This is a genomic window from Rhodoferax sp. TS-BS-61-7 (genome assembly GCF_002943465.1).
GTDB lineage: Bacteria > Pseudomonadota > Gammaproteobacteria > Burkholderiales > Burkholderiaceae_C > Allorhodoferax.
In genome coordinates this window covers 54,919-111,481 of the sequence record NZ_PTQY01000003.1, presented here as the reverse complement: position 1 = coordinate 111,481, position 56,563 = coordinate 54,919, and the positions used below count along the sequence as shown (strand labels likewise).

The 56,563-nt window shown below is 62.3% G+C and carries 54 protein-coding genes (2 of these 54 running past the window's edge); 34 read left to right on the top strand and 20 right to left on the bottom strand.

The annotated features are described in order from the left end of the window. The 3 genes from ugpE to ugpB form a co-directional block, all read right to left on the bottom strand. Positions 1–394: the 5' portion of a sn-glycerol-3-phosphate ABC transporter permease UgpE gene (gene ugpE / locus C5F53_RS09200; protein ID WP_105261087.1), read on the bottom strand. 458 nt of this gene lie to the left of the window's left edge; 394 of the gene's 852 nt are visible here — the first part of the coding sequence; it begins with the start codon at positions 392–394; the stop codon falls past the left edge of the window. Further along, a complete protein-coding gene (gene ugpA, locus C5F53_RS09195; protein ID WP_105261086.1) occupies positions 394–1,281 on the bottom strand; it encodes a sn-glycerol-3-phosphate ABC transporter permease UgpA in 888 nt (295 codons plus the stop codon). Before ugpA ends, ugpE begins: the two co-directional genes overlap by 1 nt. 62 nt (positions 1,282–1,343) lie before the next feature. Then, positions 1,344–2,672 carry a sn-glycerol-3-phosphate ABC transporter substrate-binding protein UgpB gene (gene ugpB, locus C5F53_RS09190; RefSeq protein WP_105261085.1) on the bottom strand — a complete coding sequence of 443 codons (1,329 nt, stop codon included), beginning with the start codon at positions 2,670–2,672 and terminating at the stop codon, positions 1,344–1,346. Between the two features lie 201 nt (positions 2,673–2,873). Between ugpB and C5F53_RS09185 the strand changes: the two genes are divergently transcribed. From C5F53_RS09185 to C5F53_RS09110, 16 genes are all read left to right on the top strand, one after another. Continuing rightward, entirely contained in the window at positions 2,874–6,824 is a 3,951-nt protein-coding gene (locus C5F53_RS09185) for a DUF3683 domain-containing protein (RefSeq protein ID WP_105261084.1), read from the top strand. A 9-nt stretch (positions 6,825–6,833) separates the two neighbouring features. After that, complete coding sequence (locus C5F53_RS09180) at positions 6,834–7,247, top strand: gamma-butyrobetaine hydroxylase-like domain-containing protein (RefSeq protein ID WP_105261083.1); 414 nt, start codon at positions 6,834–6,836, stop codon at positions 7,245–7,247. A 69-nt stretch (positions 7,248–7,316) separates the two neighbouring features. Continuing rightward, positions 7,317–8,048 carry a bifunctional demethylmenaquinone methyltransferase/2-methoxy-6-polyprenyl-1,4-benzoquinol methylase UbiE gene (ubiE, locus tag C5F53_RS09175; RefSeq protein WP_105261082.1) on the top strand — a complete coding sequence of 244 codons (732 nt, stop codon included), beginning with the start codon at positions 7,317–7,319 and terminating at the stop codon, positions 8,046–8,048. A 21-nt stretch (positions 8,049–8,069) separates the two neighbouring features. Next, positions 8,070–9,044, top strand: coding sequence for a Tim44 domain-containing protein (locus C5F53_RS09170; protein WP_105261081.1), 975 nt, complete (start codon positions 8,070–8,072; stop codon positions 9,042–9,044). A gap of 230 nt (positions 9,045–9,274) precedes the next feature. After that, positions 9,275–9,745, top strand: a complete 471-nt coding sequence (locus tag C5F53_RS09165) for a hypothetical protein (RefSeq protein ID WP_236635321.1) — start codon at positions 9,275–9,277, stop codon at positions 9,743–9,745. After that, on the top strand, positions 9,742–11,307 hold the full coding sequence (gene ubiB / locus C5F53_RS09160) for a ubiquinone biosynthesis regulatory protein kinase UbiB (RefSeq protein ID WP_105261079.1): 1,566 nt from the start codon (positions 9,742–9,744) through the stop codon (positions 11,305–11,307). The genes C5F53_RS09165 and ubiB overlap by 4 nt, the downstream gene beginning before the upstream one ends. A gap of 51 nt (positions 11,308–11,358) precedes the next feature. Continuing rightward, on the top strand, positions 11,359–11,694 hold the full coding sequence (locus C5F53_RS09155; RefSeq protein WP_105261078.1) for an FmdB family zinc ribbon protein: 336 nt from the start codon (positions 11,359–11,361) through the stop codon (positions 11,692–11,694). Positions 11,695–11,726: 32 nt separating this feature from the next. Then, a complete protein-coding gene (locus C5F53_RS09150; RefSeq protein WP_201740836.1) occupies positions 11,727–12,368 on the top strand; it encodes a DUF502 domain-containing protein in 642 nt (213 codons plus the stop codon). Between the two features lie 47 nt (positions 12,369–12,415). Beyond that, on the top strand, positions 12,416–14,230 hold the full coding sequence (aspS, locus tag C5F53_RS09145; protein WP_105261077.1) for an aspartate--tRNA ligase: 1,815 nt from the start codon (positions 12,416–12,418) through the stop codon (positions 14,228–14,230). 76 nt (positions 14,231–14,306) lie between these two features. Beyond that, positions 14,307–14,801, top strand: a complete 495-nt coding sequence (gene nudB, locus C5F53_RS09140; RefSeq protein ID WP_105261076.1) for a dihydroneopterin triphosphate diphosphatase — start codon at positions 14,307–14,309, stop codon at positions 14,799–14,801. Then, on the top strand, positions 14,798–15,544 hold the full coding sequence (locus C5F53_RS09135; RefSeq protein ID WP_105261075.1) for an endonuclease/exonuclease/phosphatase family protein: 747 nt from the start codon (positions 14,798–14,800) through the stop codon (positions 15,542–15,544). Before nudB ends, C5F53_RS09135 begins: the two co-directional genes overlap by 4 nt. Further along, a complete protein-coding gene (clsB, locus tag C5F53_RS09130) occupies positions 15,541–16,740 on the top strand; it encodes a cardiolipin synthase ClsB (RefSeq protein ID WP_105261074.1) in 1,200 nt (399 codons plus the stop codon). Before C5F53_RS09135 ends, clsB begins: the two co-directional genes overlap by 4 nt. Positions 16,741–16,853: 113 nt before the next feature. Beyond that, on the top strand, positions 16,854–17,555 hold the full coding sequence (gene folE / locus C5F53_RS09125; protein WP_105261073.1) for a GTP cyclohydrolase I: 702 nt from the start codon (positions 16,854–16,856) through the stop codon (positions 17,553–17,555). 4 nt (positions 17,556–17,559) lie between these two features. After that, a complete protein-coding gene (locus C5F53_RS09120) occupies positions 17,560–17,982 on the top strand; it encodes a BLUF domain-containing protein (RefSeq protein WP_105261072.1) in 423 nt (140 codons plus the stop codon). Positions 17,983–18,000: 18 nt separating this feature from the next. Continuing rightward, positions 18,001–18,882, top strand: coding sequence for an EamA family transporter (locus C5F53_RS09115; protein WP_105261071.1), 882 nt, complete (start codon positions 18,001–18,003; stop codon positions 18,880–18,882). Positions 18,883–18,886: 4 nt separating this feature from the next. Further along, entirely contained in the window at positions 18,887–19,723 is an 837-nt protein-coding gene (locus C5F53_RS09110; protein ID WP_105261070.1) for a DUF429 domain-containing protein, read from the top strand. Between the two features lie 21 nt (positions 19,724–19,744). On the opposite strand, the gene C5F53_RS09105 is transcribed toward C5F53_RS09110, so the two are convergent. The 5 genes from C5F53_RS09105 to gpmA all read right to left on the bottom strand — a co-directional run bounded on the left by C5F53_RS09105 (position 19,745) and on the right by gpmA (position 24,512). Beyond that, positions 19,745–20,581, bottom strand: coding sequence for a MinD/ParA family protein (locus C5F53_RS09105; RefSeq protein ID WP_105261069.1), 837 nt, complete (start codon positions 20,579–20,581; stop codon positions 19,745–19,747). After that, positions 20,581–21,375: a GGDEF domain-containing protein gene (locus tag C5F53_RS09100; RefSeq protein WP_315473630.1), complete on the bottom strand. Its 795-nt coding sequence runs from the start codon at positions 21,373–21,375 to the stop codon at positions 20,581–20,583. Before C5F53_RS09100 ends, C5F53_RS09105 begins: the two co-directional genes overlap by 1 nt. 102 nt (positions 21,376–21,477) lie before the next feature. After that, positions 21,478–22,227 carry a molybdopterin-synthase adenylyltransferase MoeB gene (locus tag C5F53_RS09095; protein WP_105261068.1) on the bottom strand — a complete coding sequence of 250 codons (750 nt, stop codon included), beginning with the start codon at positions 22,225–22,227 and terminating at the stop codon, positions 21,478–21,480. A gap of 6 nt (positions 22,228–22,233) precedes the next feature. After that, positions 22,234–23,670, bottom strand: coding sequence for a S41 family peptidase (locus tag C5F53_RS09090; RefSeq protein WP_105261067.1), 1,437 nt, complete (start codon positions 23,668–23,670; stop codon positions 22,234–22,236). A 98-nt stretch (positions 23,671–23,768) separates the two neighbouring features. Further along, the gene (gene gpmA / locus C5F53_RS09085; RefSeq protein ID WP_105261066.1) at positions 23,769–24,512 is read right to left on the bottom strand and encodes a 2,3-diphosphoglycerate-dependent phosphoglycerate mutase; all 744 of its coding nucleotides are present in this window, start codon (positions 24,510–24,512) and stop codon (positions 23,769–23,771) included. A 105-nt stretch (positions 24,513–24,617) separates the two neighbouring features. Here gpmA and C5F53_RS09080 point away from each other — a divergent pair, with 105 nt between their 5' ends. From C5F53_RS09080 to C5F53_RS09065, 4 genes are all read left to right on the top strand, one after another. Beyond that, complete coding sequence (locus C5F53_RS09080; RefSeq protein WP_105261065.1) at positions 24,618–25,025, top strand: rhodanese-like domain-containing protein; 408 nt, start codon at positions 24,618–24,620, stop codon at positions 25,023–25,025. A gap of 31 nt (positions 25,026–25,056) precedes the next feature. Continuing rightward, positions 25,057–25,320, top strand: a complete 264-nt coding sequence (grxC, locus tag C5F53_RS09075; protein ID WP_105261064.1) for a glutaredoxin 3 — start codon at positions 25,057–25,059, stop codon at positions 25,318–25,320. 84 nt (positions 25,321–25,404) lie between these two features. Continuing rightward, positions 25,405–25,860: a protein-export chaperone SecB gene (secB, locus tag C5F53_RS09070; RefSeq protein ID WP_105261063.1), complete on the top strand. Its 456-nt coding sequence runs from the start codon at positions 25,405–25,407 to the stop codon at positions 25,858–25,860. 55 nt (positions 25,861–25,915) lie between these two features. Beyond that, entirely contained in the window at positions 25,916–26,932 is a 1,017-nt protein-coding gene (locus tag C5F53_RS09065; protein ID WP_105261499.1) for an NAD(P)H-dependent glycerol-3-phosphate dehydrogenase, read from the top strand. On the opposite strand, the gene cphA (C5F53_RS09060) is transcribed toward C5F53_RS09065, so the two are convergent. Both cphA (C5F53_RS09060) and cphA (C5F53_RS09055) read right to left on the bottom strand, forming a co-directional pair. Then, the gene (gene cphA, locus C5F53_RS09060) at positions 26,929–29,499 is read right to left on the bottom strand and encodes a cyanophycin synthetase (protein WP_105261062.1); all 2,571 of its coding nucleotides are present in this window, start codon (positions 29,497–29,499) and stop codon (positions 26,929–26,931) included. The genes C5F53_RS09065 and cphA (C5F53_RS09060) overlap by 4 nt on opposite strands. Positions 29,500–29,506: 7 nt before the next feature. Beyond that, positions 29,507–31,681 carry a cyanophycin synthetase gene (cphA, locus tag C5F53_RS09055; RefSeq protein ID WP_105261061.1) on the bottom strand — a complete coding sequence of 725 codons (2,175 nt, stop codon included), beginning with the start codon at positions 31,679–31,681 and terminating at the stop codon, positions 29,507–29,509. A gap of 149 nt (positions 31,682–31,830) precedes the next feature. On the opposite strand from cphA (C5F53_RS09055), the gene C5F53_RS09050 reads away from it, so the two are divergent. The 4 genes from C5F53_RS09050 to C5F53_RS09035 all read left to right on the top strand — a co-directional run bounded on the left by C5F53_RS09050 (position 31,831) and on the right by C5F53_RS09035 (position 36,495). Continuing rightward, complete coding sequence (locus C5F53_RS09050) at positions 31,831–34,095, top strand: ABC transporter ATP-binding protein (RefSeq protein WP_105261060.1); 2,265 nt, start codon at positions 31,831–31,833, stop codon at positions 34,093–34,095. After that, positions 34,092–34,583 (top strand): DUF1854 domain-containing protein, encoded by a 492-nt coding sequence (locus C5F53_RS09045; protein WP_105261059.1) that lies wholly within the window; start codon positions 34,092–34,094, stop codon positions 34,581–34,583. Before C5F53_RS09050 ends, C5F53_RS09045 begins: the two co-directional genes overlap by 4 nt. A gap of 111 nt (positions 34,584–34,694) precedes the next feature. Continuing rightward, the gene (locus C5F53_RS09040; protein ID WP_105261058.1) at positions 34,695–35,273 is read left to right on the top strand and encodes an SPOR domain-containing protein; all 579 of its coding nucleotides are present in this window, start codon (positions 34,695–34,697) and stop codon (positions 35,271–35,273) included. Between the two features lie 250 nt (positions 35,274–35,523). Then, entirely contained in the window at positions 35,524–36,495 is a 972-nt protein-coding gene (locus C5F53_RS09035; protein ID WP_161499912.1) for a porin, read from the top strand. 71 nt (positions 36,496–36,566) lie between these two features. Here the strand turns inward: C5F53_RS09035 and panC are convergent, their stop codons facing one another. From panC to C5F53_RS09015, 4 genes are all read right to left on the bottom strand, one after another. Beyond that, positions 36,567–37,391 carry a pantoate--beta-alanine ligase gene (gene panC / locus C5F53_RS09030; protein WP_105261056.1) on the bottom strand — a complete coding sequence of 275 codons (825 nt, stop codon included), beginning with the start codon at positions 37,389–37,391 and terminating at the stop codon, positions 36,567–36,569. A 12-nt stretch (positions 37,392–37,403) separates the two neighbouring features. Further along, positions 37,404–38,297 carry a 3-methyl-2-oxobutanoate hydroxymethyltransferase gene (gene panB / locus C5F53_RS09025; RefSeq protein ID WP_105261498.1) on the bottom strand — a complete coding sequence of 298 codons (894 nt, stop codon included), beginning with the start codon at positions 38,295–38,297 and terminating at the stop codon, positions 37,404–37,406. Between the two features lie 84 nt (positions 38,298–38,381). Continuing rightward, on the bottom strand, positions 38,382–39,230 hold the full coding sequence (locus C5F53_RS09020; protein WP_105261055.1) for a ScpA family protein: 849 nt from the start codon (positions 39,228–39,230) through the stop codon (positions 38,382–38,384). Positions 39,231–39,294: 64 nt separating this feature from the next. Further along, positions 39,295–39,501 carry a DUF3460 family protein gene (locus C5F53_RS09015; protein ID WP_105261497.1) on the bottom strand — a complete coding sequence of 69 codons (207 nt, stop codon included), beginning with the start codon at positions 39,499–39,501 and terminating at the stop codon, positions 39,295–39,297. Between the two features lie 92 nt (positions 39,502–39,593). Here C5F53_RS09015 and nadC point away from each other — a divergent pair, with 92 nt between their 5' ends. Together nadC and nadA are read left to right on the top strand one after the other, a co-directional pair. Then, positions 39,594–40,463: a carboxylating nicotinate-nucleotide diphosphorylase gene (gene nadC / locus C5F53_RS09010; RefSeq protein WP_105261054.1), complete on the top strand. Its 870-nt coding sequence runs from the start codon at positions 39,594–39,596 to the stop codon at positions 40,461–40,463. Further along, positions 40,463–41,566: a quinolinate synthase NadA gene (gene nadA / locus C5F53_RS09005; RefSeq protein WP_105261053.1), complete on the top strand. Its 1,104-nt coding sequence runs from the start codon at positions 40,463–40,465 to the stop codon at positions 41,564–41,566. The genes nadC and nadA overlap by 1 nt, the downstream gene beginning before the upstream one ends. A 705-nt stretch (positions 41,567–42,271) precedes the next feature. Here the strand turns inward: nadA and C5F53_RS09000 are convergent. Next, positions 42,272–43,432 (bottom strand): IS30 family transposase, encoded by a 1,161-nt coding sequence (locus C5F53_RS09000; RefSeq protein ID WP_105261052.1) that lies wholly within the window; start codon positions 43,430–43,432, stop codon positions 42,272–42,274. 337 nt (positions 43,433–43,769) lie between these two features. On the opposite strand from C5F53_RS09000, the gene C5F53_RS08995 reads away from it, so the two are divergent. From C5F53_RS08995 to C5F53_RS20255, 3 genes are all read left to right on the top strand, one after another. After that, positions 43,770–44,231, top strand: coding sequence for a hypothetical protein (locus C5F53_RS08995; RefSeq protein WP_105261051.1), 462 nt, complete (start codon positions 43,770–43,772; stop codon positions 44,229–44,231). Beyond that, positions 44,213–44,776: a hypothetical protein gene (locus C5F53_RS08990; protein ID WP_146097330.1), complete on the top strand. Its 564-nt coding sequence runs from the start codon at positions 44,213–44,215 to the stop codon at positions 44,774–44,776. Before C5F53_RS08995 ends, C5F53_RS08990 begins: the two co-directional genes overlap by 19 nt. A 141-nt stretch (positions 44,777–44,917) precedes the next feature. Then, positions 44,918–45,076 carry a hypothetical protein gene (locus C5F53_RS20255; protein ID WP_161499911.1) on the top strand — a complete coding sequence of 53 codons (159 nt, stop codon included), beginning with the start codon at positions 44,918–44,920 and terminating at the stop codon, positions 45,074–45,076. A gap of 65 nt (positions 45,077–45,141) precedes the next feature. Here the strand turns inward: C5F53_RS20255 and C5F53_RS08985 are convergent, their stop codons facing one another. After that, on the bottom strand, positions 45,142–45,438 hold the full coding sequence (locus C5F53_RS08985; RefSeq protein WP_105261049.1) for an RNA-binding protein: 297 nt from the start codon (positions 45,436–45,438) through the stop codon (positions 45,142–45,144). Between the two features lie 238 nt (positions 45,439–45,676). On the opposite strand from C5F53_RS08985, the gene C5F53_RS08980 reads away from it, so the two are divergent. Together C5F53_RS08980 and C5F53_RS08975 are read left to right on the top strand one after the other, a co-directional pair. Next, positions 45,677–46,384 (top strand): mobilization protein, encoded by a 708-nt coding sequence (locus tag C5F53_RS08980; protein ID WP_105261048.1) that lies wholly within the window; start codon positions 45,677–45,679, stop codon positions 46,382–46,384. A 58-nt stretch (positions 46,385–46,442) separates the two neighbouring features. Continuing rightward, positions 46,443–46,868, top strand: coding sequence for a VOC family protein (locus C5F53_RS08975; RefSeq protein WP_105261047.1), 426 nt, complete (start codon positions 46,443–46,445; stop codon positions 46,866–46,868). Here the strand turns inward: C5F53_RS08975 and C5F53_RS08970 are convergent. Both C5F53_RS08970 and C5F53_RS08965 read right to left on the bottom strand, forming a co-directional pair. Continuing rightward, a complete protein-coding gene (locus C5F53_RS08970; protein ID WP_161499910.1) occupies positions 46,837–49,356 on the bottom strand; it encodes a bifunctional diguanylate cyclase/phosphodiesterase in 2,520 nt (839 codons plus the stop codon). The two genes, C5F53_RS08975 and C5F53_RS08970, sit on opposite strands and share 32 nt — an antisense overlap. 101 nt (positions 49,357–49,457) lie before the next feature. Next, positions 49,458–50,192, bottom strand: coding sequence for an ABC transporter substrate-binding protein (locus tag C5F53_RS08965; protein ID WP_161499909.1), 735 nt, complete (start codon positions 50,190–50,192; stop codon positions 49,458–49,460). 129 nt (positions 50,193–50,321) lie between these two features. On the opposite strand from C5F53_RS08965, the gene C5F53_RS08960 reads away from it, so the two are divergent. The 3 genes from C5F53_RS08960 to C5F53_RS08950 are packed head-to-tail and all read left to right on the top strand — an operon-like array spanning position 50,322 to position 54,501. After that, positions 50,322–52,988, top strand: a complete 2,667-nt coding sequence (locus tag C5F53_RS08960; protein WP_370446718.1) for a circularly permuted type 2 ATP-grasp protein — start codon at positions 50,322–50,324, stop codon at positions 52,986–52,988. After that, complete coding sequence (locus C5F53_RS08955; protein WP_105261044.1) at positions 52,988–53,983, top strand: transglutaminase family protein; 996 nt, start codon at positions 52,988–52,990, stop codon at positions 53,981–53,983. The genes C5F53_RS08960 and C5F53_RS08955 overlap by 1 nt, the downstream gene beginning before the upstream one ends. A 59-nt stretch (positions 53,984–54,042) precedes the next feature. Further along, a complete protein-coding gene (locus tag C5F53_RS08950) occupies positions 54,043–54,501 on the top strand; it encodes a RidA family protein (protein WP_105261043.1) in 459 nt (152 codons plus the stop codon). 71 nt (positions 54,502–54,572) lie between these two features. On the opposite strand, the gene C5F53_RS20675 is transcribed toward C5F53_RS08950, so the two are convergent. Further along, positions 54,573–56,162 (bottom strand): methyl-accepting chemotaxis protein, encoded by a 1,590-nt coding sequence (locus tag C5F53_RS20675; protein ID WP_105261042.1) that lies wholly within the window; start codon positions 56,160–56,162, stop codon positions 54,573–54,575. 71 nt (positions 56,163–56,233) lie between these two features. Next, positions 56,234–56,563: the 3' portion of a 2-amino-4-hydroxy-6-hydroxymethyldihydropteridine diphosphokinase gene (gene folK / locus C5F53_RS08940; protein ID WP_105261041.1), read on the bottom strand. Its footprint extends 141 nt past the window's final position; only the last 330 of its 471 coding nucleotides appear in the window; its start codon lies off the right edge, out of view; its stop codon occupies positions 56,234–56,236.

Below are 56,563 nucleotides of genomic sequence, written 5' to 3'. Positions count from 1 at the left end.
CAATGCGCACCTCCACGGGGAGCATCAGCGTGACGAAGATGGCCCAGAAGAAGAACATGCGTGCCGGAAAGCGGAAGTAGACGATGGCAAAGGCCGACAGCAACGAAATGGTGATCTTGCCGAGCGAGATGACCAGGGCAGTGACCAGGCTCACCATCATCATGCCGCCAACGGCGGCCTTGGAGCCCGTGCCCTCGCGCCCACCCAGCAGGGCGGTGCGGTAGTTGTCCCACAGGTGGGCGCCGGGCAGCAGTGGCATGGGCGACTGCACGACCTCTTGCGTGGTGTGGGTGGAGGCGACGAAGGTGATGTAGACCGGGAAGGCAATCACCAGCACACCAATGATCAGGATGGCATGCGACACAAAGTCCAGCCAGGGGCGACGTTCGACCATCAGTAGTTCACTTTCTTTTCAACAAACCGGAACTGCACGACGGTCAGTGCCACGACGATGAACATAAGCACCACACTCTGCGCGGCCGAGCCGCCCAGGTCCATGGCCTTGAAGCCATCGAAATACACCTTGTAGACCAGGATGGCCGTGTCCTTGCCGGGGCCGCCTTTGGTGGCTGCATCCACGATGGCGAAGGTGTCAAAAAACGCGTAGACGATGTTGATGACCAGCAGGAAGAAGGTGGTGGGCGAGAGCAGCGGGAACTGGATGGTCCAGAACCGACGCCAGGGACGTGCACCATCCATGGCGGCCGCTTCAATCAGCGATTTGGGGATGCTTTGCAGGCCCGCCAGGAAGAACAGGAAGTTGTAGGAAATTTGCTTCCACACCGCGGCCATGACGATCAGCGCCATGGCGTGGTTGCTGTTGAGCAGCGGGTCCCAACCCATGCCGAGCTGGCGGATGCCATACGACACGATGCCAATGCTGGGCGCAAACATGAACAGCCACAACACGCCGGCCACCGCAGGCGCTACCGCGTAGGGCCAGATCAGGAAGGTGCGGTAAATGCCGGAGCCGCGCACCACACGGTCGGCAAAAATGGCCAGCGTGAGCGAGAGGGACAGGCCCAGCACCGCCACCAACGCCGAGAACACGGCGGTGGTTTTGAAGGACTCCAGGTAGGAGGCGTCGTTCCACAGATTGCGGAAGTTTTCCAAGCCCACAAATTCGACCGAGGTGCCAAACGCATCACTTTGCTGCACCGACTGCAGCAAAGCCTGCGCGGCCGGCCAGAAAAAGAAAATGGCGATGACCGCCACCTGCGGTGCAATCAGCACCCAGGGCAGCCACGCCGACTTGAAAACGACTCTTTTTTCAACCGCCATATCAACCGATCAGAAATGCAAAGTGGCGGCACAAGCCGCCACTTCTTGGAAGGAGCCGAAGTTTACTTGTTGGCCTTTTCGAAACGCGCCAACAGTTCATCACCCCGTGTCACAACGGAGTCAAGCGCTTCCTTGGCCGATTTTTTGCCAGCCCACACCTGTTCGAGTTCTTCGTCCTCGATGGCGCGGATCTGCACATAGTTGCCCAAGCGGATGCCGCGGGACTTGTCGGTCACCTTGCGCACCATCTGGGTCACTGCCACATCGGTGCCTGGGTTTTCCTTGTAGAAACCGGATTTTTCGGTCAACTGGAAGGCGGCCGTGGTGATGGGCAGGTAACCGGTGCGCTTGTGGCTGGCAGATTGCACTTCGGGCTTGGACAGGAAGTCGAAGAACTTGGCGATGCCCTTGTACTCTTCGGCCTTTTTGCCAGACATGACCCACAGGCTGGCACCGCCAATGACGGTGTTTTGTGGCGCGCCGGGCACGTCCTGGTAGTGGGGCAGGGGGGCCAGGCCAAAGGCGAACTTGGCGTTTTTCTTCACGTTGCCATAGAAGCCGCTGGAGGTGGTCATCATGGCGCACTCGCCCGACACAAAGCTGGCTTCCGGCACGTTGCCGCGGCCCTTGTAGACAAACAGACCCTGCTTGGCCATGTTGGCCAGGTTCTCGATGTGGCGCACATGCAGGGGGGAGTTGATCTTCAGGCGGGCATCCATGCCGGCCAGGCCGTTTTGTTTGGTGGCAAATTCCACGTTGTGCCAGGCGGAGAAGCTCTCCAGCTGGGTCCAGCCCTGCCAAGCGATGGAAATGGGGCACTTGTGGCCGCTGGCCTTGAGCTTGGCGGCAGCCAGGGCGACTTCTGCCCAGGTGGCGGGGGCTTTTTCAGCGTCCAACCCGGCGGCCTTGAAGGCGTCTTTGTTGTAATAGAACACCGTGGTGGAGCTGTTGAACGGGAAGCTCAACATCTGGCCGTTGGGTGCAGTGTAGTAACCGGCCACGGCAGGAATGTAGACCTTGGGGTCGAACTTGTAACCCGCGTCCGTCATGACCTTGCCGACGGGCACTACGGCGCCCTTGCTGGCCATCATGGTGGCGGTGCCCACTTCAAACACCTGCAGGATGTGCGGCGCATTGCCAGCGCGGAACGCGGCCACGGCGGCCGTCATGGACTCGTCGTAGGTGCCCTTGAAGGTGGGCAGGATGCGGTATTCCTTCTGGCTGGCGTTGAATTCCTTGGCCAGGTCGTTGACCCATTCGCCGTTCACGGCGGTCATGGAGTGCCACCATTGGATGTCGGTTTGCGCTTGGGCCGGGGCTGCAATGGAGAAGGCGGCGGCGGTGACGGCGGCAATCGCCAGTGCGCGGCGGGTGAGGGTGCTGTGGGTCATGGTCGAGGTTCCTGAAAAAGAATGGCGCGATGCTAGGGCGGCAGCGTGTCAAATTTGTGTCAATTCGATTAAACGCCAGCTCTTCTGACCATTTGGTCAGGGGTTTCCACTAGAAAAGCCCGTGAATAGTGGGTGCGTTACCATCTAAGGCCTACCAAAAAGTGGCCTGTCTGGCCCCCTTGGCAGCTACTACTGACCCTGATGAACGCCCCCACCTCGCTCAATCACCTCCTCAGCGCCGCCAACCCCGGCGCGCACGTGCAAGAACGCATCCGCGAAATCCCGTACAACTACACGTCGTTTTCTGACCGCGAGATCGTCATCCGCCTGCTCGGGTCCCACAGCTGGGAGTTGTTGAACCAGTTGCGCGGCGAGCGCCAGACCGGCCGTTCGGCCCGCATGTTGTACGAAGTGCTTGGTGATGTCTGGGTGGTGCAGCGCAACCCCTATTTGCAGGACGACCTGCTGGACAACCCCAAGCGCCGCGGCCAACTGGTCGATGCCCTCAACCACCGCCTGGGTGAGGTGGAAAAACGCCGCACCCCGCAGACCGATCCCGAACGCGACGCCATGGTCGGCCAACTGCTGGTGGCCGCCCGTGCCGCGGTCAAAACGTTTGATGCGGCCTTTGTGGAAGTGGGCGCTCTGCGCAAAAAAACGCAAAAGCTGCTGTACAAACTCACCGCCAAGGACAACGTCAAGTTCGACGGCCTGAGCCGTGTGAGCCATGTGACCGACGCGACCGACTGGCGCGTGGAATACCCCTTTGTGGTGCTGTGCCCTGATTCGGAAGAAGAAATGGCCGGCCTGGTGAAGGGCTGTATCGACCTGGGGCTGACCATCATCCCGCGCGGTGGCGGCACCGGCTACACGGGCGGCGCCATTCCGCTGACCTGGAAGAGCGCGGTCATCAACACCGAAAAGCTGGAAGCGATGACCGAGGTGGAGATGAAAGTCCTGCCCGGTCTGGACTATGCGGTTGGCACCGTGTGGTCCGAGGCCGGTGTGGTGACCCAGCGCGTGGCCGATGCGGCCGAGCGCGCTGGTTATGTGTTTGCCGTGGACCCGACGTCGGCCGAGGCCTCGTGTATTGGCGGCAACATCGCCATGAATGCTGGCGGCAAGAAGGCCGTGCTGTGGGGCACGGCGCTGGACAACCTGGCCAGCTGGCGCATGGTGACACCCCAGGCCGAGTGGCTGGAAGTCACCCGCATCAACCACAACATGGGCAAGATCCATGATGCGGAGGTGGCCAGCTTCGAGCTGCAGTATTACAAGGCCGACGGCAAAACGCCGATCCGCAAGGAACGGCTGGACATCCCCGGCGCCACCTTCCGCAAGGAAGGCTTGGGCAAGGACGTGACCGACAAGTTCTTGAGTGGCCTGCCCGGCATCCAGAAAGAGGGCACCGACGGCCTGATCACCAGCGGGCGCTGGGTGGTGCACAAGATGCCGGCCCACACACGCACCGTGTGTCTGGAGTTTTTTGGCAATGCCAAAGACGCGGTGCCCAGCATCGTGGACATCAAGGACTTCATGTTTGCCGAGCAAAAGCGCAGTGGCGTCTTGCTGGCGGGCCTGGAGCACCTGGACGACCGCTACCTGAAAGCCGTGGGTTACGCGACCAAGAGCAAACGTGGCGGTCTGCCCAAGATGGTGTTGGTGGGTGACATTGCCGGTGACGATGCCGACGACGTGGCGCGCGTGACCAGCGAAGTGGTGCGCCTGGCCAACAGCCGCAGCGGCGAAGGTTTTGTGGCCGTGAGCGCCGAGGCGCGCAAGAAATTCTGGCTGGACCGCAAGCGTACTGCCGCCATCAGCAAACACACCAACGCCTTCAAGATCAACGAAGACGTGGTAATCCCGCTGCCGCGCATGGCCGAGTACACCGATGGCATCGAGCGCATCAACATCGAGCTGAGCCTGCAGAACAAGCTGGCGCTGTGCGATGCCTTGACCGAGTTCTTTGAGCGCAGCGACTTGCCCCTGGGCAAGACCGACGACGCCAACGACATTCCCAGCGCGGAGCTGCTGGAAGACCGCGTGGCCCAGGCGCTGGACCTGGTAGCGCAGGTGCGCGGCCAATGGCAGGGCTGGCTGAACGATGTGGAGCCGCTGTTTGCGCAACTGCAAGACCACACGCTGCGTGCCAGTTGGAAGACCCAGCTGCGTGCGCCGCTGCAGGCCATCTTCACGGGTGCCGCGTTTGACGCCATCCTGGCCGAGTGCACGGCCATCCACAAACGCGTGCTCAAGGGCCGCGTCTGGGTGGCGCTGCACATGCACGCCGGTGACGGCAATGTGCACACCAACATCCCCGTCAACAGCGACGACTACGACATGCTGCAGTCGGCCCACGGCGCGGTCAAACGCATCATGGCGTTGGCGCGCAGCCTGGACGGCGTGATCTCGGGTGAACACGGCATTGGCATCACCAAGCTGGAGTTTTTGAGCGAGGCCGAGCTGGCCCCCTTCATCGCCTACAAGGCCAAGGTCGACCCCGAAGGGCGCTTCAACAAGGGCAAGCTGCTACGCAATCAGGAGCTGCCTGCGCAGCCTGGAAGCGGGTTTGCGCCGCATTTGACGGCAGATGGTTCGACCATCTACGCCGACCTGACCAACGCCTACACGCCCTCGTTCGGCCTCATGGGCCACGAGTCGCTGATCATGCAGCAGAGCGACATTGGCGCCATTGCCGATAGCGTGAAGGACTGCCTGCGCTGCGGCAAATGCAAGCCGGTGTGCGCCACCCACGTGCCGCGCGCCAACCTGCTGTACAGCCCGCGCAACAAAATTTTGGCCACGTCTTTGCTGGTTGAGGCTTTCCTCTACGAAGAGCAGACGCGCCGCGGCATCAGCGTCAAACACTGGGAAGAGTTCGAGGACGTGGCCGACCACTGCACGGTCTGCCACAAGTGTGAGTCGCCCTGTCCGGTGAAGATCGACTTTGGCGACGTGACCATGAACATGCGCAACCTGTTGCGCAAAATGGGCCAGAAGTCCTTCCGCCCCGGCAACGCCGCGGCCATGTTCTTCCTCAACGCCACCAACCCCGAGACCATCAAGCTCATGCGTTCGGCCATGGTGGGCGTGGGCTTCAAGGCCCAGCGCCTGGCGAATCAGGTGCTGCGCTTGGCCGCCAAGAAACAAACCGCCAAACCGCCGGCCACGGTGGGCACCGCGCCTATCAAGGAGCAGGTGATCCACTTCATCAACAAGAAGATGCCGGGTGGCTTGCCCAAGAAGACGGCCCGCGCGCTCTTGGACATTGAAGATGCGGACTACGTGCCCATCATCCGCAACCCGCAGACGACGACGGCTGAGACCGAGGCGGTGTTCTACTTCCCCGGCTGCGGCTCGGAGCGCCTGTTCAGCCAGGTGGGCCTGGCCACGCAGGCCATGCTGTGGCATGCCGGCGTACAGACCGTGTTGCCGCCCGGCTACCTGTGCTGTGGCTACCCGCAGCGCGGCAGCGGTCAGGCCGACAAGGCCGAGAAGATGATCACCGACAACCGCGTGCTGTTCCACCGCGTGGCCAACACGCTGAACTACCTGGACATCAAGACCGTGGTGGTGAGCTGCGGCACCTGCTACGACCAGCTGCAGGGTTACGAGTTCGACAAGATATTCCCGGGCTGCCGCATCATCGACATCCACGAGTACCTGCTGGAGAAGGGCATCACGCTGGTGCCCGAGGGGGGCGCGGGTGCCGGTTACCTGTACCACGACCCCTGCCATAGCCCCATGAAGCTGCAGGACCCGATGAAAACCGTGAAGGCCTTGGTGGGCGATGCGGTGCTCAAGAATGACCGCTGCTGCGGCGAGTCCGGCACGCTGGGCGTGACCCGGCCCGACATCTCCACCCAGATCCGCTTCCGCAAGGAAGAAGAACTGCGCAAGGGCGAAACCGCCTTGCGCGCGCTGACCGCGCCCGAAGGGCAGGCCCCCGCCACGCAGGGCAATGTGAAGATCCTGACCAGCTGCCCCAGCTGCCTGCAAGGCCTGAGCCGCTATGGCAACGACCTGAACAACGGACTGCTGGAAGCCGACTACATCGTGGTCGAAATGGCCAACCAGATTCTGGGCAAGGAATGGCTGCCCGAGTACGTGCAGATCGCCAATGCCGGCGGCATTGAGCGCGTGCTGGTGTAAGGGGCTCCCATGGCAGGACTGACCGCAGGCGCGCCCACCCCGACCGACATCACGGTGCACGGCCAGAGCCGGGTGCTGGAGGTTGGCTTCTCGGACGGCGCGCGTTTTCGCATTCCGTTTGAGCTGATGCGCGTGTACTCGCCCTCGGCCGAGGTGCAAGGCCATGGCCCAGGACAGGAAACGCTGCAGACCGGTAAGCGGGATGTCGAGCTGGAAGCGCTGGACCCGGTAGGCAACTACGCGGTGCAGCCGCGCTTCTCCGACGGGCACGACACCGGCATTTATTCCTGGGACTACCTGTACTTTCTGGGCTCGCAGGAAACGCGCCTGTGGCAGGATTACCAGGATCGCCTGACCGCGGCCGGGGTGGAGCGTGATGCACCCATGGCGGGCAAGGCGGGGCACAGCTGCGCCAGCCATTGAGATTGCTATTAATTTAGGAGCCGTTCGCGCACTATCCGCGAGGGCTAGAGTCACTTTTCATTAAAAATTATGAGCACCACCCACTTTGGTTTCACCTCGGTCGACGAGTCAGAAAAAGCCCGCCATGTGCGCGGCGTGTTTGATTCGGTGGCGCCCAAGTACGACCTGATGAACGACCTGATGTCGGCCGGCTTGCACCGCGCCTGGAAGGCCTATACCGCGCTGGTGGCCAACCTCAAAGAGGGCGACAAGGCGCTGGACATTGCCGGCGGCACCGGTGACCTGGCGCTGGCCTTCTCCAAAAAGGTGGGCAAGAGTGGTCAGGTGGTGCACACCGACATCAACGAGGCCATGCTCTCGACCGGCCGCAACCGGCTGCTGGACGCCGGCGTCATCCTGCCCACCATGGTGTGTGATGCGGAGAAGCTGCCGTTTCCCGATAACCATTTCAACGTGGTGAGCGTGGCCTTTGGTCTGCGCAATATGACGCACAAGGACGTGGCGTTGGCAGAAATGCAACGCGTGCTGAAACCCGGCGGCAAGCTGTTGGTGCTGGAGTTCTCCAAGGTGGCGCCACCGCTGGAGAAGGTGTACGACTGGTACTCTTTCAAGGTGTTGCCACGTTTGGGCAAGCTGATCGCGGGAGATGACGCAAGTTACCGGTATCTGGCCGAGTCGATTCGCATGCATCCCAGCCAACAGGAGCTAAAGACCATGATGCACAAAGTGGGCTTTGGCCATGTGGACTATCACAACCTGACTGGCGGCATTGCTGCTTTACATGTTGGAATCAAGTGCTGAGATAACTATTTTGGAGCAATCATGAAACTGTGGGCTTTGGGTTTGGCGTTGGTTTTGTCCCTGTCGGGCATCAATGCAGAAGCTGCCAAGCGTTTGGGTGGTGGCAAGTCGTTTGGCAAACAGTCCAGCAATGTGACGCAGCGCGACGCCACGCCAGCGGCCCCTGCTGCTCCGGCCCAAAACATGAACAACACCGCGGCCAAGCCCGCACCGGGCGCTGCGGCAGCTGCAGCCCCCAAGCGTCCTTGGGGCGCCATGTTGGGCGGTTTGGCCGCCGGTTTGGGTTTGGCTTGGTTGGCCAACTCGCTGGGCATGGGTGAGGCCTTTGGCAACATCCTGATGTTTGCGCTTTTGGCCATGGTGGTTGTGGGCGTGGTTGGCTGGTTCCTGCGCAGCCGCAAGCCCGCAGCGGCGCAGTCATCGCCGTTTGCCTTCCAGGGCGCCGGCAATACCCCCGCCACGGTGGCCAAGCCCTACCGCGCCGAAAACGTCGGCAACGACGCCTCGGCCCGCCCGTGGGAACGCAACAGCATGGCGTTTGAAGCACCGCAGCAGCCCCAAGGCGGCTCGATGATTGGTTCCGCACTGATGGGTTCACAGACCTGGGGTGTGCCCGCTGGTTTTGACAGCGAAGGTTTCCTCAAGGCCGCCAAAACCAACTTCGTGACCTTGCAAGCCGCATGGGACCGCTCCGACATCCCGGCCCTGCGCGCCATGATGACCGACAGCATGCTCAAGGAAATCCAGGCCCAACTGGCCGAGCGCGAAACCCACACCGGCAGCGGCCCGAATCACACCGATGTGGTGATGATCGAAGCCCGCCTGCTGGGCATCGAAGAGCTGCCTGACGAGTACATGGCCAGCGTGGAGTTCTCCGGCATGATCCGCGAAGAAGCATCGGCCGGCCCCAGCCCCTTCCGCGAAGTCTGGAACATGACCAAAGCCAAGGCCGGCGCCAGCGGCTGGCTGGTCGCAGGCGTGCAGGCACTGCAGTAAACCCCCACTCAACTAGCGCGTCTCCGGCGCGCTTGTCCCGTTCAGAAACACCGCAGAACCGGCTCCGCCGGGCTGCTGGTGTTGCCCCCAGCAAGGGGGAGGGCGAAGCGACACGCAGTGCGCGCCGCCACGGGGGTGAGCCATAATCCCTTATGGCAACACAGTCCCCTTTTTCTATGTTCGAGGGCCTCTTGAAGGCGCTCCCCACTCCTCCCGCTCCCCCTGCCTGGATGGTTGAAGAAAGCCACCGCCGCGTGGTGCTCTTGCTCAACCATGTGCTGCAGCAGGAACCCCAGGCCACGGAGCGCCTGGCGCGCCAAAAGGGCCGGGTGATCCTGAGCCAATGGCAGCAATTCACCTTCAAGGTGCAGGCCACGCCCGCCGGGCTTCTGGACCTGGCCCAGGCTGATGCGTCCGCCGATCTCACGCTGGTCATCCTGGACGACTCTCCGCTGGCCATCGCACAGGCGCTGATGCAGGGTGGCAAGCCCAAGGTGCGCATCGAAGGTGATGTGCAACTGGCCGCCGAAATCAACTGGCTGGCGGATCACGTGCGCTGGGATGTGGAAGAGGACCTGTCGCGCATCCTGGGTGACGCCCCGGCCCACCTGCTGATGCAGACTGGCCGCACCTTCGCCCAAGCCCTGCAGCAGTTTGTGGGGCAGCGTGCGGCACCCAAGGCTTCTGGCGCTGCCGCATGACACGGCTGGGCCGTGGGGTCTTTATCGTTTGGGTGGCCCTGCGTTATGGGCTGGACGAGCTGGTGCTGACCAGTTTTCAGAAGCCCTGGCTGCGCCTGCTGGCGCGCATCGTCTCGGTAGGTCGCAGGCTGGACGCACCCCGTGGCCAACGCCTGCGTGAGGCGCTGGAGCGCCTGGGTCCCATCTTCGTGAAATTTGGCCAAGTGTTGTCCACCCGGCGCGACCTGCTGCCATTGGACATTGCCAATGAGCTGGCCAAGTTGCAAGACCGCGTACCGCCATTTCCTTCCGAGGTAGCCGTCGCCACCATCGAACGCGCCCTGGGCAAACCCCTGGCCGAGCTGTTTGATTCGTTTGAACACACCCCAGTGGCCAGTGCGTCCATCGCCCAGGTGCACTTTGCCGTGCTGCGCGACCGGCAGGGCAAGCCACGTGAGGTGGCGGTGAAAGTGCTGCGCCCCGGCATGCTCAATGTCATCGACAAGGACCTGAGCCTGATGCGCATGATGGCCGGCTGGTTGGAAGGTTTGTCGGCCGATGGCAAGCGCCTGAAACCCCGTGAAGTGGTGGCCGAGTTCGACAAATACCTGCACGACGAGCTGGACTTGGTGCGCGAAGCCGCCAGTGCAGCCCAGCTACGCCGCAATATGGAGGGGCTGAACCTGGTGCTCATCCCCGAGATGTGGTGGGACTTGTGCACCACCGAAGTCTTGGTCATGGAACGGATGCACGGTGTGCCCATTAGCCAGGTGGATCGCTTGCGCGAAGCGGGTGTGGATATCCCCAAGCTGGCGCGCGACGGCGTGACGCTGTTTTTTACCCAGGTGTTCCGCGATGGCTTTTTCCATGCGGACATGCACCCGGGCAACATCCAGGTCAGCCTGGCGCCGGAGACCTTTGGCCGTTACATCTCATTGGACTTTGGCATCGTCGGCACGCTGACTGAGGTGGACAAGGAATACCTGGCGCAGAACTTTGTGGCCTTCTTCCGGCGCGACTACAAACGGGTGGCCGAGCTGCACATCGAATCCGGCTGGGTACCTGCCAGCACGCGGGTGGATGAGCTGGAGGCCGCTGTGCGTGCCGTGTGTGAACCCTACTTCGACCGGCCGCTCAAGGAAATTTCGCTGGGCATGGTGCTGATGCGCCTGTTTCAGACCTCGCGCCGCTTCCAGGTGGAAATCCAGCCGCAGCTGGTGCTGCTGCAAAAAACCCTGCTCAATATCGAGGGCCTGGGCCGCGACCTGGATCCCGATCTGGACCTCTGGGCCACCGCCAAGCCGTTTCTGGAGCAGTGGATGCTGGAGCAGGTCGGTCCGCAAAAGCTTATCCGTGAGCTTAAGGCCCAGGCGCCGCGTTACGCCAAACTGCTGCCTGAACTGCCCGGTTTGTTGCACCAGTTTTTGCAGCAGCGTGGTACCGACAACAGCCAACTGGTGCAGGAGCTGCTGCTGGAGCAAAAACGCACCAACCGCCTGCTGCAGACCCTGGTGGCCGCGGTGATTGGATTCGCGTTGGGCATGGTGGTGATGCAGATTGTGGTGCGGGTTGGGGTTTTCTGACCGCCACCTATAATTGAAGGCTTTGCAACCTGATGTCAGAGCCTTATTTCCATGCCCATCTACGCCTATAAATGCGAGTCCTGCGGGTTTGCCAAGGACGTATTGCAGAAAATCTCCGATGCCCCGCTGCAAGACTGCCCCACCTGCGCCCAGCCCACGTTCAAAAAACAGCTGACCGCTGCGGGCTTCCAGCTCAAGGGTTCAGGCTGGTACGTGACCGATTTCAAGGGCGGCAACGCCCCGGCCACCGCCGTGGCCCCTGCGACGGGTGACAGTGCGGCAGCCCCTGCGGCCAAGACCGATGCTGCGCCCGCAGCTGCAGCCCCTGCCGCGGCGAGCTCCAGCAGCACACCCGCTGCCACCACCACACCCAAATCCACAACCTGATCTCCGTCCCTAGAACTGGAAACACTGTGCCCATAAAAAAATACCTGCTCACCGGCCTGATGGTGTGGCTACCCCTGGCCATCACCATCTGGGTGTTGCTGTGGCTGGTGGGTTTGCTGGATGCGGTGTTTGGCGGTTTCCTGTCCGGTGTGGCGGCGGTCACGCCCGAAAGCATGGGCCCTTTGCTGGAGCGCCTGCACAACATTCCTGGCCTGGGCGTGTTGTTGGTGTTTGCCGCCATGTTGTTCACCGGTGCACTGGTGTCCAACGTCGCCGGTCGCTGGTGGGTCAAGCAGTGGGACCGACTGTTCACCAACATCCCCATCGTCAAATCCATCTACAACAGCGTCAAAAAGGTGTCGGACACGCTGTTCTCCAGCAACGGCAATGCGTTTCGCACCGCCTTGCTGATCCAGTACCCGCGCGCGGGCAGCTGGACGATTGCATTCCAGACGGGCACACCCAGTGGCGAGGTGCAAAGCCATTTGAACGGTGACTTTGTCAGCGTTTACGTGCCCACCACCCCCAACCCCACCAGCGGTTTTTTCTTGATGCTGCCCAAGGCAGATGTGATCGAGCTGGACATGAGTGTGGACGAGGCATTGACCTATGTGATTTCCATGGGATCGGTGGCACCCGCCGCGTCCGCGTCTCCTGCCCCCGCACCCCAATAACCTATTACCAACCCGCCGCCTTAGTCGCGGCGAACTGAAAGCAAGCTATGGCCATGCGCTCCCACTATTGCGGTCTTGTGACCGAAGCCCTGCTGGGCGAAACCGTAACCCTGTGTGGTTGGGTGAACCGTCGCCGTGACCACGGTGGTGTGATTTTTGTCGATGTGCGTGACCGCGAAGGTTATGTGCAGGTGGTCTGCGATCCCGACCGCGCCGACATGTTCAAGGTGGCCGAAGACATCCGCAACGAATACTGCGTGCAGATCAAGGGCCTGGTGCGCGCGCGCCCTGAGGGCACGACCAATGACAACCTCAAGAGCGGCAAGATTGAAGTGCTATGCCATGAGCTGATCGTGCTCAACGCGTCGGTTACGCCTCCGTTCCAGATCGACGACGAAAACCTGTCCGAGACGACGCGTCTCACGCACCGCGTGCTGGACCTGCGCCGCCCTTACATGCAAAACAACCTGATGCTGCGCTACCGCGTGTCGATGGAAGTGCGCAAGTTCCTCGACGCGAATGGTTTTGTCGACATCGAAACCCCCATGCTCACCAAGAGCACGCCCGAAGGCGCACGCGATTACCTGGTGCCCAGTCGTGTGCACGATGGCATGTTCTTCGCGCTGCCCCAAAGCCCTCAGCTCTTCAAGCAGCTGCTGATGGTGGCCGGCTTTGATCGCTACTACCAGATCACCAAGTGTTTCCGTGACGAAGACCTGCGCGCCGACCGCCAGCCCGAGTTCACCCAGATCGATATCGAAACCTCCTTCCTGACCGAAGAAGATATTCGTGACATGTTCCAGGGCATGATCACCACGGTGTTTAAGAACACCATCGGTGTGGACCTGGGCGAGTTCCCGGTCATGACCTACCAGGACGCTGCGCGCCTGTATGGCTCCGACAAACCTGACTTGCGCGTGAACCTGCAGTTTGCCGAACTGACCGACGTGATGAAGGATGTGGATTTCAAGGTCTTCTCCGGCGCTGCCACCATGAAGGGTGGCCGTGTGGTGGCCTTGCGTATCCCCGGTGGCTCGGTCGAAGGTGGCGGCATCAGCCGCGGCGAAATCGACGCGTACACCGAGTTTGTCAAGATCTATGGTGCCAAGGGCCTGGCCTACATCCGCGTCAACGAGCTGGCCAAGGGCCGTGACGGCTTGCAATCGCCTATCGTCAAGAACATCCACGACGCAGCCTTGGCTGCGGTGCTGGAGCGTACCGGCGCGCAAGACGGTGACCTGATCTTCTTCGGTGCCGACAAGGAAAAGATCGTCAACGACGCGATTGGTGCCCTGCGCATCAAGATCGGCCACAGCGAATTTGGTAAGAAGAACGGCCTGTTCACTGCAGGCTGGAAGCCGATGTGGGTGGTGGACTTCCCGATGTTCGAGTTCGACGAGGAAAACCAGCGCTACACCGCCGTGCACCACCCCTTCACCGCGCCCAAGGCCGGCCACGAAGACTGGATGGTCACAGCGCCTGAGAAGTGCATCTCGCAGGGCTACGACATGGTCTTGAACGGCTGGGAAATGGGCGGCGGTTCCGTTCGTATCCACCGCGCCGATGTGCAGCAAAAGGTGTTCGACGCGCTGAAGATCTCGCCCGAAGAAGCCCAACTCAAGTTTGGCTTTCTGCTGGACGCGCTGCAATACGGCGCGCCTCCGCACGGTGGCCTGGCTTTCGGCCTGGACCGCATCGTCACGATGATGACCGGCGCTGAGTCCATCCGCGATGTGATTGCATTCCCCAAGACGCAACGTGCGCAGTGTTTGCTGACGCAAGCGCCCAGCCCGGTGGACGAAAAGCAATTGCGCGAGCTGCACATCCGCCTGCGCAACCTGGACGCCGTCAAGGCAGCCTGACCGCACAGTTCCAGCCGGCAGGGCTGGTGCACAATGAAAGGGCGCTCACAGAGCGCCCTTTTTTCTTGCGCAGACCATGCCCCTTCCTTTCAAAATCCCGCAGTCCGTGTTGGTGGTGATTTACACCACGGCTTGGGACGTGCTGCTGATCCGCCGCACCGAGGTGGACCCGGAGGCCCCGGCGTTCTGGCAATCGGTTACCGGCAGTAAGGACACGCTGGAGGAACCCTGGGCGCAGACCGCCGCACGTGAGGTGCTGGAAGAAACGGGTCTGGACTGCACGCCGGGCAGTGCGCTGGCGCCGCACTTGCACGACTGGGGGCTGGAGAATGTGTACACCATCTACCCGCGCTGGTTGCACCGCTACCCGCCAGGCGTGACGCACAACACCGAGCGCGTGTTTGGCCTAGAGGTGCCCGCTGGCGTGGCGGTGACGTTGAACCCCCGTGAGCACACCCACTACCAGTGGTTGCCGTATGACGCTGCCGCGGATGCCTGTTTCTCCCCCTCGAATGCCGAGGCGATTTTGCAACTGCCCTTGCTGGCACCTCGCCAGACCCGCTGCCAATGACCCCGAATACCCTGCGTATTGCCACCTACAACATCCACAAGGGCGTACAGGGTGTGGGCCCGGCGCGCCGGCTGGAGATCCACAACCTGGGCCACGCGGTGGAGCAGCTCGATGCCGATGTGGTGTGCCTGCAAGAGGTGCGCAAGCTGCACCGCCGGGAGGCGCAGTACTTTGCCCACTGGCCCGAGCTGCCGCAGGCCGAGTTTCTGGCACCGGAAGGTTACGAGGCGGTGTACCGAACGAATGCCGTAACGCGCCATGGCGAACACGGCAACGCGTTGCTCTCGCGCTGGCCAGTGCTCACGCACCAGCACGAAGACATGTCGGACCATCGCTTTGAGCAACGCGGCCTGTTGCATGTGGAGTTGTTGCTGGAAGAACGTCCCGTGCACGTGTTGGTGGTGCACCTGGGCCTGATCCGGGCCAGCCGCTTGCGCCAGCTGCAGCAGCTGGTGCGGTTTGTGGCGCGCGAGATCCCTGCGAGCGCCCCGCTGGTGGTGGCGGGCGACTTTAATGAGTGGGGCCCCTCCATCGCCCGCATCCTGGGGCCAGCGGGGCTGGTGGCCCACACGCAGGGGCGGCATCCCACCTTTCCATCCCGCATGCCGCTGCTGCAGCTGGACCACGTGTATGCGCGGGGCCTGCAGCCGGTGGGCCTGACCGTGCCCCACGGCCGCAACTGGTGGCGCATGTCCGACCACCTGCCCTTGATCGCCGAGTTCGCCTGGACCGACGCACCATGACCGACGCCCCCTACTTGCCCGGCCACCAGCTGCAACTGCTGCAGGGCGGGCAAGATTACTTCAGCGCGCTGGTGGCCGCCGTGGATGCCAGCCAGACCGAGGTGCGGCTGGAGACCTATATCTACGCCTTCGATACCGAGGGGGAGCGTGTGGCCCAGGCGCTGGAGCGCGCGGCCCTGCGTGGTGTGCGCGTGGCACTGCTGATGGACGGCATTGGCACGCCGGAGGTGCCAACGCAGTGGCAGCAGCGCTGGAATGCGGTCGGGGTGCACTGGCTGCGTTTCGCCCCGCTGGGCCGGCTGGGCTTGCTGGTGCCCAGCCACTGGCGCCGCCTGCACCGCAAGCTGGCGGTGGTGGATGGCACGGTGGCGTTTTGTGGCGGCATCAACATCCTGGACGACTACAACGACCCCCAGCATGGGCCACAGCAGGTGGCGCGGTTTGACTTTGCCGTACAGGCGCAGGGCCCGCTGGTGGCCCAGGTGCACAGCGCCATGGCCCAGCTGTGGGAGCGCCTGCTGGTCACCCGTCAACTGGAGCAGGGGCAGTGGTCAGCGGCCCGTGCCATGTGGCAAACCATGGCGCGCCCGCAGACGCTGGACGCGGGGTCTGCACAGGGCGGTGCGTTGGCGGCACTGGTGCTGCGTGACAACGTGCGCAACCGCAAGCGCATCGAACGTGCCTACCGCAAGGCGCTGGGAACCGCGCAGCGGGAGGTGCTGATTGCCAACGCCTATTTTTTGCCGGGCGGCAAGCTGCTGCGTGCACTGGTGCATGCGGCACAGCGCGGTGTGCGTGTGCGCCTGCTGCTGCAGGGGCGTTACGAATATTTCATGCAGTACCACGCGGCGCGCCCGGTATTTGGGCTGCTGCTGGCCGCGGGGGTCGAGATCCACGAATACACCAGCGGTTTTCTGCACGCCAAGGTGGCTGTGGTGGACCAACAGTGGGCCACGGTGGGCTCGTCCAACCTGGACCCGCTGAGCCTGCTGCTGGCGCGCGAGGCCAACGTGGTGGTGCAAGACACCGGCTTTGCCACCGCGCTGCAGCAGCGCCTGGAGACGGCGATGGCCCAACACGGCCGCGCGCTGGATGCGCAGGATTTTGGACAGCGGCCCTGGGGGCAGCAGGCGCTGGACTGGTTGGCCTATGGGCTGATGCGCCTGACTTTGTTGCTGGCAGGGCGCCGATATTGATATTTGCTATGAATATAGGAGCTATTGGCGCAGTATCCATAAGGGTTAATGGCTAAAAACCTTAAAATCCAAAGACTGGTAACATGCTTGCATTCTTGATACCTTAGAGCGCCATGAAACCCACCGATGCCGACGAAGGAACTCCGGTTTCCGTCAAAATTCGCGAACGCCTGCAAGCCTCCCGCAAGCGCTTCCATGCCAACGACAACATTGCCCCCTTCATCGAACCCGGCGAGCTGGAACTGCTGCTGGACGAGGTAGAGGAGAAGATGAAGGGTGTGCTCAACAGCCTGGTGATCGACACCGAGCATGACCACAACACCGACAACACTGCGCGCCGTGTGGCCAAGATGTATGTCAACGAGGTGTTCCGTGGCCGTTATGTGCCCGCACCCAGCATCACCGAATTTCCCAATGTGGGCCACCTGAATGAGTTGATGATCGTCGGGCCCATTACCGTGCGCAGCGCCTGTAGCCACCACTTTTGCCCGGTGATTGGCAAGATCTGGATTGGTGTGATGCCTAACGAACACACCAATGTGATTGGGCTGTCCAAGTACGCGCGCCTGGCCGAATGGATTATGGGTCGCCCGCAGATCCAGGAAGAGGCCGTAGTGCAACTGGCCGACCTGATCCAGGAAAAAACCCAGCCCGATGGCTTGGCCATCGTGATGGAGGCCAGCCACTACTGTATGGCCTGGCGCGGTGTGAAGGACATGGACAGCAAAATGATCAACTCGGTCATGCGCGGCGTGTTCCTCAAAGACCCCACCCTGCGTCGCGAATTTCTTTCACTGATTCCTCGGAAAGGCTAATGCCATGTTGGTCCGTTTGCTCTACGCCAGCCGTGCGATTGATTCGAATCCGGACGCCATCGAGGCCATCCTGACCCAGTCGCGCCACTACAACCCCACCTGTGGCATTACTGGCATTCTTTGTTACGGTGGCGGCATTTTCCTGCAGGCCATCGAAGGCGGGCGCATGGCCGTGAGCGAGCTGTATGGCCACATCCAGAAGGATATTCGCCACAAGGATGTGGTGCTGTTGCACTACGAAGAAATCACCGAACGCCGCTTTGGCGGCTGGACCATGGGCCAGGTGAACATGTCCAAGATCAACACCAACATCCTGCTCAAGTACGCCGAGAAACCCGAGCTGGATCCGTATTCGGTGTCTGGCAAAGTTTCTTTGGCCTTGCTCGAAGAACTGATGGCCACCGCGTCCATCATCGGTCGCGCGTGACATCGGTCGATTCCCAGGATGCCGGCTAGTGCTCTTGCCCTGGTCATTTTTGCCGGCCTGATTCACGCAAGCTGGAACATCGCGGCCAAGAAGGCGGGTGGCGACGCACGGTTTGCCTGCTTCACCGCATTGGTGATGATGGTGTTTTGGGCGCCGTTGGGGTTGTGGTTGGGCTGGCAGCAGGTCCCCTCCTGGGGCCTGACGGAATGGGGCTTCATCACGGTCAGTGGAATTTTGCACGTGCTCTATTACGTGGTGCTGCTGCGCGGCTACCGCAAGGCCGACCTCACGGTGGTCTACCCCCTGGCCCGCGGCTCGGGACCTTTGCTGTCCTCGCTGGTCGCCATTCTCTTTCTGGGTGAGCAGATTTCGGCCCTGGGAGGGCTGGGCATTGTGGCCGTGGTAGGGGGCGTATTTCTGGTGGCCGGTGGCCCCGGGCTGTTCCGCCAGGCGCAGGACCCGCACAAGCGCGCACGCATCCGCAAGGGCATGGTCTACGGCCTGCTCACCGGCGTCTTTATTGCCAGCTACACCGTGGTCGACGGCTACTCCGTGAAGGTGCTGCTGCTGTCCCCCATCCTGGTGGACTACATCGCTAATTTTGTGCGCGTGGCTTTTCTGCTGCCCTCGGTGGTGCGCGACCTTCCAGCCGCGCGCCTGCTGTGGGTGAGCCAATGGAAGTACGCCGCCATTGTGGGCCTCATCAGCCCGATCTCTTACGTGCTGGTGCTCTACGCCATGCAGGTCGCGCCCATGAGCCATGTGGCACCTGCGCGCGAAGTCTCCATGTTGTTTGCCGCGCTGCTGGGCGGGCATTTGTTGGGCGAGGGTGACCGCGTGGCGCGCCTGCTGGGCGCTGCGTGTATTGCCATCGGCGTGATGGCACTGGCCTTGGGCTGAGCACATGGGCTTGCTCGTAGGCTGTGATTTTTCCAGCAGTCCATCGCGGCGCAAGCAGATTGTGCTGGCGACGGGGCGCATGGACCGGGGCCGCTTGTTGTTGCAAGGGCTGGAGCGCCTGGACTCGTTGGATGCCTTCAGTGCCTGGTTGTTGCAACATCCCGTATGGACCGGTGGCTTTGACCTGCCGTTTGGCTTGCCACGCGAGCTGGTGCAGGCCTTGGGCTGGCCACTGGAGTGGGAGCCTTGCATTCGTCACTATGCCAGCCTGTCGCGGGCAGAGATCCGTGCGCAGTTTGCTGCCTTTTGCGATGCGCGGCCCGTGGGCGGCAAGTTTGCGCACCGGGCCACCGATGGCCCAGCGGCTTCCAGCCCATCCATGAAGTGGGTGAATCCGCCCGTGGCCTACATGCTGCATGCCGGGGTGCCCCGGCTGCTGGATGCCGGAGTGTATTTGGTCGGTGTGCAGCCTGCGCCGCCAGCCGGTACGCCGGCTGCCCGGGTGGCCTTGGAGGCCTACCCCGCCTTGCTGGCGCGTGAGATGGTGGGCGCCCGCAGTTACAAGAGTGACGATGCGGCCAAGCAGACGCCAGAACGTCTGATCGCCCGCAAGGATGTCATTCATGGGCTGGAAATGGGCAATACCCGGCTGAGGCTGCGCCTCAAGCTGAGCCACGCCCAGCGGGACGCGCTGGTGCAAGATGCCTCAGGCGACGCGCTGGATGCGGTGCTGTGCCTGGTGCAGGCAGCCTGGGCGCAAGCCCAATGCGATGCGGGACACCCCTGTTATGGCTTGCCAGACACTCTGGATCCGCTGGAGGGCTGGATTCTGACTGCCTGAGTGGCCATGGGACGGCAGCGCTCAGGCCGCGCGCGGCGCGACGGTCTCTTCGATTTTGATGGCCAGTTGGGCAATGGCCAGCGCAGCAGGGCAACCTGGCATGGTTTGCATCAACAGCTGCCGGCGCATGATGGCCTGGCGTACCGACGGATCAACCGGAATGTCACCCATGTGCAGCAACTTCAGCGGCTTGCCGCTCTCGGTGGTGACAAAGCGGTCCAGCACCTGCTGTAGCTGGGTGGTGATGGCGCGGCCGTCACCCAGTCGGGCGGTCTGGTTGATCACCACGCGAATGCTGCTGCGTTTTTGCTGGCTGGCCAGCACCTTGATGGTGGCGTAGGCGTCGGTCAGCGATGTCGGCTCCGGCGTTGCGACCACCAGCACCTCGGAGGCCAGGGATACCGCAAATAGCACTACGTCAGAAATACCGGCGCCAGTGTCCAGCAGCACCACGTCGTAATGCGGCACCAGGCCGGACATGATGCGCAAGAAGTCGTCGCGCACCTCGGGTGTCAGGCGCGAGTATTCGACCATGCCCGAACCCGCCAACAGTACCGAAAAACCACCGGGTGCGCGGATGATTGCTTCTTCGAGTTTGGCCTTGCCGGTAAACACATCGTGCAAGGTGATCTTGGGGTACAGGTTCAGTACCACGTCCAGGTTGGCCAGGCCCAGGTCGGCGTCGAGCACCAGCACGCGGTGGCCGCGTTTGGCCAGTGCTGCTGCCAGGTTGGCCGAAACAAAGGTCTTGCCCACGCCGCCTTTGCCACTGGTAACGGCCACCACTTTGCCCAAAGGCTTGAGCGGCACACCGGTGCTGCCTTCAGCGGTTTCGGGAGGATTTAGCACGTCAGACATCAAAACACCCTCTGCATGGCGCCATTGCTATTCCCGCCCGACAGATCGGTGGGGGCGCTTTCGATCCAGGCGGGGTCGCCCAGCGACAAGTGACCGAACAAAAGGTTCTTTTCTTCGGCACTGACAAATACTTCTTGCTGCTGGTCCAGCAGCACGCGGTTGCGGCCTTCGGCCTTGGCGCGGTAGAGCTGCTGGTCAGCACGCTCGCTCCACAGGGCGGCTGTGGAGCGCACCCATTCGGGCGCAAATGCGCCACCGATGCTGATCGTGACCTGGATGGTCTGGCCCGGCGCAATTTGGATCGGCATGGTCTCAATGGCCTTGCGGATGCGCTCAGCCACGATGGAGCCATACGCCGTATGGCAGCTGGGCAGCATGACGGCGAATTCCTCACCACCCAGGCGCGCCACGGTGTCCATAGGCCGCACGCAGCCTTGCAGGGTTTTGGCAATGGCCTGCAGCACTTGGTCGCCGGCCTGATGGCCGTGCGTGTCATTCACACTCTTGAAGTGGTCAATGTCCAGCATCAGCATCAGCGCAGGTTCACCGGAGCGCGCAACCACATCAATCGCACGGTCTACCACCTGGCGGAAGTGGCGGCGGTTGGCCAAGCCGGTTAAGGGGTCTTTGAGGGAGAGCTCGCACAAGCCGTCGATGATGGCTTGTAAGTGGGCGGTGGCCGAGGCGTCTGCGGGTGGCAAACTGAGGTTCAGGCCATGGTCGAGCAAGGCACGCGCATCGTCCAGCTGCAAATGCTGCAGATTGACCGATGAGGAAGGTGCGTGGATGGCCACAGGGTGCGTCAATGGGTTCGCAAAAGTGTATTCAAAGTCTAACAGGAAGCTTTGGGCTTGAAGGCAGAATTTGCCCGGTCTTGGCGCCCGATCTATGCGGCTTCAACGCTCTGTGCACACCGCGCAATGGGCGTGCCGGGGCAGGCGTACTTCAGTCCATTCCATCGCCCGGCCATCCAGCATCAGCAAGCGCCCCGCCAGACTGGGGGCCAGGCCCAGCAACAGCTTGAGCGCTTCTGCGGCTTGCATGGCGCCAACAATGCCGACCAGAGGCGCAAACACCCCCATGGTGGCGCACTGTGTTTCTGGTGGTGCATCGCCCGGCGGGAAAGCGCAGGCGTAACACGGTGAGTCATGCGCGCGCGGGTCAAAGACACTGATCTGGCCATCGAAGCGAATGGCGGCGCCGGACACCAGGGGTTTGCGGTGTGCCACACAGGCGGCGTTGACCGCCTGGCGCGTGCTGAAGTTGTCACAGCAGTCCAACACCACGTCGGCTTGCTGCACCCAGGCGGGCAAGGTGTCTGTGTTGGCTTCGCCCTGGATGGGAGTGACCCGTACCAAGGGATTGAGCCCCTGCAAGGTGATGGCCAGGGAATCCACTTTGGGCTGGCCCACACGCGTTGTGGTGTGGGCGATTTGCCGTTGCAGGTTGGTCAGGTCCACCGTGTCGGGGTCGACCACGGTGATGTGGCCTACACCGGCACAGGCCAGGTACATGGCAGCGGGAGAACCCAAGCCACCGGCCCCAATGACCAAGGCATGGGCAGCGTTGAGCCGCTCCTGCCCTTCAATCCCAATCTCATCCAGAAGAATGTGCCGCGAGTAACGCAGCAGCGCGTCATCCTGCATGGCAGATCAGTTGTCCTTGCTTTCTTCCTGGCGCTCGGTCAGGGTCTTGCTCACCAGCACGGGTTTGCCTTTGAGCTGGTTCAGGGCCTGTTGCAACTGGAAGTCCTTGTCCGATCCAAACTCCGGTGCGCGGCGTTCCGACGCCGGTTTGCGCGACTCTTCTTCGAGGCGCTTCATGGCTTCTTCACGTGCCTTCTCGCGCGCCGGGTCTTTTTTCTCTTCGCCCTGGCCGCTGGTCAGGTGTTTTTCCAGATCGGCTTCGCGCATACGCAAGGCAGCGTAGGGGCTGCCTTCTTCGGTGTCGTCCAGCATCACGTCGGGCACGATGCCTTTGGCCTGGATGGAGCGGCCACTGGGCGTGTAGTAACGCGACGTAGTGATCTTGAGGCCGGTGTCCGGGCCCAGGGGGCGGAAGGTTTGCACCGAGCCTTTGCCAAAGGTTTGACTGCCCATGATGGTGGCGCGTTTGTGGTCCTGCAGGGCACCCGCCACGATTTCGCTGGCAGATGCCGATCCTTCGTTGACCAGCACAATCAGCGGGATTTTCTTGAGGCTGGCGGGCAGGGACTTGATGGCGTCTGAGCCATCGCGGCCCATGTAGTCGCGCACCGTGGCTTTGAGGATCTGTTTGCTTTCCGCCGTTTGCCCGTTGGTGGACACCACGGTCACGTTCTCGGGCAGAAAGGCGGCAGAAATAGCCACTGCGGCATTGAGCAGGCCACCGGGATCGTTGCGCAGGTCCAGCACCAGGCCCTTGAGCTTGGGCTCCTGTTTGTAGACTTCGTCGAGCTTCCTGGCGAAGTCATCGACGGTGCGTTCTTGGAACTGGCTAATACGGATCCAAGCGTAGCCCGGTTCAATCACCTTGCCGCGCACCGACTGTTGCTTGATTTCTTCGCGTGTGATGGTCACCGGGAAGGTGCGGTTCTCGTCCTTGCGGTAGATGGTGAGCAGCACCTTGGTGTTGGGCTCGCCGCGCATGCGTTTGACGGCGTCGTTGAGCGACAGGCCTTTGACGGCGGTGTCGTCAATCTTGGTGATCAGGTCATTGGTCTTGAGGCCGGCGCGGAAGGCTGGTGAGCCTTCGATAGGCGACACAACCTTGACCAGACCGTCTTCCTGTGTGATCTCGATACCCACACCAACAAACTTGCCGGAGGTGCCTTCGCGGAATTCCTTGAAGGACTTCTTGTCAAAGTACTGGGAATGGGGGTCCAGGCTGGCCACCATGCCGGCGATGGCATCGGTGATGAGTTTTTTCTCGTCCACCGGCTCGACATAGTCGCTCTTGACCATGCCAAACACTGCCGCCAATTGCTGCAACTCTTCGAGAGGCAGGGGGGTCAGGGTGTTGCGTGCCACGGTCTGCAGTGAGACCGTGGTCAGTGCTCCGGCCAAAGCGCCCAAGGCGATCCAGCCCGTAATTTTCAGTTTGTGACCCATATGTATTCCTGTGCCGCACCAATATACACCTTGGAGGTCACTCTTTCGCCCCGGTTCCCCAGCAGCCCCACTATTTCAGTGGGGCTGGTCTATCCGGCTCAGGCCTTGCCTTGGGAGGCTACGGCTGCTGCTGCCTTGGCGGCAGCCTCGGCGTCGCCCAGGTAGTAGTGGCGGATCGGTTTAAGGTTGGCGTCCAGTTCGTACACCAGCGGAATGCCGTTGGGGATGTTCACGCCCACGATGTCATCGTCGGATATGTTGTCCAGGTACTTGATCAACGCGCGGATGGAGTTGCCGTGCGCGGCCACCACGATGCGTTTGCCAGCCAGGATGGCGGGCGCCATGGCTTCGTTCCAGAACGGCAACACGCGGGCCACGGTGTCTTTGAGGCACTCGGTCAGCGGGATCTGGTCGGCTTGCAGCTTGGCATAACGGATGTCCGAACGCTCGCTGCGCGGGTCGGTGGCTTCCAGTGCAGGCGGTGGGGTGTCGTAGCTGCGGCGCCAGACCAGCACCTGGTCGTCGCCGTATTGTTTGGCAGTTTCGCCCTTGTTCAGGCCCTGCAGGGCGCCGTAATGGCGCTCGTTCAGGCGCCAGCTGTGCACCACAGGCAGCCAGGTGCGGTCCATCTCGTCCAAGGTGTGCCACAGGGTGCGGGTGGCGCGTTTGAGCACGCTGGTGTAGGCCACGTCGAACTCGTAGCCGTCGGCCTTGAGCAGCTTGCCGGCGGTTTTGGCCTGCTCCACACCCAAGGGGGTCAGGTCCACATCGGTCCAGCCGGTGAAGCGGTTTTCAAGGTTCCAGGTGGATTCGCCGTGGCGTACGAGAACGAGTTTGTACATGGTATGGGTCACAAAGCAGTGGGGGGACCGGGCAGGGTGCCCGGCGGCGTACAGCGTGCCATTCTAAAATGCCGGGTTAGTGTGAAGTAACCAACAAGGAACAAAGTGAAATTTATTATCGACAACTGGATGCTGATCTCGATTGCCCTGGCATCTGGCGCGCTCTTGCTGTGGCCCGTGGTGCAGGGCGCTACGGCCGTAGGCATTGCCCCGAATACTGCGGTGCAGCTGATCAACCGCGAAAAGGCGGTGGTGGTGGATGTGTGCCAGCCTGAAGAGTTTGCACAGGGCCATATCGTGGGTTCCAAGAACATTCCCCTGGCCGATCTGGAGGCCAAGCTGCCCGGTTTAGTGAAGAACAAGGCGCTGCCCGTGGTGCTGGTGTGCCAGACCGGCGCCCGTTCGGGCCGTGCCGTGGCCACCGCCAAGAAACTGGGTTACGAGCAGGCCCAATCGCTGGCTGGCGGGCTGAAAGCCTGGAAAGCCGCTAACCTTCCGGTCGACAAGGCCTGAACCAGGCCTGCTGAACCAAGGTAAGAAGACCATGCAAGCCGTCAAGATGTACACCACCGCCGTCTGCCCCTACTGCGTGCAGGCCAAGCGGATTCTCAAGTCCAAAGGCGTTGAGGCCATCGAAGAAATCCGCGTCGATGCGCACCCGGAAGAACGCATGAAAATGATGGAAATCACCGGTCGGCGCACCGTGCCGCAGATTTTTATCGGCGACACCCACGTGGGTGGATGTGACGACCTGATGGCGCTGGACAGCCGGGGCGGCTTGCTTCCCTTGCTGGGTGCAGCGGCCTGACATAATTCCGCCCAGCGAATTTTGTTTTCGTAGCCCGTCGGTGTTGTGCCGGCGGGCTTCTGTTTATCTAGAGAGACTATTGCCATGGCTGACCAAGATCCCGTATTCCAGATTCAACGCGTGTACCTGAAGGAAGCGTCGCTGGAGCAACCCAATTCCCCCGCCATCCTGTTGCAGCAAGAGCAGCCTTCGGTGGACATCCAGCTCGGCGTGGAAGCCGCCCCCGTGGCCGAGGGTGTGTATGAAGTCTGCGTGACCGCCACGGTCACCACCAAGATCGAAGACAAAACCGTGTTTCTGGTGGAAGCCAAGCAGGCCGGCATTTTTGAAATCCGCAACCTGCCCCAGGAGCAGTTGGGCCAGATCATGGGCATCGCCTGCCCACAAATCGTCTACCCCTACCTGCGTGGCAACGTGGCCGACCTGATCCAGCGCGGTGGCTTCCCGCCCGTGCACCTGTCGGAAATCAACTTCCAGGCCATGTACGAGCAGCAACAGATGGACGCAGCCGGCGCACCTGCCGGAACACTGCCCCAGTAAGCGTGTTTAGGGGTCTTTTTGGCCTCTAGCCCGCATGGATATTGCGCAAGCAGCTATGAATATCATAGTGTTAGGGGCCGGTGCCTGGGGTACAGCCCTGGCCATCAGCGCCGCACGCGCGCCGCAGGTCGGTCGCACGGTCACGCTGTGGGCGCGCGATGCCGCGCTGGTGGCCGACATGGCTGCGCAGCGTGAGAACACGCGTTACCTGCCCGCGCAGGCCCTCCCTTCTTCCCTACAATTGAGCGACCAGCCATTGGCATCGCTATTGGCGGCGGTCCAGCCGTCCGATCTGGTGGTGGTGGCCACGCCCATGGCCGCCCTGCGTGGCATGTTGACGCAGCTGCAAGGCGTGCCTGCGCCTGTGGCTTGGCTGTGCAAGGGGTTTGAGTCGCCGGTGCAGGGTGCCCACGGCCTGCTGGGCCATGAGGTGCAGGCGCAGGCCGCACCGCAGTTACGGGCCGGGGTGCTGAGCGGCCCCAGTTTTGCGCAAGAGGTTGCGGCAGGGCAGCCCACTGCGCTGGTGGCTGCCAGTGCGCATGCGGCGGTGCGCGACGCGCTCGTAGCCGCCTTCCATGGCAGTTCCCTGCGGGTCTATGCGAATGACGACGTGGTGGGGGTGGAAGTGGGCGGCGCCGTGAAAAACGTGCTGGCCATTGCCACCGGCCTGTGTGACGGGCTGCAACTGGGCCTGAATGCCCGCGCGGCCCTGGTGACGCGCGGTTTGGCAGAAATTACCCGCCTGGGCCTGGCCTTGGGTGCCAAACCCGAAACGTTTATGGGTCTGAGCGGTCTGGGCGATCTGGTGCTCACTGCGACCGGGGATTTGTCCCGCAACCGCAAAGTGGGCTTGGCGCTGGCACAGGGGCAGACACTGGCCCAAGCGGTGCAAGCCCTGGGCCACGTGGCCGAAGGTGTGTACAGCGCGCGCACTGTGTTGCAGCGCGCCCAGCACCTTGGGGTGCCCATGCCCATTACCCAGGGCGTGGTGGACTTGCTGGACGGTCGGCTGCAGCCGGCCCAGGCGGTCATGGCCCTGATGGGCCGCGAACCCACCGTTGAAGGCGCCTAGCCTTTTTGCACCTTGGCGGCAATGTGCGCCAAGGCTTCTTCCACCTGGTCTACCAGCACCAGGCACAACTCGCCGGGTTGCAGCTTGTCCAGCGCGGTGTCAATGGCCAGGAACTCGCCAAACACCTCCGAGCGGCTGACCGCGCGCTGGGCATTGGCCAGGCCCTCGCGCAGCAGGGCGATCACTTCACCATCGTTGCGGCCGCGTTGGCACTGGTCCTCGAACATCACCACCTCGTCAAAGGCATTGCCCAGGATTTCGGTTTGTTGGCGGATGTCCTGGTCACGCCGGTCACCGGCACCGCTGATGACCACCGAGCGGCGCGTGGCCGGCATGGCCTCCACCGCCTGCACCAGCGCCAGCATCGCGTCGGGGTTGTGGCCGTAGTCGGCAATCACGGTGGCGCCGCGGTAGGTGAACAGGTTGAAACGGCCTTGTGCGTTGTCGCTGTCGTTGGAGAAATTGGCCAGGCCCTTGCGGATGCTGGTCCAGTCCTGGCCCAGCGCCCAGGCCGCAGCCACGCTGGCCATCACATTTTCGACCTGAAATCCAATCGCACCGCCCAGGGTCACCGGCACATCGGCCAGCGGAATGGACTGCAGCATCTCGCCCTTGGCCGCAATCAGGTGACCACCTTCGACAAACACCACCGCGTGGCCTTGGGCGCGGTGGGTGGCCATCACGGGGTGGTTGCGGTCGGTTGCAAAAAAGGTCACGTCCCCTTTGCACTTGGCCGCCATGGCCGCCACGATGGGGTCGGCCGCGTTGAGCACGGCGGTGCCGGTGGTGGCCACGTTTTGCACAATCACGCGCTTGAGCACGGCCAGCTCGTTCACGGTGGTGATGTAGTTCAGGCCCAGGTGGTCGCCGCTGCCCACATTGGTCACTACCGCCACATCGCAGCGGTCAAAGGCCAGGCCTTCGCGCAGCACGCCGCCACGGGCGGTTTCCAGCACTGCGGCATCGGTGTCGGGGTGCAGCAGCACACTGCGCGCACTCTTGGGGCCGCTGCAGTCACCGGTGTCTATGCACTCACCGTTGACGTACACACCGTCGGTATTGGTCATGCCCACGCGCAGCCCGCTTTGCGTCAGCAGGTGCGAGATCAGGCGCACCGTGGTGGTTTTGCCGTTGGTGCCAGTCACCGCCACGATGGGAATGCGGCCGTTCTGCCCTTTTTTGAACATGCTGGAGATGATGGCTTCGCCCACCGCCCGGCCCTTGCCAAACGAGGGTGACAAGTGCATGCGCAGGCCCGGGGCCGCGTTCACTTCCACCACACCACCGCCTTGATCTTCCAGCGGCTGCAGAATGCTGTCGCTCACCACGTCCACGCCGCAAATGTCCAGGCCCACCATGTGGGCGGCGGCAATGGCGCGCGCTGCCACTTCGGGGTGTACATCGTCGGTTACGTCGGTGGCGGAGCCGCCCGTGGACAGGTTGGCGTTGTTGCGCAGGTTGACGCGCTGGCCCTTCTCGGGCACCGAGTCAGCCGTCAGGCCTTGTGTGGCCAGGCAGGCGTGGGCAATGTCGTCAAAGCGGATCTTGGTGAGCGATGTGGCATGGCCCGAACCCCGGCGTGGGTCCAGGTTGACCTGTTCAACCAGTTGGGCAATGGTGTGCACGCCGTCGCCCACCACCTTGGGCGGGTCGCGCCGCGCCGCAGCCACCAGCTTGTCGCCAATCACCAGCAGGCGGAAGTCGTTGCCGGGCATAAAACGCTCGACCAGGATGTCGTCGCGGAATTCACGCGCCGTGAGGTAGGCCTTGCGCAGTTGGGCCTCGGTGGTGATGTTCACCGTCACGCCCTTGCCTTGGTTGCCGTCGTTGGGTTTGACCACCACGGGCAGGCCAATCTCTTGCGCAGCGGCCCAGGCATCGTCGGCATCGGTCACCGCACGGCCCCCGGGTACTGGCACACCGGCGGCGGCCAGCAGCTTCTTGGTCAGTTCCTTGTCCTGGGCAATCGCTTCGGCAATAGCGCTGGTGGCGTCCATTTCGGCGGCCTGGATGCGACGCTGTTTGCTGCCCCAGCCCAGGCGCACCATGCTGCCTTCGGTCATGCGGCTGTAGGGAATGCCACGCGCCACGGCGGCGTCCACAATGGAGCCGGTGCTGGGCCCCAGGCGCACGTCTTCGTCTAGTTCACGCAACTGGTCCAGTGCGGCGGGCAGGTCAAAGGGGGTGTCGTTCAGTGCGGCCTGGCACAGCTGCTGCGCCAGTTCCAGCGCCAGTTTGCCCACCTCTTCTTCGCTGTACTCCACCACCACCTGGAACACATGCGGCTCCACCGTGGGTGTGGTGCAACTGAAGGTGACCGGGCAACCGGCCTGGGCTTGCAGGCCCAGCGTGGCCAGCTCCAGCACCCGTGCCATCGACACCTGGTCGTCATGGCCGGTGGCCTGGAATGGGCTGATTTCGGGAAAGCGCGCGCGCAGGCGGGGCTCAAACCCGGCCAGCGTGGCAATGCTGCACTCGTCAGCGCTGCACTCCACCACGGTCTGGATGGCCGTGTGGTGGGTCCACAAATTGGGGCCGCGCAGGGCGCGGATGCGGTTCACTTGCATGGAGGGCTCAGTAAGGAGTTTTCTTGGGGTTGGAGTCGAAGGTGCGCAGGCCGGCTGCAATCAGTTCGACAGGAATGTTTAGCGCCCAGGCTGCAGCCACGGCAGCCATCACCAGCTCGGGTTGGGCCGCTTTGACGGGGTTCAGGGTGTTCAGCGGCACCAGGGCGATTTCTTCGGCCTGCTGTGCCAGCACGACTTCGCCATCGCGCACAAACACCACCTTCTCGCCCGCCGCCCGGTGTGCCACCAGGGTGGGGTGCTGCGCATCCGGGGCGTAAAAAATCACTTTGCCATCACACAGCTCGGCCAGTTCCACCACCTGCGGGTCGGTCGCGTTGAGCACGGCGGTGCCGCTGGGCAGCACCACGTCGACCTGGGTGCGAGCGACCTTGAAGGTTTGCTCGGCGTCCAGGATGTCGAAGTGTTTGAGGCCCTCGGTCCAGCCCACATCGGTCACCACGCCCACGGCGCAGCGGTCATAGGCCAAGCCTTCACCCAGGATCATGGCGCTGCTGTTTTCAAACACCGCGGCTTGCACGGATCGATTGATCAGCAGGCGCTGGCTGGGTTCCCAGCGCGCGCAGTCGGTGGCCACCACGCGGCGGCCGTCCAAGTACAGGCCTTCGCTGCAGGCCAGGCCCACATGGCGGCCGCTGATGTGCACCAGCCAGGCCACCAGCCGCGCCAGGCGGCCGGTATTTTGGGTGCCAGTGATGCCGATGACGGGAATACGTCCATCGGCCTGCGGGTCAAACAGGTGCTCCACGATGGCGCGGCCCACGGAGCGGCCTTCGCCGTTGGCGGGTTTGATGTGGGCCAGCAGGCCGGGGCTGGCGTTCACCTCAATCACGGCGCCGCGCTGGCTCTTCATGGGTTTGCTGATGTCTTCCATCACCATGTCGATGCCTGCAATGTCCAGGCCCACCACGCGGGCGGCCAGGGCGGCGGTGGCGGCCACGCTGGGGTGCATCTGGTCCGTCACGTCCCAGGCCACGTTGCCGTTGCGCTGGATCAGTACTTTCTGGTCTTTGGCAGGTACAGATTCGGGTGTCAGGCCGGCGCGGCGCAGCTCCAGCTGCACTTCGGGGCTTTTCTGCGGCTCGATGGGGCTCAGCGGAGCCTCTTCTGCCTCGCCGCGGCGTGGGTCGGTGTTGATTTGTGTGTTCACAAGCGCGGTCACCGTGGAGGTGCCATCGCCCACCACCCAGGCGGATTCACCGCGGGCGGCGGCTACCACCTGTTTGCCAACCACCAGCAGGCGGTGTTCGTTGCCAGGAATGAATTTTTCGACGATTACGCTGCCGCCGCTTTGCTCTTTGGCCACCTGAAAAGCGGTTTCGATACTGGCCTGGTCGGATAGGTCCAGCGTGACGCCCCTGCCGTGGTTGCCGTCATAGGGCTTGACCGCCACGGGCAGGCCAATGTCTTCAGCTGCTTCCCAGGCCGCGGCCGGGGAGTTGACCAGCGTGCCCTCGGGCACGGGCACGCCGCAGGCCTTGAGCAGGCTTTTGGTCAGGTCCTTGTCGCTGGCAATTTCTTCGGCAATCGCGCTGGTCTGGTCGGTCTCGGCAGTCCAGATGCGCCGTTGTGCCATGCCATAACCCAGCTGTACCAGGTTGCCTTCGGTCAGGCGGATGTGGGGAATGCTGCGGTCCGTGGCGGCATCTACGATATTGGCGGTGCTGGGCCCCAGGCACAGTGAATCGACCATGTCGCGCAGCTGGGTGATTTCGCCCGCCAGGTCGTAGGGGGTGTCGTTGATGGCGGCCAGCACCAGGTCACGCGCCACCACCAGCGCTTTGCGCCCCACCTGCTCTTGCCGGGTGCGAAACGCCACCTTGTAGACGCCCGGTGTGGAGGTCTGGCGGGCCTTGCCAAAGCTGGTTTGCATGCCGGCCAGGTTCTGAATTTCCAGCGTCACATGTTCCACGATGTGGGCCGCCCAGGTGCCTTCCTGCAGGCGCTGCAGAAAACCGCCACGCACGCCGGGGCTGCATTTGTGCTCAATCAGGCCCGGCAGCCAGCCGGTCAGGCGCTCGTAAAAGCCGGGCAGGGTGTTGGAGGGGTGGTTCTCCAAGTCGCCGATGTCCAGCCAGGCCTCGATGACGGGGCGATACGTCCAAATATTGGGGCCGCGCAGGTAGGTGACCCGGAGAATGTCGATGGTTTTCTTGGCTGTCATGGCAGTGTGAGAAGGGGCGGTGCACCATTGTGACGCGGCGCGCGTTATGTATTTTCGCTCAGCCCCCGTGTTGTGTAACGGATTTATCCTCGGCGCCTTGGCGCGCAGATGACGCAAAATCCCGAGTTAAACCTTTTCCCTAGAAGTAGATGACCCCTGACGCCCTTGCTGTTTCTGTGCTGCCCGGAGAGCTTGCTCCGCAATGGCGGGCCAATGTGCAGCAGCAGCTGCATCCCCAAGAGAACGTATTGGCCTCGCTGGAGGTTGACCTTGACACCCAGTTGCGCTTCGTCAAGGGCCTGGTGCTGGTCACCAGCCGCCGCCTGCTGAGCCGGGTGGGGCCGGACGCGGCCTGGCAGTCCTGGGACCTGCAGGCGGGCCAAACCCTGCAGCACCACGACCACGCGGGCGTGGGCCACCTGGATTTTGTCGATACCACCGGCCTGCGCGGCACCTGGCGCTTCACGCTGGGGCAAAACCTGCATGCCCTGCGCCTGGTAGACCAGTTCCAGGCCCAGTTGGAGAGCACCGTGTCAGGCCGACCGCTGGCGCAGGCACTCACCCAGGTCTGCCCCAGTTGCAAGGCCCCGCTGGAGGCCGAGCAGGAGGAATGCCCGGTGTGCACCAAGGTGGTCCACACCCCGCCCAGTACCTGGACGCTGTTTCGCCTGTGGCGCTTTGCCAAACCCTACCGCGGGCAGCTGTTGCTGGGTTTTGTGCTCACCCTGTTGGGCACGGCCGCCAACCTCGTGCCGCCTTACCTGACCATGCCCATCATGGACAACGTGCTCATTCCGTTCCAGAACGGGCAGAAGATCGACCCCATGCTGGTGACCCTGTACATGTCAGGGCTGCTGGGGTCGGCCCTGGCCGCGTGGATTTTGAGCTGGGCCAAAACTTACATCCTGGCGCTGGTGTCCGAGCGGATCGGGGCCGACCTGCGCACCACCACCTACGAACATTTGCTGCGCCTCTCGCTGGAGTACTTTGGCGGCAAGCGCACGGGTGACTTGATGTCGCGCATCGGCAGCGAGAGTGACCGCATTTGTGTGTTCCTGTCGCTGCACCTGCTGGACTTTGCTACCGACGTGATCATGCTGACCATGACCGCGATCATCCTGTTCTCGATCAACCCCTGGCTGGCGCTGGTGACGCTGGTGCCGCTGCCGTTTATTGCCTGGATGATCCACTTTGTGCGCGACCGCCTGCGCACAGGTTTTGAGAAGATTGACCGCGTCTGGGGCGAGGTGACCAACGTGTTGGCCGATACCATTCCGGGTGTGCGGGTGGTGAAGGCTTTTGCGCAAGAAAAGCGTGAGGCTGCACGCTTTCGTGAGGCTAATAAACACAACCTGGCGGTGAACGACCGCATCAACAAGATCTGGTCGTTGTTCTCGCCCAGCGTGTCGTTTTTGACCGAACTGGGCCTGCTGGTGGTCTGGGCGTTTGGTATCTGGCAGGTGTCTAAGGGCGATATCACCGTGGGCGTGCTCACGGCTTTTATTGCCTACATCAGCCGTTTCTACGGCCGGCTCGATTCCATGAGCCGCATCGTCTCGGTCACCCAAAAATCGGCCTCGGCGGCGAAGCGCATTTTTGACATCCTGGACCACGTGTCTAGCGTGCCTGAACCCGTGAACCCCGTGCCCATGGGTAAGGTGCAGGGCAGCATCGAGGTGCGCGATGTCGGCTTCCGGTATGGCAACCGCGAGGTGAACCGCGGCATCAGCCTGAAGATTGCGCCCGGCGAGATGATTGGCCTGGTGGGCCACAGCGGTTCGGGCAAAAGTACGCTGGTGAATCTGATTTGCCGCTTCTACGATGTGTCCGAAGGCGCGATTCTGGTGGACGGTGTAGACATTCGCTCGTTTGCGATCTCGGACTACCGCCAGAACATTGGCTTGGTGCTGCAAGAGCCGTTTTTGTTCTTCGGCACCATTGCCGACAACATCGCCTATGGCAAGCCTGATGCCACGCGTGCCCAGATCATTGCCGCCGCGCGCGCGGCCCACGCGCACGAGTTCATCCTGCGCCTGCCGCAGGGCTATGACTCCATGGTGGGTGAACGCGGCCAGGGCCTGTCGGGTGGCGAGCGTCAGCGTATTTCGATAGCGCGCGCGCTGCTGATCGACCCGCGCATCCTGATCCTGGACGAGGCCACCTCGTCGGTGGACTCGGAAACCGAGAAAGAGATTCAGAAAGCGCTGGAAAACCTGGTGCAAGGCCGCACCACCATCGCCATTGCCCACCGCCTGTCCACGCTGCACCGGGCCGACCGCTTGGTGGTGCTGGACCGCGGCAAGGTGGTGGAAGAGGGCACGCACGACGCGCTGATGGCGGCCGAGGGCGCCTACTACAACCTGTACCAGGCCCAGGCACGCAACAACACTATGCTTGAGGAGTCCGCCGCATGAGCGCCCTGCAAACCGTGACGGCCAGCCGTTTCACGCTGGAACGCACCCCCTTTGGCAAGCTGGTACTGACCAATGAGGCGGGCGAGCGTTTTGAAGGCGTGGTGCCGGTGCGCGCCTTTCCCATCCAGTCGCCCGACGACGGCATTTCGCTGGTGAGCACTGATGGCAAGGAAGTGGCCTGGGTGGACCTGCTGGCCGATGTGCCACAGCCCGCGCAGGACCTGATCCGGGCGGAGCTGACCACACGCGAGTTCATGCCGGTGATTGCACGCATTGTCTCGGTCACCAGTTACTCCACACCCTGCACCTGGGAGGTAGAAACGGACCGTGGCAACACCGAGTTTGTGCTGCGTGGCGACGAGGATATTCGCCGCATTGGCAAGGACAACGGCCTGCTGATTGCCGATGCCCATGGCATCCAGTACCTGGTGCGCGACCAGTTTGCGTTGGACGCTCACAGCAAAAAAATCCTGGACCGCTTCCTGTAGGGTGTTGTTTCCAGGTCAGTGTGTACTCGCACCGGCCTGGGCTTGCGGTACATTTTGGGGCTGACGCTAGCGCACCTGTACGCTGCAGCCTTACCCAGAAAGCACCGCCCCATGTCCATTCTGTTGAGTTCTTCGCGCCGCACCCGCATGGTCCGCAGCGGCCAGATCGCCAGCACGGCGATGGTTTGTGCACTGCTGCTGTCGGGCTGTGCCATCTGGCCCAAGGCGCTGACCTTCTGGGGCAACAACGAGCCTGCATCTGCCGACATGGCCACCCCGCCCACCGCGACAGCACCCGCCGCCCCCGCAGCGGCCGAGCCAGTGCCGGTGGCCACCAGCAGCGCAGTGGCCGAACCGGCCAAGCCTGAAGTCGCGCCCATGGCCAGCCTGCCACCCGAACCCAAACCGGTGGCTGCCCCAGCAGCACCAGCCAAGCCGGCCGGTCCGGTGAAGATGGAGACGGGTTACTACATCAATGTGGGCTTGTTTGCCGTGCCTTCGAATGCAAGCAATGCATTTCAGAAACTCGAAAAAGCAGGCATGCCCGCTTACACCGAGCTGCTGGAAACCAATGTCGGCAAGCTCACGCGTGTGCGCGTAGGCGGCTTTGCCACCAAGGCCAAGGCCGACGCTGCAGCCAAGCAAATCCGCGGCATGCAGCTCGAAGCCATCGTCTTCCGCCATAAATAAACACCCCGGGGCGCACGGCCCCGTGCGCGGATGGATCGTTCTGGTTCAACTGCGGACCTTGCTCCGCTGCCGCGCTTTGTATTCCTTGTGTCTCTTGTGTCACTGCGCCTGCAGAGGGCGTTGTCCTGCACCGATGTAACCAAAACTTAATGCCAATTTAACCGGTCCGTCTTATTCACTCTTCAGACTCCGCGGTCGTTGTGTCTTGTCTTGATATGACTTTTTAACCCGCTAAAAAATGGAGTATGGAATGTTGAAAAAATCTGCTGTTGCACTCGCAGTTGCAACACTGGCGCTGGGCGCACAGGCTGGCGAGTTGGCCACCGACAAAGACGTCAAGTTTGAAGTGAACGTGGACGTCGGCACTTACTATGTCAGCAAGAAAAATGCCGCTGGTCGTGAAATCAACGAAGTGCTGGGCAAGGGCCTGAACCAAGTGGAAATCAAGGCCACCAAGACCATCAACGAAGACATCTCCATCTTCGGCGAAATCGAAGTGGACTACGACCCCGTCGTTGACAACTCCGCCTTCACCTCCGACGACACGCGCGTTGGCATCGCCAGCAAAAAGTTTGGTCGCTTCTCCGCCGGCCAGTTCGACAGCTTCATCGAAGACAACGTCATGGAAACGCTGGGCGTGGGCCATGGCGAAAACGCCTTCATGACAGAGCCTGCCTCTGCCAACAAGGGCCGCCATGTGCAATACAGCCACAAGCTGGGTGACCTGAGCTTTGCCGTGGACTACACCTCGGCAGTTGGCCCCGCCGCCAACCCCGAAAACTCCAATGGTTTCGCCCTGGCCGCGACCTACAAGATTGGCAGCCTCACTTTGGCCGGTGGCTGGAGCGAGTTGGCCAAGTACAAAGCGGACAGCTCCAAGACCCAAGGCGAGTTGAACACCGACCGCTACGCCACGGGCCTGGCCGCTACTTACCAAATGGGCAATCTGGCTTTGAAGGGCCTGGTTGCTGACGTGGAAAGCACCGCCAAGATCAAGACCTCTTACACCGGTTTGGCATTGACCTACGTGATGGGTGAGTTCGACTTCGGCCTGTCCATGCAGAAGGTCAAACCTGAAAACACCAACGGCCGTGACGAATGGTCTGCCGGTGTCGGTTACACCCCGTTCAAGAACATGCAGTTGTACTTTGACTTCGCAGGCTTGGCCAAGGCGAATGGCGAAGGCGATGTGGTTGAAATGGGCTTGAAGTACACCTTCTAAGCTCCCTACGGTATTCCAAGGTTTTTATGCCCGGGCTGGTCCCGGGCTTTTTTACGCCCCGTGCGCGCCGCTCAGACTTCGATGTTGTCAATGAGCCGGGTGCTGCCTAGCCTTGCGGCCGCCAGCACCACCATGGCGTCGCCGCTGTGTGCGGCCTGCAAGTCGGCTTGGCGGCGCACGGCCACATAGTCGGGCACCCAGCCTGCACTGCGCAGGGCCTGCATGCCTTCTGCCTCCAGCCGTGCCACATCCGCTTCGCCAGCCCGCAGGGCCGCCACAATTTTGCGCAGCGTGGCCGAGAGCAGCAGCGCCTCTTCGCGTTGTGCCGGGCTCAGGTAACCGTTGCGGCTGGACAGGGCCAGACCCGCTTCATTGCGCTGCGTTTCTCCGCCCACCACATCAATGGGCAGGGCGAACTGCTTCACCATGTTGCGGATCACCATGAGCTGCTGGTAGTCCTTTTTGCCAAACAGCGCGGTGCGCGCCTGGGTGCAAGCCAGCAGCTTCATGACCACGGTGCATACGCCGATGAAAAAGCCCGGGCGGAAGTGGCCTTCCAATATGTCCGCCAGCTCGGTGGGTGGGTGCACCTTGAAGGTTTGGGGCTGGGGGTACAGCTCTTGTTCACTGGGGGCAAACACGATGTCGCAGCCCGCGGCCTCCAGCTGGGCGCAGTCGGCTTCCAGCGTGCGCGGGTAGGTGTCAAAGTCTTCGTGCGGCGCGAACTGCAGCCGGTTCACAAAAATGGTGGACACGGTCACGTCGCCCAGCGGCTTGGCCTGGCGCACCAAGGCCAGATGGCCGGCGTGCAAATTGCCCATGGTGGGCACCACGGCAGGGTGGCGGTACTGGCTCAGCGCTGTGCGCAGCTCGGCAATGGTGTGGATCAGTTGCATACGCGTGTTATTTCACCAGGCGTGGAGGGTGTCGTCAGGGAACGTACCGTTTTTCACGGCGGCCACATAGGCTTCCATGGCACCGCGGATGCTGGTGGATTCGGCCATGAAGTTGCGCACGAACTTGGGGTTTTTGCCCAGGTTCACACCCAGCATGTCGTGCAACACCAGCACCTGGCCAGCCGTGCCCTTGCCAGCACCAATGCCGATGGTGGCGCAGTGGGGCAGCTCTTGGGTCAGCTCGGCCGACAGGGGTGCGGGCACCATCTCCAGCACCACCATGGAGGCACCGGCGTCTTGCAACGCCAGGGCTTGTTTCTTCATCAGGTCCGAGGCCACATCGCCCCGGCCCTGCACACGGTAGCCACCCAGCGCGTGCACGGTTTGCGGCGTCAGGCCCAGGTGGGCGCAGACGGGGATGCCGCGTTCCACCAGAAAGTGCACTACCTCCGTGGTCCAGCCACCACCTTCGAGTTTGACCATGTGGGCACCGGCCTGCATGAGCACGCTGGCACTGCGAATGGCCTGTTCCTTGGACTCTTGGTAGCTGCCAAACGGCAGGTCACCAATCAGCCAGGCCGTGCCCTGGGCGCGGCGCAGGCCGCGGGCCACGCTTTCGGTGTGGTATGCCATGTCTTGCAGGCTCACGCCCACGGTGCTGTGCAGGCCCTGGCAGACCATGCCTAGCGAGTCACCCACCAAGATACATTCCACACCCGCCGCATCGGCCACGGCCGCAAAGGTGGCGTCGTAGGCGGTGAGCATGGTGATTTTTTCGCCGCGTGTGTGCATCTCTTGAATGCGCGGCAGGCTGATGGGTTTGCGGGTCGCCATGGGCGAAGCTGGGGGCAGCGTGCCGTAAGGGGATGCCGCAGCAGACGCGTTACCAGCAGGTTCTTGGGCCATGGACAGAGACTCCATCAACAGGGGGTTGGGCGGGATGCGGGGCCGATACTAACCGCAAGCGGGCGTATCGGTTAGTGACACCACTCAGGCGGGGGAATAGGCCAAGCGCACGTAAATCGGCGCAAAGGCTTCTGCCTGGGTGATCTCGATCAGGGTCTCTTTGGCCAGCTCCAGCAGGGCAATAAAGGTCACCACCAGCACGGGCGTGCCCTGGCTGGGGTCAAACAGGTCTTCAAACCCCACAAAACGTTGGCCCTGCAGACGCTTGAGCACGATGCTCATGTGTTCGCGTACCGACAGTTCTTCGCGGCTGATCTTGTGGTGCTGCACCAGCTTGGCCCGCTTCATGATGTCGCGCCATGCCTCTTGCAGGTCGACCAGGCTTACATCGGGGAAACGCGGCTGCAGGCTTTGCTCGATATGGGCGTTGGCCTTCAGAAAGTCGCGCCCATACTGCGGAATGGCGTTGAGGCGGGCCGCGGCCAGCTTCATTTGTTCGTATTCCAGCAGGCGGCGCACTAGCTCGGCACGCGGGTCTTCGGCTTCCTGGCCCTCGGCCGTCTTTTTGGGCGGCAGCAGCATGCGCGACTTGATCTCGATCAGCATCGCCGCCATCAGCAGGTACTCGGCCGCCAGCTCCAGGTTGTGCTTGCGGATCTGGTCCACGTAGACCAAATACTGCTTGGTCACGCTCAGCATGGGGATGTCCAGAATATTGAAGTTCTGCTTGCGGATCAGGTACAGCAGCAAGTCCAGCGGCCCCTCAAAGGCCTCCAGAAACACCTCCAGCGCGTCCGGCGGGATGTACAAATCCTGCGGCATGGCAAACAGTGGCTCGCCGTACAGGCGCGCCAGTGCAACCCGGTCCACCACCTCGGGCATGGTGGCCAGGGTGGTCGCGTCAGAGCCGCTGTCCGTAGAAAGTGTGCTCATGATTTGCTATTGAATTGGGAGCTGCTCGCGCAATATCCACGCGGGCTAGAGGCCTATTTGGCTCTTATTTGGCGTTGGTCTGGTAGACGTAGGGCTTTTGCTCCACGCGGGCCTCGCCATAGGCCTTCACCGCGCTGCGGTCCACGCTCTTGTCCCACAGCAGGGCGCGGCCCTGGCGTTGCTCGGCTTCCAGCGTGGGCTTGGCAGTCTTGAGCTGGTCAATAAACTGGGTAGCTTCGGATTGGTAGTCGGGGCGGCGGAAAATGTTCATGGATGAATCCTCGTTGTCGGTCATTTTAGCCGCCATGGCCGCTGCCCGGCGCACTGCTGCGCGGGCGGCAAACCCGGTATCCTTGCGGCCCTATGCGCAATTCTGACTATTCCACCGCCCAGATCACCGCCCTGGCCCAGGCCGACGTGGCCCGTGCCCTGCAAGAAGACGTGGGCGCGGGGGACCTGACCGCCTCCCTCATCGACCCGACCCGCCGCGCCCGCGCCCGCGTGGTCGCGCGCGAAGCCGCCGTGTTGTGCGGCGAGCCCTGGGCCACCGCCGCCGTGCGGGCGCTGGACCCCAGCGCCGCCATCATCTGGCATGTGCGCGAAGGCCAGCGCTGCGTGGCCGACCAGGTGGTGGTGGAAATTGAAGGCAACGCCCAGGCGCTGCTGACGGCCGAGCGCACCGCGCTGAACTTTTTGCAACTGCTGAGCGCCGTAGCCACCAAGACCGCCACGTTTGTCAGTGCCGTGGAGTCGGTGCCCGGCAACCGCGCCGCCATTGTGGACACCCGCAAAACCCTGCCCGGCCTGCGCATGGCGCAAAAGTACGCGGTGCACGCGGGCGGCGGCACCAACCACCGCATTGGCCTGTTCGACGCCGTGCTGATCAAGGAAAACCATATTGCCGCCGCCGGTGGTGTGACGGCCGCGCTGCAGCGCGCTGGCCAGTTCGCGGCCAGCGCCAAGTTCATTGAGGTGGAAGTGGAAACGCTGGACCAACTGCGCGAAGCGCTGGACTGCGGCGCCAAGATGGTGCTGCTGGACAACATGACCATGGCCCACCTGGTGCAAGCCGTGGCCATCAACGCCGGGCGTGCGATTCTGGAAGTGTCGGGCGGCGTGAGCCTGGACACCGTGCGTGCCATTGCCGCTACGGGTGTGGACCGCATCTCCATCGGTGCCCTGACCAAGGACGTGAAGGCCACCGATTTCTCCATGCGTTTTGAGGAGCTGTGATGTCTGCCAGCGATGTGATTGACGTCGAATACGAACAGCCCGCCTGCAGCACCCAGCACGCGTGGGCGCGCGTACCCGTGGAGCCCACGCCGTCGCAGCGTGTGGCGCTGAAGGACAAGATCAAGCGTCTGCTGAAAGAGAAGAACGCCGTCATGGTGTCGCACTACTACGTGCACCCGGACCTGCAGGACCTGGCCGAGGAAACCGGCGGCCTGGTGAGCGATTCGCTGGAAATGGCGCGCTTTGGCCGCGACCACAGCGCGCAGACGCTGGTGGTGTCGGGCGTGAAGTTCATGGGCGAGACCAGCAAGATTTTGTCGCCGCACAAAACCGTGCTCATGCCTGACCTGGACGCCACCTGCTCGCTGGACCTAGGCTGCCCCATCAGCGAGTTCAGCGCTTTCTGCGACGCCCACCCGGACCGCACCGTGGTCGTCTACGCCAACACCAGCGCTGCCGTCAAAGCACGGGCCGACTGGCTGGTGACCAGCAGCTGCGCGCTGGACATCGTGCGCGCCCTCAAAGACAAGGGCCAGAAAATTCTGTGGGCACCCGACAAACACCTGGGTGGCTACATCCAGCGCGAAACCGGCGCCGACATGGTGTTCTGGGAAGGCGCCTGCATCGTGCACGACGAGTTCAAGGCCTTTGAGCTGGAGGCTCTGATCAAGGAGCACCCCAAGGCCAAGGTGCTGGTGCACCCCGAGTCACCCCAGGACGTGGTGGCCCTGGCACACGCCGTGGGCTCCACCAGCGCCATCCTCAAGGCCGCGCAAACGCTGGACGCCGACACCTTCATCGTCGCCACCGACAACGGCATGCTGCACAAGCTGCGCACGCTCAACCCCACCAAGACCTTCATCGAAGCTCCCACCGCCGGCAACAGTGCCACCTGCAAAAGCTGCGCCCACTGCCCCTGGATGGCCATGAACGGCCTGGCTGGTGTTGCCCAGGTGCTGGAGCACGGTTTGAATGAAATCCAGGTGGACAGCCGCCTGATTGACCGCGCGCGTTTGCCGATCGACCGCATGCTGGCGTTTACCGCAGCGCTGAAGAACGGGCAGCCCGTGGGTGGGCTGATTCCGAACATTGGGGCGGCCTGAGTTTTAGGTATTTTTAGCCTGTAGCCCCCGTGGAATATGCGCGAACAGCTATTGAATTGGTAGTGAATGTGGGGTGTGTGGTTGGCTGCTTTGCTTGGCGGATTCAACCGGTCGATGCAACACACTAAAACCTGCATTTGCATGAAAGATTGACAATTGCTGCTGCGCTTGACTTCAAAGTTTAGAAAGGTTGGGGAGAGCAATGCCAAATGGAAAAGAGCAAAAGGGAACGGAGAGTTCAGAGCGGTCTTATTCGATGTTTATCGAAAGGCCCAAAATGAATCGTTCTCAAAAGACTCTCGTTTGTCTTTGGCTACTTGTCTTACTAGTGATCGGTGGTGCGCTTTACTCAACGCCCTATATGAGAAATGCACCGATCTTTGGAGTCAACGGAAGAGAAGGTCTATTCGAAATTCTTATTGGCTTCTCAGCGATTTCCATTCCTTTTAGTTGGCCTTTATATTTCGCACTGCGGTGGTCGGAGAAACCGAAGGGATCCATTAGGCAAGTCACTTTTGGCATCTCCAGTCTAGCTATTGCCGGGCTGTTTTCTCCTAGCATTGCCTTTGGACATGACTCTGGTGTAGGTACAAGCATAATTTTGTGTGCACTCATCATTTGGGCCACGTACCCGGTCTTCAGTCCTCCCAAACATTGAGCGGCACCTTCACCAAATACATGGAACGACCGCTTTCACTCTTGGATTCAACCGGTCAACGCAACAAGTTGGCTGAATCTTTCAGCAGGCGTTTCGTAGTTTAGAGTTTTCCTTGGGCGTTCATTTAGTTTTCTCGCAATTGCATTCAACTGTGCCTGTGAATAATTTGAGATATTGATTCCCTTGGGGAAGTACTGCCTCAACAGGCCGTTGGTGTTTTCATTGCTTCCACGCTGCCAAGGACTATGGGGATCACAGAAGTAGACGCTGATATCGGTGGCCAATGTAAAACGCTTGTGATCAGCCATCTCGTGACCACGATCCCAGGTCAATGACTTGTAGAGTTCCTGCGGCAACTTGCGTGCGTGTTTGATCAGGGCGTTGGTGACGGTCTGGGTATCTTTGCTGGCCACCTTCACTAGCATTACGTAGCGAGTCTGACGCTCAACCAATGTCGCAATCTGGTTGTTCAGACTACCAAACATCAAGTCGCCTTCCCAGTGGCCAGGTACTGCGCGATCCTCCACCGTGGCCGGACGCTCACTGATAGACACGGTGTTGGTAATCCTGCCGTGGTTATCTGTCTTTTGGGTGTAGTGACGCGAACGACGCATGGCCCTAGTGCGCCTCAGATGTTGCAGCAGTTCCTTCTTCAAGGCGCCACGGGCTTGAATGAATAGGCTGCGGTAGATGGTTTCGTGTGACACGTGGTAGTCCTTGTCGCACTGGTAAGTACGCTGGAGCCATCCTGCAATTTGCTGGGGCGCCCACTGGCATTGGAGCTTACGTGCCACGACACGTGCCAAGGCTCTATTCTGAACCAGCTTGCAACGTTTGGGACGGTGTGACCTATCCCATGCGGCCTGATCGGCCTGGGCCGCACGATAGCTGCTTTGGCCACCGTTGCGTTTGATCTCACGGCTGACTGTGGATGGCGCTCGGTTCAACTTCAGGGCGATAGATCGGATCGATTGCCCTGCCATCAAGCACCGCGATATCTCTTCTCGCTCCGCCAAGCTCAACGCTAATTGAGAGCGAGAGCGCTGTGCGGGGCGAATTCCACCAGTCTCAGCCAGGATGCCACCCACAGATGAGTGATTCCGATCAAACAACTGTGCAATCTTCTGCAGGGAATCGCCTTTTTTCCAGCGCTCCCACATCAGGGCCTTCTGACTGTCTGTGTAGTAAGTCCGAGTCCGATATTTCATCTGCAACACTCCTTCTGTTCATACAGAATCTAAGGTGTTGCATCGACCGGTTGAATCCAAGGGCGGAAGCCGACGTTCGCAGATTCACCCAAACGGGGGATATTCAGCAGGCGATATTGACGTGAAAATCCTGCAATCTATGACTCATTCCATTTCTTACAACCTGCGGGGTATGTCGGAATTTTTATACCTGTACAAACGCACATGAAAATTTCTGAGATCGTGACTGCGAGCGGCTTTCCAGCGCAATTTTCACCCAGTTTATCCCGCAGCCGCCAGAATATCCCGCAGGTTTTGCGGCATACATTACGTTGGGCGTCACTAGAGACGAAGCGAAATGCCTGAACTTTCAGAAGACATTCACTCTGAGATTCAGCGTTTATCGGCCGAAGGCGACGCGTTGGCTAGCGAGAGAAGGTACTCGGAAGCAATCCCTGCGTACTGGAAGGCCTGGGATCTGTTGCCTGAGCCAAAGACCGAATGGGAAGCTGCCACTTGGCTGCTCGCGGCTATCGGCGATGCCAATTTCCTCGGTCGAGACTACACGGCAGGCAAAGACAACTTAACCACCGCAATGCATTGCCCAGGTGCAATTGGCAATCCCTTCTTGCATCTGCGGCTGGGTCAGTGCCAGCTCGAACTTGGCGTCCTTGATCGTGCAGCCGATGAGCTTATGCGGGCCTACATGGGCGCGGGAACCGATATCTTCAAAGATCAAGACCCGAAGTACCTGCTCTTTCTACAAAGCAAGGCTAAAGGTATCGAAGGGCCGAAGAAGTCGTGGCAGTTCTGGAAGTGACGCCCAACTCAAACGTTAGGCCGCAGATGGAACAGCCTACTCCCTTCCACCAGCTCGGGCGCTTTGTATTCCTGTTCCAGCACATCGAGGCAGCATTGACCGATTTACTCGTGCACATGTCCGGGGGCGACAGCGAAGCGGTTCTGATCCTCGTAAACGAGCTTGAGTTCGGCAAACGGGTCAAAACCACTGACGTGATGTTCGCTCGCCACGTCGACATGCTTCGCCCGCCGCAATCTGCCGAGAAGAGCGAATTCCACAAGCTCATGGTGGAAGTGTCGAAGCTGGCCGAGAGACGAAACGAGATCGTTCATTCCAAGTACATGCGGTGGCAGAACGTTGACGGCCTGGAAGGCCTCATCCGGTATAACTCCGAACTCAGTGGCAAGAAGGGCATCAGGGAAGAAGTGGAGGAAGAAATGCTCCCCGAGAGATTCGAAGAAGACTGCAACCGCTGCGCCTTGACTCTGATGGCTCTGGAGAAGTTCCGACTGAAGCTGATCGACTGGGAGTATCCGGATGCTGCGGCCCAACTCCAACGTTAACGACAGCTTTAGAGCCAGGTGAAAGTCGGCTATCAGTCTTAAACCGCCTCTGCGCGCCTAACAAAACAAAGCACCGACCCGCCTCCCGCAAGTAGCCGCACAAGCAAAGCCAGTTAGACTGCCCCCAAAGGAAACATCACTATGGCAGGCGTATTTGGCAAAGATCCCAACATGAAGAAGAGCACGCACCACGAGCTGGAGCGGCTGAACCAGGAGCGCAAGCAAAAGTTGGCGGCAGCGGCGCTGAAGTTCACCAAAAAGAAACCTGTGGTGCCCAGCAGCGAGACACCTACCAAATAGGAAATGTTTGGACAAAAAAAGAAGGCCCCAATCAAGGGGCCTTCTTTTTTGGCTAGCTTGCGAGCTTAGTAGCTGCTGCGTCCGCCGCGGTAGCCGTCAGAGGCGCCACGGGGTTCCATGGGGCGGGCCAGGTTCACAACGATGGAACGACCGTCCACCGATTGGCCGTTCAGGCCATTGATGGCGGCTTGGGCCATTTCGGGGGAGCCCATTTCCACAAAACCGAAGCCTTTGGAGCGGCCGGTGTCGCGGTCCATCATGACCTTGGCGGATGTCACGTCACCAAATTCGCCGAAATTGCTTTGCAGGCTTTCGTTGGTAACGGAATAGGGCAAGTTGCCCACGTAAATTTTGCTGCTCATATCAGAGCCTTTCTAGAGAAGCGTGCGGGGCCACCAAGTGGCGCTGCAGCGCGGGGGAAGCGAAATGCCGGTGAAACACCGGGATGAATTGTATCTTTTGAATATAAAAATATTGTTTTTTATTATTTAAATTTATAAAACTGCCGCCGAGTGGGCCCGTTGCCGTGACGAAGCCATCGGCACCGTCCTACGGCTTGCATACAAATTGCATACTCTGGGGACTCACCTAAGGAATTTCATGTCTTCTATCAACTTCATTGGCGGCGAAAAAGGCGGGGTCGGCAAATCGGTCATGGCCCGTGTGCTGGCCCAGTATTTCATCGACAAGGGGCGCGCCTTCACCGGCTTTGACACGGACCGCTCGCACACCTCGTTCACCCGCTTTTATGCGGACTACGCAGCCCCGGTGGTGGTGGATACCTACGAGGGCCTGGACCTGATTGCCGGTGTGTTTGAAGAAGAACCCGTGGTGGGCCTGCCGCCCAATGTCATCGTGGACCTGGCAGCGCAGACTGCGGCGCCGCTGGCGCGCTGGGTGAAGGACTCGGACCTGGTCTCGCTGATGGCCAGCCTGGGCGTGACGGTGAACTTCTGGCACGTGGCCGATGCGGGCAAGGATTCGGTGGATCTGCTGGACCGGCTGGTGGCCACCTATGGCGCCGGGCCCAACTACATCGTGGTGAAGAACCAGGGCCGTGGCAACGATTTTTCGCAGCTCGATGACTCCTCCGCCCTTAAAAAAGCGGTGGCCCTGGGCGGCCATGTGATAAGTCTGGCCCAGTTGCACGAGGCCAGCATGCGCAAGATCGACCGGCAGAACGCCAGCTTCTGGGCGGCGATTCACCGCAAGGACGGCGAAGACACGCTGGGCCTGCTGGAGCGCCAACGGGTAAAGACCTGGCTCAAAAACAGCTACGCCACCTTCGACACGCTGCCACTGGGCTAAAGCCGCATTCACCCTGCCCCAGCCTCTACACCTGCCTCCCCCACCAAGGAAAACCACCATGTCGCTTCAACCCTTTCACCTGGCCATTCCTGTGTACGACCTGGCGCTGGCGCGCCAGTTTTATGGCGAGGTGTTTGGCTGTGCCGAGGGCCGCAGCAGCGCGCAGTGGGTGGACTTCAACTTCTTTGGCCACCAGTTGGTGATCCACCTGGCGCCCAAAAACGACTCGCAGACCCACGCCCACACCAACGAGGTGGACAGCCACCATGTGCCGGTACCGCACTTTGGCGTGGTGCTGGCCTGGGAGGCCTGGCATGCGCTGGCCGAGCGACTGCAAAGCCGCAACACCGCGTTTGTGCTGGAGCCCGGCATCCGTTTTCAGGGCCAAGTGGGCGAACAGGCCACCATGTTTTTGCTGGACCCCTGTGGCAACGCACTGGAGTTCAAGGCCTTTAAGGACCTGGGCCAGCTATTTGCGCGTTAGGCGCCTCAGGTGCGCCGGCCAGTTCCCGCGGCCCGCGGCTCGTGCCTTTGCCGGCTTTTTTTGCGGCGTACAAACAGCCGTCGGCACGGGCAATCAGGGCATCCCAGCCCCCGGATTCTGTGGCGCTGCCCAGGCCAATGCCCACACTGGCGCCCACTTGCAGCTGCAAGTCGCCCACATGGAAAGGTGCCGCCGCAGCCTTGAGCACCTTATCGGCCACGCGCTCGGCATTGGCCAGGGTCTTGATGCCCAGCACCACCACCAAAAACTCGTCGCCACCTAGGCGTGCCACGGCGTCAGAGGGGCGCACCAGCTGCAACAAACGCTGGGCAAAAAGTTGCAGCAACTGGTCTCCCACCGGGTGGCCGTATTGGTCGTTCACTTCCTTGAAGTAGTCCAGATCCACATACAGCACGGCGGTGGACGGCAACAGGCCCTCGCGCACATGGTGATCGGTGTAGCTGCGCAGGCCCGCACGGTTAAACACCCCGGTCAAGGGGTCTCGCTGGGTGAGTTTGAGCAACCGCACCGACTCGCGTTTGTGGTTGGTGATGTCTTGCCCCACCGCCACAAAGCCGTTGGCCACGCCCGCTTCGCTGCGCAGCGGGATGTGGGTCATCAGCAGGTTCTGGGATCGGTTGTTGCCCACAAACTCTTTCTCGTAGGTCACCGTCTCCCCGGCCAGGGCCTGGGCGGTCCAGTGCTGGGTGCGTGCGTACTCTTCGGCCCCCAAGGCCTCCCACAAATAGCGCCCGACCAGCACACCGCGTGGTGAGCCATGCCAGCGCTCGAAGGCACTGTTAACGAACTTGATGCGCTCGTCTGCCCCCACCACGGCCACCCCGGCCGGAATGGCCTCGGTCACCGAACGCAGGGTGGCGGTCTGTTGCAGCAGCTCTTGCTGGATATCGACCAGCGCCGAGATGTCCCGCATGACCGCGGAGTAGTGCTCCACGCGGCCGTCCTTGTCGGTGTGGGCAATCACCATGTGGCTGACCGGAATGGTGCGTTTGCCCTCGCCATACACCGTGGTCACCCCGAGCCAGACGCCGTCGGCATGCACCACCGGCAGGATGGTGGACTGGTAGAGCGCATTGGTCTGCGGGGTGTTGAAATCTTCAAAACTCAGGTGCCCCACCGGCGCATCGGCCCCCAGGCCGGTGAACCGGCGCACGGCCGGGTTCATGTAGCTGATGCGCCCGGCCCGGTCGGTCTGCACCACCAGGTCGGTGGTCTTGTCAAAAATGGTGGTCAGCACGCGCAGTGCTTTTTCGGCCACCACGCGCTCCGTGATTTCTTGCACCGTGCCAAACAGGCGCACCGGTGCGCCCTGCTCAAACTGCACCTCGCCCTGGGCCCGCACCCAGATTTGGCGGCCCTTGCCCGTGACCAGGGGCACCTCCAGGTCCCAGGCCTGGCCGGTCTGCATGGCCCGCTGGGCGGCGGCCTGCAGCTCCACCATGGCGTCGGCGGGGTAGAAGTCGTTCACGTTCTGCACCGTAGGCACAAAATCCGCCTCCACCTCGTGGATGCGCTTGGTCTGCTCGGACCAGGCCAGCGTCTGGCGCGCCATGTCCATCTCCCAGCCGCCAATGCGGGCCACTTGGCCGGTTTTTTCTAGAAACGATTCACTCGCCTGCAGCGCCCGCTCGGCCAGGCGCTGGGCGGTCACATCGCGGCCCACCGAGTTGAGCAAAGGGGTGCCCAGCGCGTCGTGCTGCACGGCATTGGTCCAGGACACCCATTTCTCTGACCCGTCTGCGGCCACCATGCGGTTCTCGCCCTGCAGGTTGCCGCCCTCGCGCAGCACTGTGTCAATCTGCGCACGCACGGCCGGTTGGTCGTGTACCGCCACAAAGTCATACAGGCTGCGCCCCACCATATCGGCCGGCCGCATACCAAAGTGCGCGGCGTACTGCGGGTTCACATACAGCAGCACCCCCTGTGCGGTGGCAAGAGAGACCATCTCTGTCTGGGTTTCCACCAAGGCGCGGTAGCTGGCCTCGCCCACCGGGGCAGCCCATTGCGCCTGCACCAGCCAAGCCAGGGTTTGCAGGGCCTGGGCTTGGGCCGGCAGCAGCGGCCGCACCACCCGGTCCATGGCCAGCAAACAGCCCACCACCTGGCCGTCCGCACGGCGCAAGGCCACGCCTGCGCAAAAGCGCACCCCTTCGGCAAGCAGCAGAGGATCGCTGGCTAAACGCGTGTCTTGCAGGGCATCTTCCACATGGAACACCCCCGCCAGGCCCGCCTGTGTTGCCCACAGGGCCAGCCCGGCCCCGGCTTGGGGCGGTGCGGCAAACCCATGGTGGGCCAGCACCCGACATGGGGGTTGCCAGAGGTCATACACCAGGCTCAGGGGGGCGGCGCAGAGCTGCGCCACAAGCGGGGCAACGGCCGCGAGGGCCGCTTCGGGTACACGGTCCGGAAAAGCCGGACTGCGCAAGCTGGAAACCTCGGTTTCCGGTACTTGGGGCAACGGCGTCACGGTCCAACTCCTGTTTTTCATTCTTCAGGGCTACACCTGCATGGTACGCCTGTGGCGGGGGCCCGGCCTCCGCACAAACCCGGCTGTACGGGCTTGCGCCGCTACAGCACCGGCCGCAGCTTGCGCAGCCCGGTGTTCAGGGCACGCTGTGCCAGTGCGCCCGCTGGCGTGCGCTGAAAACATACATAGAGATTTTTCACCTCCAGCACCTTGGGGTTCACCTGCAGCTGAGTCGCCACACGTGCCAGCTGCGGGTCGGTCTGCACCAGGTGCTGGTAGACCTGCTGGTCGACCACGGCCAGATCAATCCGGCCCGCCACCAGCTTCAAGATATTGCTACGGTCGTCCGGCGCCTCTTCCGAGATCAGCACCTTGCTGGCAATGCGCGCATCTAGCTCCTCGGTGTTCACAAAGCCGCGCACCACGCCGATGCGCTGGCCCTGCAAATCGTCATACGTCGTCCATTTCACGGGGCTGTCGCTGCGTTCCAGAAACACCACATGGCTGCGCCCCACGGGGTCGGAGTAGAGGTAACGCGCGGCGCGCTCCCGCGAGTAATAGGCCGGGAAAAAGCCCACATACGCGGGGCTGGAGTCGACCAGACGCACCGCCCGGGACCATGGAAAAAACTGCACCTCAACACTGTAGCCAGACACCTTCAGCGCATCGGCAATGGTGGCAGACACCAGGCCTTTGCCCGGCAACCCCGCACCGGTATACGGAGCCCATTCGAGGGTGCTGAGCTTGTAGTCAGCCGCCCAGGCGGGCAAGGCAACGCCACACCACAGGCCCAAGCCGAACCAGGCAGCCAAGACAGCGCGCCAAACGGGTTTCATAGGGTCTCCAACGGTTGTGATCCCAGCTCTCCGCGGCATGGTAGCGGGCTTTGCCCGACTTGGCTCGGCACGGGCCTTGCGTGCAAGTTCCAGGCCCCCGGCGCCCCCTGCGCTGGCATACTCAGGCCAGTGAATTCCTCTCTTGACCCCCTCGCCGTGAACAGCCCCGCCACCGACGCCGACGTGCTGTCCCGGGCCCGCCTGTGCATGGCCGCCGCCGGGCACTTTGACGAGCTGCGCGCTACCGTGCTGCCCAAAGCCGGCAACCAACCCTCCGCCCCTTCCGAAAATGCTATCAATTTTATAGCTGCTCGCGCAAATTTCACGGGGGCTTGGGGCCAATTCTTTGCCAATATGGAGGCCCGCACCAGCGCCGAGCTGGATGCCCGGGCCGCCAGCCTGCAGCGCCAGATCCGCGACAACGGCGTCACCTACAACGTCTACGCCGATGCCGAAGGCCCGCAGCGCCCCTGGTCACTGGACCTGTTTCCGCTGATGGTGGACGCGCCGAGCTGGCAGCACATCGAAGCCGGTGTGCAGCAGCGCATGCGCCTGCTGGAGGCGGTGATGGCCGATGTCTACGGCCCGCAAACCTACCTGGCCCAGGGCCTGCTGCCCCCCGCCCTGGTACATGGCCACCCCGGCTACCTGCGCGCCATGGCCGGTGTGCGGCCCGTGGGTGGGCGCCATCTGCATGTCACCGCCTTTGACCTGGCCCGCGGGCCCGATGGCAACTGGTGGGTAGTGGGCCAGCGCTGCCAGGCGCCCAGCGGCCTGGGCTACCTGCTGGAGAACCGGTTGGCTGTGTCGCGCCAGTTTCCGCAGGCCTTCCAGGCGCTCAAGGTGCAGCGCCTGGCCGGCACCTACCGCGCCCTGATGGACAGCCTGAAGGCGCACAGCCCGGCTGGCGCCGACGCCCACATTGCGCTGTTGACGCCGGGCCCTTACAACGAAACTTATTTTGAACACGCCTACCTGGCGCGCTACTTGGGCCTGAGCCTGGTGGAAGGCAGCGACCTGATCGTGCGCGACGAGCGCCTGTTCCTCAAGACGCTGCGCGGCCTGGTGCCGGTGCACGGTTTGCTCAAGCGCGTGGACGACCAGTACCTGGACCCACTGGAGCTGCGCCCCGACTCCACCCTGGGCGTGCCCGGCCTGCTGCAGGCCATCCGCGCAGGCAATGTTTTGGTGGCCAATGCGCCAGGCTCGGCGTTTCTCGAATCCCCTGCGCTCTTGGGCTTTTTGCCCGCGCTGGCGCAGCACGCGCTGGGCGAAGACCTGAGCCTGCCCGCCCTGCCCAGCTGGTGGTGCGGCGAACGCAGTGCCATGGAAGAGGCCCTGCCACGCCTGCGCGAGCACACCATCAAGCCCACCTACCCGGGCTCCAGCATCCACACCAGTTTCGAGTCGGTGCTGGGCCACACCCTGGGCCAAACGGCGCTGGACGCCTGGGCCGGCCGCATCATGCGCCAGAGTGAAGACCACACGGTGCAGGCCTACATGCCGCTCTCGCAAATACCCACCTGGCACAGCGCCAGTGCCGGGCAGCCCAGCGCCATGGTGGCGCGTTCGGCGCTGCTGCGGGTGTTTGCCGTGTCGGACGGGTTGGATGCCGCAGGCCGCCCGCACTGGCGTGTGTTGCCCGGGGGCCTGGCCCGCGTGGCCGGCACCAGCGCCGACATTGCCAGCATGCAGCGCGGCGGCAGCAGTGCCGATGTGTGGGCCCTGACCGAGGGTGAGGTGGACACCACCACCCTGCTGCCCAGCGCCCTTACCCCCGCCGTGCTGGCCCAGCGCAAGCGCCTGGTCACCAGCCGCGCGGCCGAAAACCTGTACTGGCTGGGCCGCTACACCGAACGTTCTGAGAACTCGGTGCGCCTGGCCGCGCTGACGCTGGATTGCCTGGGCGGCGAAGAACAAAGCTCGGTGCCGCTGCTGCAGTGGCTGAGCCAAATGGCCGTGGCCAACACCTTGGTGCTGCCGGGCACCCCGTCCGCCGTGCAGGCGCGCCGGGTATTTGAGCGCACGCTGATCGCCAGCCTGGCCTCGGCCGAGGGAGCCACCAGCGTGGGCTTTAATGTGCGCGCGCTCAAAATGACCGCGGCCACGGTGCGCGAGCGCCTCTCGCAAGAGCACTGGCACACCATCGTGCGGGCCGAAGAAACCCTGTTCCACCAGAGCGCCCGCCTTGCGGCCCAGGGCGACTACGCCCCCGCCCAGGCCCTGCGGGTGCTGGGTGACCTGAGTGACCAGCTGGCCGCTATCACCGGCGCACAAACCGACCGCATGACCCGCGACGACGGCTGGCGCCTGCTCAGCATTGGCCGCCATGTGGAGCGCCTGCACTTTCTGGCCAGCGCGCTGGCGCGCAGTTTTGAGACCGGCGCGGTGGACACCGATGGCGGCTTTGAAGCCCTGCTCACGCTGTTTGACAGCACCATCACCTTCCACGCCCAGTACCAGCAAAGCCGCGATATTGCCGCACTGACCGATCTGCTGGTGCTGGACCGTGACAACCCGCGCTCGCTGGGCTGGGTGGCGCACACGCTGCGCGGGCGCCTGGCCAAGCTGGCGCAGAGCCCGGCGGGTGAAATGAGCAGCATGTCGCTGCAGGTGCCCAACCCTGACACCTGGGACCTGGCCCACCTGTGCGAGACGCCCGAAGGCGAGCCCAGTGCACCGGCCCTGCGCAACCTGCTGGACGCTTTGAGCGAGTGTGCGTTCACGGTGTCCGAAGACATCAGCACCACCTACTTCACCCACTCGGGCCACACCAAACACAGTGTGGGCACCTGATGCTGCTACAAGTTACCCACCACACACGCTACGACTACCAGCCGGCGGTCGAGACGGCGCAGCACGTGGCCTACCTGCAGCCGCTGCAACACGCCGGGCAAAACCTGCTGAGCCACGCCCTCACCATCAGCCCGCAGCCGGCGCAGCAGCGCAACACGCTGGACGTGTATGGCAACACGCGCTGTTTTTTCTCGCTGCAGGTGCCGCACCCGGTGCTGGAGGTGCAGGCCATGAGCATCGTGTCCACCAGCGCCCATGCCCGGCCCGAGAGTGCGCAACCTTGGGAGCAACTGCGCGACCGGCTGCGTTACCAGGCGCACACGCCCTTCGAAGCGGCGTCGGAATTTGTGTTTGCCTCACCCTTTGTGCCGCGCCGCCAGGAGTTTGCCGGCTACGCACGGCCCAGTTTTGTGGCCGGCGCCAGTGTGCTGGCCGTGGCGGTGGACCTGATGGAGCGCATCCACACCGACTTCACCTACGAGAGCGAAAGCACCCAGATCAACACCCCCGCCCTGCAGGCGCTGGAGCAACGCAAAGGCGTGTGCCAAGACTTTGCCCACATCATGCTGGCCGGCCTGCGCAGCATGGGTCTGCCCGCACGTTATGTGAGCGGCTACCTGCTGACGCAGCCCGCGCCGGGCGAGGTCAAGCTGGTGGGCAGCGATGCCTCACACGCCTGGGTCAGCGTCTATGTGGGCGACCTGCCCGAGGGCCAGCGCTGGGTGGACCTGGACCCAACCAACAATCGCTGGGGCTGGTTTGCCCCGGGTGTGGACTATGTGACCGTGGCCACCGGGCGCGACTTTGGGGATGTGTCGCCGCTGCGCGGTGTGATCCACGGCGGCGCCAGCCACACGCTGACCGTGGGGGTGACGGTGGAAGACATCCGCAGCGACAATAACGGCTCCGCGCCCATAGCCGAGGCCTCCCAAACCCAAGGACAAAGCCAGTCCCAGGGCGGTGGCCAGAGTCAGACCCAAGGCGCTATCAATTAAATAGCTGCTGGCGCAGTATCCATAAGTGCCAGAGGCACTTTTTATTCAAAGGAACTTGTATGAGCATTTACGACAAACTCGCCGCCCTCCAGATCACCCTGCCGCCCGTGGCCGTGCCCGCTGCGGCCTATGTGCCCTTTGTGCAGACCGGCAACCTGGTTTTTATCAGCGGCCACATTGCCAAAAAAGACGGCAAACCTTGGGTGGGCCAGTTGGGCAAAAACACCACGACTGAAGAGGGCAAGGCCGCCGCACGCGCCATCGCCATCGACCTGATGGGCACGCTGCACGCCGCCGTGGGCGACCTGAACCGTGTCACACGTATCGTCAAGGTCATGTCCCTGGTCAACTCCACCGGCGACTTCACCGAGCAGCACCTGGTGACCAATGGCTGCAGCGAGCTGCTGGGTGAAGTGTTTGGCCCGCAAGTGGGCGCGCATGCGCGCAGCGCCTTTGGTGTGGCACAAATCCCCATGGGCGCCTGCGTGGAGATTGAGCTGATTGCCGAAGTAGCCTGAACTCCCGACTCGGCTTCCCCATGAAAAAAGCGCTGCCGAGGCAGCGCTTTTTTGTGGGCGAATGGCTCTGCCTAGCTCAGCAACAAGGGCGCACCCGAAGAGCCTGTGTGCGCCAGCTGCGGCGCCACCTTGAACACCGCCACCGCCTGCGCCAACTGGGCCGCCTGGTCACGCAGGCTCTCGGCCGCCGCCGCACTTTCTTCCACCAGCGCGGCGTTCTGCTGCGTCATCTGATCGAGGTTGCCCACGGACTGGTTGACCTCGGCAATACCCGCGCTCTGCTCGCTGGACGCTGCGGTGATCTCACCAATCACGTCCACCACGCGGCGCACACTTTGCACAATCTCCTGCATGGTGGCACCGGCGGCCGTTACCAGCTTGGTGCCCGACTCGACCTTGTCCACCGAGGTACCGATCAGGCCCTTAATCTCCTTGGCAGCCTCGGCGCTGCGGCCGGCCAGGCTGCGCACCTCACTCGCCACCACGGCAAAACCCCTGCCCTGTTCACCGGCACGCGCGGCTTCCACCGCGGCGTTCAGCGCCAGGATATTGGTCTGGAAGGCAATGCCGTCGATCACGCTGATGATGTCGGCAATCTTTTTGCTGCTGGCGTCGATCTGCTGCATGGTGCTGACCACCTGCGACACCACCTCGCCACCGCGCTGGGCCACGTTGGAGGCATTGGCCGCCAGCGTGGCAGCCTGGTGGGCGTTGTCCGAACTCATGCGCACGGCATGCGTTAGGCTGTCCATGCTGGACGCGGTGGAGGCCAGGTTGCTCGATGTTTGCTCGGTGCGCTGGGCCAGGTCGTTGTTGCCCGAGGCAATCTCGGAGCTGGCGGTGGCAATGCTGTCGGTGCTGTGGCGCACCTGGGACACCATGAGGCCGAGCGAGCGGTTCATGGCGGCCAGCGACCGCATCAGGTCGCCGAACTCGTCGGCCCGGGTTTCATCCACATGACCACTCAGGTCCCCCTCGGCAATACGGGCCGCCAGGTCGTTGGCCTGCAGCAGGGGTTGTTTGATGGAGCGGATCAAGAAAGCCGCGCCCACCAAGATGCCCCCGATCAGCACCACCAGGCCCCCTGCCGACATCAAAATTAGCTTGCGGCCCTCGGCCTCGAAAGTCTCGCGCAAGGCCTCGTTGGCGGCGTCCTGCATCAGCACAAACTGCTGGTGCGCGTCCTGCAGGGCCTTGACTGCCGGGCGGTACTGGGTCTCCACAAAGGCGGGCATTTCGCCGGGTTTGACGACCTTGAGCAGCGCGGTCTGGCTGGTCAGGTCCTGCAGTTTTTTGCGCAGCTCGGTGATTTTGGCGAGCTGGGCTTTGTCGGCCTCGGTCGGGTCCGCGGCCTCAATGGCTTTTTGCAGCTCTTCAATCTTGGTATTGCTCTGGGCAATTTCATCCTTGAAGGCATTGGCCACGCCCGGGTCCACCGAAACCACCACCGCATAGGCACGGGTGGTGTTCACGTCGACCAGCGCCGCCCACTGGTTGGCCGTCTTGATTTGCGCCAGCATGGCCGCATTCACAGCACCGTAGGCCTCGCGGGACTTGCGGGACTGCAGGGCAGTAAACGCAATGATGATGGCCAACAGCACCACCATCAGGCCCATCGCAGCCCACAACTTGGTGGCCAGACGCAGTCGGTCAAAACGCATTCCAATCTCCTTTAATTATTCTGTAATTTAACCATGCGGGAGCGTTGGAAAATGGGGGGAATTGACCGGATTTACCCTGCCATGCGCCAAACCCCCTGGTCTTGCACCGCCGCTAAATCAAGGGGGCTTACTTGGTCCGGCAGCAATTCAGCCAGCGGCAGCAGCACAAAAGCGCGCTCGCGCATGCGCGGGTGCGGCACGATCAGGGTGGCACTGTGGATGGTGGCGCTGCCATACAGCAGCACATCCAGGTCCAGCGTGCGCGGGGCGTTGCGGTAGGGGCGTTCGCGCCCGGCGTCTAGCTCGATTTGCTGCAGAGCTTGCAACAAGGCGGGGGCGCTGAGGGTGGTGGAGAGTTCGGCCACCGCGTTGACATAGTCGGGGCCGCTGGAGTCAATCGG

Bases quoted from the DNA above. Each gene is read 5' to 3' on its own strand.
- ugpA (WP_105261086.1), bottom strand. From the start codon at position 1,281: ATGGCGGTTGAAAAAAGAGTCGTTTTCAAGTCGGCGTGGCTGCCCTGG.
- ugpB (WP_105261085.1), bottom strand. From the start codon at position 2,672: ATGACCCACAGCACCCTCACCCGCCGCGCACTGGCGATTGCCGCCGTC.
- C5F53_RS09185 (WP_105261084.1), top strand. From the start codon at position 2,874: ATGAACGCCCCCACCTCGCTCAATCACCTCCTCAGCGCCGCCAACCCC.
- C5F53_RS09180 (WP_105261083.1), top strand. From the start codon at position 6,834: ATGGCAGGACTGACCGCAGGCGCGCCCACCCCGACCGACATCACGGTG.
- ubiE (WP_105261082.1), top strand. From the start codon at position 7,317: ATGAGCACCACCCACTTTGGTTTCACCTCGGTCGACGAGTCAGAAAAA.
- C5F53_RS09170 (WP_105261081.1), top strand. From the start codon at position 8,070: ATGAAACTGTGGGCTTTGGGTTTGGCGTTGGTTTTGTCCCTGTCGGGC.
- C5F53_RS09165 (WP_236635321.1), top strand. From the start codon at position 9,275: ATGGTTGAAGAAAGCCACCGCCGCGTGGTGCTCTTGCTCAACCATGTG.
- ubiB (WP_105261079.1), top strand. From the start codon at position 9,742: ATGACACGGCTGGGCCGTGGGGTCTTTATCGTTTGGGTGGCCCTGCGT.
- C5F53_RS09155 (WP_105261078.1), top strand. From the start codon at position 11,359: ATGCCCATCTACGCCTATAAATGCGAGTCCTGCGGGTTTGCCAAGGAC.
- aspS (WP_105261077.1), top strand. From the start codon at position 12,416: ATGGCCATGCGCTCCCACTATTGCGGTCTTGTGACCGAAGCCCTGCTG.
- nudB (WP_105261076.1), top strand. From the start codon at position 14,307: ATGCCCCTTCCTTTCAAAATCCCGCAGTCCGTGTTGGTGGTGATTTAC.
- C5F53_RS09135 (WP_105261075.1), top strand. From the start codon at position 14,798: ATGACCCCGAATACCCTGCGTATTGCCACCTACAACATCCACAAGGGC.
- clsB (WP_105261074.1), top strand. From the start codon at position 15,541: ATGACCGACGCCCCCTACTTGCCCGGCCACCAGCTGCAACTGCTGCAG.
- folE (WP_105261073.1), top strand. From the start codon at position 16,854: ATGAAACCCACCGATGCCGACGAAGGAACTCCGGTTTCCGTCAAAATT.
- C5F53_RS09120 (WP_105261072.1), top strand. From the start codon at position 17,560: ATGTTGGTCCGTTTGCTCTACGCCAGCCGTGCGATTGATTCGAATCCG.
- C5F53_RS09115 (WP_105261071.1), top strand. From the start codon at position 18,001: ATGCCGGCTAGTGCTCTTGCCCTGGTCATTTTTGCCGGCCTGATTCAC.
- C5F53_RS09110 (WP_105261070.1), top strand. From the start codon at position 18,887: ATGGGCTTGCTCGTAGGCTGTGATTTTTCCAGCAGTCCATCGCGGCGC.
- C5F53_RS09105 (WP_105261069.1), bottom strand. From the start codon at position 20,581: ATGTCTGACGTGCTAAATCCTCCCGAAACCGCTGAAGGCAGCACCGGT.
- C5F53_RS09095 (WP_105261068.1), bottom strand. From the start codon at position 22,227: ATGCAGGATGACGCGCTGCTGCGTTACTCGCGGCACATTCTTCTGGAT.
- C5F53_RS09090 (WP_105261067.1), bottom strand. From the start codon at position 23,670: ATGGGTCACAAACTGAAAATTACGGGCTGGATCGCCTTGGGCGCTTTG.
- gpmA (WP_105261066.1), bottom strand. From the start codon at position 24,512: ATGTACAAACTCGTTCTCGTACGCCACGGCGAATCCACCTGGAACCTT.
- grxC (WP_105261064.1), top strand. From the start codon at position 25,057: ATGCAAGCCGTCAAGATGTACACCACCGCCGTCTGCCCCTACTGCGTG.
- secB (WP_105261063.1), top strand. From the start codon at position 25,405: ATGGCTGACCAAGATCCCGTATTCCAGATTCAACGCGTGTACCTGAAG.
- C5F53_RS09065 (WP_105261499.1), top strand. From the start codon at position 25,916: ATGAATATCATAGTGTTAGGGGCCGGTGCCTGGGGTACAGCCCTGGCC.
- cphA (WP_105261062.1), bottom strand. From the start codon at position 29,499: ATGCAAGTGAACCGCATCCGCGCCCTGCGCGGCCCCAATTTGTGGACC.
- cphA (WP_105261061.1), bottom strand. From the start codon at position 31,681: ATGACAGCCAAGAAAACCATCGACATTCTCCGGGTCACCTACCTGCGC.
- C5F53_RS09050 (WP_105261060.1), top strand. From the start codon at position 31,831: ATGACCCCTGACGCCCTTGCTGTTTCTGTGCTGCCCGGAGAGCTTGCT.
- C5F53_RS09045 (WP_105261059.1), top strand. From the start codon at position 34,092: ATGAGCGCCCTGCAAACCGTGACGGCCAGCCGTTTCACGCTGGAACGC.
- C5F53_RS09040 (WP_105261058.1), top strand. From the start codon at position 34,695: ATGTCCATTCTGTTGAGTTCTTCGCGCCGCACCCGCATGGTCCGCAGC.
- C5F53_RS09035 (WP_161499912.1), top strand. From the start codon at position 35,524: ATGTTGAAAAAATCTGCTGTTGCACTCGCAGTTGCAACACTGGCGCTG.
- panC (WP_105261056.1), bottom strand. From the start codon at position 37,391: ATGCAACTGATCCACACCATTGCCGAGCTGCGCACAGCGCTGAGCCAG.
- panB (WP_105261498.1), bottom strand. From the start codon at position 38,297: ATGGCCCAAGAACCTGCTGGTAACGCGTCTGCTGCGGCATCCCCTTAC.
- C5F53_RS09020 (WP_105261055.1), bottom strand. From the start codon at position 39,230: ATGAGCACACTTTCTACGGACAGCGGCTCTGACGCGACCACCCTGGCC.
- C5F53_RS09015 (WP_105261497.1), bottom strand. From the start codon at position 39,501: ATGAACATTTTCCGCCGCCCCGACTACCAATCCGAAGCTACCCAGTTT.
- nadC (WP_105261054.1), top strand. From the start codon at position 39,594: ATGCGCAATTCTGACTATTCCACCGCCCAGATCACCGCCCTGGCCCAG.
- nadA (WP_105261053.1), top strand. From the start codon at position 40,463: ATGTCTGCCAGCGATGTGATTGACGTCGAATACGAACAGCCCGCCTGC.
- C5F53_RS09000 (WP_105261052.1), bottom strand. From the start codon at position 43,432: ATGAAATATCGGACTCGGACTTACTACACAGACAGTCAGAAGGCCCTG.
- C5F53_RS08995 (WP_105261051.1), top strand. From the start codon at position 43,770: ATGCCTGAACTTTCAGAAGACATTCACTCTGAGATTCAGCGTTTATCG.
- C5F53_RS20255 (WP_161499911.1), top strand. From the start codon at position 44,918: ATGGCAGGCGTATTTGGCAAAGATCCCAACATGAAGAAGAGCACGCAC.
- C5F53_RS08985 (WP_105261049.1), bottom strand. From the start codon at position 45,438: ATGAGCAGCAAAATTTACGTGGGCAACTTGCCCTATTCCGTTACCAAC.
- C5F53_RS08980 (WP_105261048.1), top strand. From the start codon at position 45,677: ATGTCTTCTATCAACTTCATTGGCGGCGAAAAAGGCGGGGTCGGCAAA.
- C5F53_RS08975 (WP_105261047.1), top strand. From the start codon at position 46,443: ATGTCGCTTCAACCCTTTCACCTGGCCATTCCTGTGTACGACCTGGCG.
- C5F53_RS08965 (WP_161499909.1), bottom strand. From the start codon at position 50,192: ATGAAACCCGTTTGGCGCGCTGTCTTGGCTGCCTGGTTCGGCTTGGGC.
- C5F53_RS08955 (WP_105261044.1), top strand. From the start codon at position 52,988: ATGCTGCTACAAGTTACCCACCACACACGCTACGACTACCAGCCGGCG.
- C5F53_RS08950 (WP_105261043.1), top strand. From the start codon at position 54,043: ATGAGCATTTACGACAAACTCGCCGCCCTCCAGATCACCCTGCCGCCC.
- C5F53_RS20675 (WP_105261042.1), bottom strand. From the start codon at position 56,162: ATGCGTTTTGACCGACTGCGTCTGGCCACCAAGTTGTGGGCTGCGATG.